General features: G+C 72.1%; 46 protein-coding genes and 2 pseudogenes (1 of these 48 running past the window's edge). 20 read left to right on the top strand and 28 right to left on the bottom strand.

Annotation, left to right across the window (positions count from 1 at the left end; all coding sequences use genetic code 11):
• Positions 1-450, top strand: the final stretch of a protein-coding gene (locus DT019_RS10655; protein WP_114036461.1) for an acyl-ACP desaturase. 519 nt of this gene lie to the left of the window's left edge; only the last 450 of its 969 coding nucleotides appear in the window; the start codon falls outside the window, past its left edge; the stop codon is at positions 448-450.
• Positions 451-573: 123 nt separating this feature from the next.
• On the opposite strand, the gene DT019_RS10650 is transcribed toward DT019_RS10655, so the two are convergent.
• Positions 574-825 carry a WhiB family transcriptional regulator gene (locus tag DT019_RS10650; RefSeq protein WP_114036460.1) on the bottom strand — a complete coding sequence of 84 codons (252 nt, stop codon included), beginning with the start codon at positions 823-825 and terminating at the stop codon, positions 574-576.
• A gap of 103 nt (positions 826-928) precedes the next feature.
• The gene (locus DT019_RS10645) at positions 929-1720 is read right to left on the bottom strand and encodes a VOC family protein (protein WP_114036459.1); all 792 of its coding nucleotides are present in this window, start codon (positions 1718-1720) and stop codon (positions 929-931) included.
• Between the two features lie 495 nt (positions 1721-2215).
• On the opposite strand from DT019_RS10645, the gene DT019_RS10640 reads away from it, so the two are divergent.
• The gene (locus DT019_RS10640) at positions 2216-3268 is read left to right on the top strand and encodes an SIS domain-containing protein (protein WP_114036458.1); all 1053 of its coding nucleotides are present in this window, start codon (positions 2216-2218) and stop codon (positions 3266-3268) included.
• A 12-nt stretch (positions 3269-3280) separates the two neighbouring features.
• Here DT019_RS10640 and ligD read toward each other — a convergent pair whose 3' ends face one another.
• Positions 3281-4297: a non-homologous end-joining DNA ligase gene (ligD, locus tag DT019_RS10635; protein ID WP_114036557.1), complete on the bottom strand. Its 1017-nt coding sequence runs from the start codon at positions 4295-4297 to the stop codon at positions 3281-3283.
• A 55-nt stretch (positions 4298-4352) separates the two neighbouring features.
• On the opposite strand from ligD, the gene DT019_RS10630 reads away from it, so the two are divergent.
• Positions 4353-5429, top strand: a complete 1077-nt coding sequence (locus DT019_RS10630; protein WP_114036457.1) for an ATP-dependent DNA ligase — start codon at positions 4353-4355, stop codon at positions 5427-5429.
• Here the strand turns inward: DT019_RS10630 and DT019_RS10625 are convergent.
• The 14 genes from DT019_RS10625 to DT019_RS10560 all read right to left on the bottom strand — a co-directional run bounded on the left by DT019_RS10625 (position 5415) and on the right by DT019_RS10560 (position 18766).
• Positions 5415-6590 (bottom strand): lytic transglycosylase domain-containing protein, encoded by a 1176-nt coding sequence (locus DT019_RS10625; RefSeq protein ID WP_114036456.1) that lies wholly within the window; start codon positions 6588-6590, stop codon positions 5415-5417. The two genes, DT019_RS10630 and DT019_RS10625, sit on opposite strands and share 15 nt — an antisense overlap.
• A 32-nt stretch (positions 6591-6622) precedes the next feature.
• The gene (locus DT019_RS10620) at positions 6623-7435 is read right to left on the bottom strand and encodes a hypothetical protein (protein ID WP_114036455.1); all 813 of its coding nucleotides are present in this window, start codon (positions 7433-7435) and stop codon (positions 6623-6625) included.
• A gap of 31 nt (positions 7436-7466) precedes the next feature.
• Positions 7467-7994 (bottom strand): nuclear transport factor 2 family protein, encoded by a 528-nt coding sequence (locus DT019_RS10615; RefSeq protein WP_114036454.1) that lies wholly within the window; start codon positions 7992-7994, stop codon positions 7467-7469.
• Positions 7995-8040: 46 nt separating this feature from the next.
• Complete coding sequence (locus tag DT019_RS10610) at positions 8041-8688, bottom strand: hypothetical protein (RefSeq protein WP_114036453.1); 648 nt, start codon at positions 8686-8688, stop codon at positions 8041-8043.
• A gap of 24 nt (positions 8689-8712) precedes the next feature.
• Complete coding sequence (locus DT019_RS10605; protein ID WP_411292697.1) at positions 8713-9219, bottom strand: hypothetical protein; 507 nt, start codon at positions 9217-9219, stop codon at positions 8713-8715.
• Entirely contained in the window at positions 9216-10505 is a 1290-nt protein-coding gene (locus DT019_RS10600; RefSeq protein WP_114036452.1) for an MCE family protein, read from the bottom strand. The genes DT019_RS10605 and DT019_RS10600 overlap by 4 nt, the downstream gene beginning before the upstream one ends.
• Positions 10505-11635 carry an MCE family protein gene (locus DT019_RS10595; protein ID WP_114036451.1) on the bottom strand — a complete coding sequence of 377 codons (1131 nt, stop codon included), beginning with the start codon at positions 11633-11635 and terminating at the stop codon, positions 10505-10507. Before DT019_RS10595 ends, DT019_RS10600 begins: the two co-directional genes overlap by 1 nt.
• Complete coding sequence (locus DT019_RS10590; RefSeq protein ID WP_114036450.1) at positions 11632-12789, bottom strand: MCE family protein; 1158 nt, start codon at positions 12787-12789, stop codon at positions 11632-11634. The genes DT019_RS10595 and DT019_RS10590 overlap by 4 nt, the downstream gene beginning before the upstream one ends.
• Positions 12786-13790 (bottom strand): MCE family protein, encoded by a 1005-nt coding sequence (locus DT019_RS10585; protein ID WP_223279405.1) that lies wholly within the window; start codon positions 13788-13790, stop codon positions 12786-12788. The genes DT019_RS10590 and DT019_RS10585 overlap by 4 nt, the downstream gene beginning before the upstream one ends.
• Before the next feature lie 74 nt (positions 13791-13864).
• Positions 13865-14896, bottom strand: coding sequence for an MCE family protein (locus DT019_RS10580; RefSeq protein ID WP_114036448.1), 1032 nt, complete (start codon positions 14894-14896; stop codon positions 13865-13867).
• Positions 14893-16146, bottom strand: coding sequence for an MCE family protein (locus tag DT019_RS10575; protein ID WP_114036447.1), 1254 nt, complete (start codon positions 16144-16146; stop codon positions 14893-14895). Before DT019_RS10575 ends, DT019_RS10580 begins: the two co-directional genes overlap by 4 nt.
• Positions 16143-16946: an MlaE family ABC transporter permease gene (locus tag DT019_RS10570; RefSeq protein ID WP_114036446.1), complete on the bottom strand. Its 804-nt coding sequence runs from the start codon at positions 16944-16946 to the stop codon at positions 16143-16145. Before DT019_RS10570 ends, DT019_RS10575 begins: the two co-directional genes overlap by 4 nt.
• A 3-nt stretch (positions 16947-16949) precedes the next feature.
• Entirely contained in the window at positions 16950-17780 is an 831-nt protein-coding gene (locus tag DT019_RS10565; RefSeq protein WP_223279393.1) for an MlaE family ABC transporter permease, read from the bottom strand.
• A gap of 2 nt (positions 17781-17782) precedes the next feature.
• A complete protein-coding gene (locus DT019_RS10560; protein ID WP_114036445.1) occupies positions 17783-18766 on the bottom strand; it encodes an ABC transporter ATP-binding protein in 984 nt (327 codons plus the stop codon).
• Positions 18767-19549: 783 nt separating this feature from the next.
• Here DT019_RS10560 and DT019_RS10555 point away from each other — a divergent pair.
• The 9 genes from DT019_RS10555 to DT019_RS10515 all read left to right on the top strand — a co-directional run bounded on the left by DT019_RS10555 (position 19550) and on the right by DT019_RS10515 (position 34109).
• Complete coding sequence (locus tag DT019_RS10555) at positions 19550-20182, top strand: hypothetical protein (RefSeq protein ID WP_114036444.1); 633 nt, start codon at positions 19550-19552, stop codon at positions 20180-20182.
• A 125-nt stretch (positions 20183-20307) separates the two neighbouring features.
• Complete coding sequence (locus tag DT019_RS10550) at positions 20308-21837, top strand: DUF6801 domain-containing protein (protein ID WP_114036443.1); 1530 nt, start codon at positions 20308-20310, stop codon at positions 21835-21837.
• 128 nt (positions 21838-21965) lie between these two features.
• On the top strand, positions 21966-22913 hold the full coding sequence (locus DT019_RS10545) for a hypothetical protein (protein ID WP_114036442.1): 948 nt from the start codon (positions 21966-21968) through the stop codon (positions 22911-22913).
• A gap of 228 nt (positions 22914-23141) precedes the next feature.
• Positions 23142-24350 carry a helix-turn-helix domain-containing protein gene (locus tag DT019_RS10540; RefSeq protein ID WP_114036441.1) on the top strand — a complete coding sequence of 403 codons (1209 nt, stop codon included), beginning with the start codon at positions 23142-23144 and terminating at the stop codon, positions 24348-24350.
• A gap of 165 nt (positions 24351-24515) precedes the next feature.
• Positions 24516-28457: a Pls/PosA family non-ribosomal peptide synthetase gene (locus DT019_RS10535; protein WP_114036440.1), complete on the top strand. Its 3942-nt coding sequence runs from the start codon at positions 24516-24518 to the stop codon at positions 28455-28457.
• Entirely contained in the window at positions 28454-29872 is a 1419-nt protein-coding gene (locus DT019_RS10530) for a M1 family metallopeptidase (protein ID WP_114036439.1), read from the top strand. The genes DT019_RS10535 and DT019_RS10530 overlap by 4 nt, the downstream gene beginning before the upstream one ends.
• Positions 29873-30258: 386 nt before the next feature.
• A complete protein-coding gene (locus tag DT019_RS10525; RefSeq protein WP_223279392.1) occupies positions 30259-31260 on the top strand; it encodes an urea transporter in 1002 nt (333 codons plus the stop codon).
• Positions 31261-31336: 76 nt separating this feature from the next.
• Entirely contained in the window at positions 31337-33409 is a 2073-nt protein-coding gene (locus tag DT019_RS10520; RefSeq protein WP_189389397.1) for an MDR family MFS transporter, read from the top strand.
• 82 nt (positions 33410-33491) lie between these two features.
• Complete coding sequence (locus DT019_RS10515; protein ID WP_114036436.1) at positions 33492-34109, top strand: TetR/AcrR family transcriptional regulator; 618 nt, start codon at positions 33492-33494, stop codon at positions 34107-34109.
• Between the two features lie 25 nt (positions 34110-34134).
• Here the strand turns inward: DT019_RS10515 and DT019_RS10510 are convergent, their stop codons facing one another.
• Positions 34135-35382 (bottom strand): FAD-dependent oxidoreductase, encoded by a 1248-nt coding sequence (locus DT019_RS10510; protein ID WP_114036555.1) that lies wholly within the window; start codon positions 35380-35382, stop codon positions 34135-34137.
• A 186-nt stretch (positions 35383-35568) separates the two neighbouring features.
• On the opposite strand from DT019_RS10510, the gene DT019_RS10505 reads away from it, so the two are divergent.
• On the top strand, positions 35569-38439 hold the full coding sequence (locus DT019_RS10505; RefSeq protein WP_114036435.1) for a glycoside hydrolase family 2 TIM barrel-domain containing protein: 2871 nt from the start codon (positions 35569-35571) through the stop codon (positions 38437-38439).
• On the opposite strand, the gene DT019_RS10500 is transcribed toward DT019_RS10505, so the two are convergent.
• Positions 38429-38848, bottom strand: coding sequence for a YchJ family protein (locus tag DT019_RS10500; RefSeq protein WP_114036434.1), 420 nt, complete (start codon positions 38846-38848; stop codon positions 38429-38431). The genes DT019_RS10505 and DT019_RS10500 overlap by 11 nt on opposite strands.
• A gap of 151 nt (positions 38849-38999) precedes the next feature.
• On the opposite strand from DT019_RS10500, the gene DT019_RS10495 reads away from it, so the two are divergent.
• The 3 genes from DT019_RS10495 (at position 39000) to DT019_RS10485 (ending at position 42377) form a co-directional block, all read left to right on the top strand.
• On the top strand, positions 39000-39605 hold the full coding sequence (locus DT019_RS10495) for a GOLPH3/VPS74 family protein (RefSeq protein WP_114036554.1): 606 nt from the start codon (positions 39000-39002) through the stop codon (positions 39603-39605).
• Positions 39606-39829: 224 nt separating this feature from the next.
• A complete protein-coding gene (locus DT019_RS10490) occupies positions 39830-40489 on the top strand; it encodes a hypothetical protein (protein WP_114036433.1) in 660 nt (219 codons plus the stop codon).
• A 100-nt stretch (positions 40490-40589) separates the two neighbouring features.
• Positions 40590-42377 (top strand): FAD-dependent oxidoreductase, encoded by a 1788-nt coding sequence (locus DT019_RS10485; protein ID WP_114036432.1) that lies wholly within the window; start codon positions 40590-40592, stop codon positions 42375-42377.
• Between the two features lie 40 nt (positions 42378-42417).
• Here the strand turns inward: DT019_RS10485 and DT019_RS10480 are convergent, their stop codons facing one another.
• The 3 genes from DT019_RS10480 to DT019_RS10470 all read right to left on the bottom strand — a co-directional run bounded on the left by DT019_RS10480 (position 42418) and on the right by DT019_RS10470 (position 44438).
• Positions 42418-43224, bottom strand: a complete 807-nt coding sequence (locus DT019_RS10480; protein WP_114036431.1) for an SAM-dependent methyltransferase — start codon at positions 43222-43224, stop codon at positions 42418-42420.
• An 86-nt stretch (positions 43225-43310) separates the two neighbouring features.
• A complete protein-coding gene (locus tag DT019_RS10475; protein ID WP_114036430.1) occupies positions 43311-43577 on the bottom strand; it encodes a DUF397 domain-containing protein in 267 nt (88 codons plus the stop codon).
• Positions 43578-44438 carry a helix-turn-helix domain-containing protein gene (locus tag DT019_RS10470; protein ID WP_114036429.1) on the bottom strand — a complete coding sequence of 287 codons (861 nt, stop codon included), beginning with the start codon at positions 44436-44438 and terminating at the stop codon, positions 43578-43580.
• 206 nt (positions 44439-44644) lie between these two features.
• Here DT019_RS10470 and DT019_RS10465 point away from each other — a divergent pair, with 206 nt between their 5' ends.
• Both DT019_RS10465 and DT019_RS10460 read left to right on the top strand, forming a co-directional pair.
• A complete protein-coding gene (locus DT019_RS10465) occupies positions 44645-45115 on the top strand; it encodes an ATP-binding protein (protein ID WP_114036428.1) in 471 nt (156 codons plus the stop codon).
• Between the two features lie 86 nt (positions 45116-45201).
• The gene (locus DT019_RS10460) at positions 45202-45594 is read left to right on the top strand and encodes a hypothetical protein (RefSeq protein WP_114036427.1); all 393 of its coding nucleotides are present in this window, start codon (positions 45202-45204) and stop codon (positions 45592-45594) included.
• 49 nt (positions 45595-45643) lie between these two features.
• Here the strand turns inward: DT019_RS10460 and DT019_RS10455 are convergent, their stop codons facing one another.
• From DT019_RS10455 to DT019_RS40865, 5 genes and pseudogenes are all read right to left on the bottom strand, one after another.
• A complete protein-coding gene (locus DT019_RS10455) occupies positions 45644-46558 on the bottom strand; it encodes a LysR family transcriptional regulator (RefSeq protein ID WP_114036426.1) in 915 nt (304 codons plus the stop codon).
• 109 nt (positions 46559-46667) lie between these two features.
• Positions 46668-47849: a glycine C-acetyltransferase gene (locus DT019_RS10450; RefSeq protein ID WP_114036425.1), complete on the bottom strand. Its 1182-nt coding sequence runs from the start codon at positions 47847-47849 to the stop codon at positions 46668-46670.
• A gap of 50 nt (positions 47850-47899) precedes the next feature.
• Positions 47900-48928 (bottom strand): L-threonine 3-dehydrogenase, encoded by a 1029-nt coding sequence (tdh, locus tag DT019_RS10445; protein WP_114036424.1) that lies wholly within the window; start codon positions 48926-48928, stop codon positions 47900-47902.
• Between the two features lie 2034 nt (positions 48929-50962).
• Positions 50963-52246, bottom strand: a pseudogene (locus DT019_RS41045) (ATP-binding protein); the annotation flags it as partial.
• A gap of 810 nt (positions 52247-53056) precedes the next feature.
• Positions 53057-53725 (bottom strand): annotated as a pseudogene (locus DT019_RS40865) (AfsR/SARP family transcriptional regulator); the annotation flags it as partial.
• An 863-nt stretch (positions 53726-54588) separates the two neighbouring features.
• On the opposite strand from DT019_RS40865, the gene DT019_RS10430 reads away from it, so the two are divergent.
• Positions 54589-55836, top strand: a complete 1248-nt coding sequence (locus DT019_RS10430; RefSeq protein ID WP_317617750.1) for a hypothetical protein — start codon at positions 54589-54591, stop codon at positions 55834-55836.
• A 13-nt stretch (positions 55837-55849) separates the two neighbouring features.
• Here DT019_RS10430 and DT019_RS10425 read toward each other — a convergent pair whose 3' ends face one another.
• Positions 55850-56866: an alpha/beta hydrolase family protein gene (locus DT019_RS10425; RefSeq protein WP_114036423.1), complete on the bottom strand. Its 1017-nt coding sequence runs from the start codon at positions 56864-56866 to the stop codon at positions 55850-55852.
• Between the two features lie 150 nt (positions 56867-57016).
• Between DT019_RS10425 and DT019_RS10420 the strand changes: the two genes are divergently transcribed.
• Positions 57017-57622 (top strand): TetR/AcrR family transcriptional regulator, encoded by a 606-nt coding sequence (locus DT019_RS10420; protein WP_114036422.1) that lies wholly within the window; start codon positions 57017-57019, stop codon positions 57620-57622.
• Positions 57623-57671 lie beyond the last annotated feature (49 nt).

The following is a 57671-nucleotide window of genomic DNA, read 5'->3' as shown; positions in this document are numbered from 1 at the left end:
ACGCGCGTCTCGCACCGCAACACGGGCCACCAGTCGGGCGACCCGGTCTGCGACCGGATGCTGGCACGGATCGCGACCGACGAGAACCTCCACATGGTCTTCTACCGCAACCTCCTGGGCGCGGCCTTCGAGGTCGCCCCCGACCTCACGATGCAGTCGGTGCGCGACGTGGTCGTGAACTTCCGGATGCCCGGTCACGGCATGCCGGGCTTCGAGCGGGCGGCCGCCCAGATGGCGATCGGCGAGATCTACAACATGCGGATCCACCACGACGACGTGCTCCAGCCGGTGCTGCGCTACCTCAAGGTCCTGGAGATCGACGGGCTCGGCCCCGAGGGCCTCAAGGCGCAGGAGGAGCTCGGCCTGTACATGGGCGGCCTCGACAGCGAGGCCGCCAAGTTCGACGAGAAGCTCGCCGCGCGCAAGGCGCGGATGGCCGCCCGCGCCTGAGCGCGCCCCCGCCGCCGCACGTCATGCCCGCCCTTCCCGGCGGGCATGGACCGCGCGGCCGACGGGCGCCAGGGGACCTCGGGCAGCACTGACCGCGCGGGGCCCAGGTCGGCCCGCGCGCGGTCAGTGCTGCCGGGTGCGCTGCAGGGTCAGCCGCTCCTTCTCGGAGAGCCCGCCCCACACACCGAAGCGCTCGTCGTTGGCCAGGGCGTACTCGAGGCAGGCCGTGCGCTGTTCGCAGGCTCCGCAGAGCTGCTTGGCCTCACGCGTCGAGCTGCCCGGTGCGGGGAAGAAGAACTCGGGCCCCGCCTGGGCGCACAACGCGGTCTCCTGCCACGCGAGTTCCGGGCCGATGGTGATGGTGTCGTTCAGCATGGTTCCCACGCTGCCGGGCGCTGATCAACGTCCGGTCAACGAATGTTGAACGCCGCCATTGATCGCCGCCCGCGGCCGCGCGTTCCAGCGGGCCGGGGCCTGTCTAGGACGTCGGCGCCGCGCTCGTGATGACGGCGATCCGCGCGCCGTGCGGGTCGGCGATCTTGGCCAGGCGGCCCACACCCTCGACGTCCATGGGGGCCATCCGGACCGTACCGCCCAGCGCCTGGGTCTTCGCGGCGGTCGCGTCGGCGTCGGGAACCTCGATGTACGGCATCCAGTACGCGCCCGCCTCGGCCTCCAGCGGGTCCATGTCCAGCGGCACGACGCCGCCGAACATCGCGTCCGGGCCCGCGGTCGCGGGGTTGACCGTCGTGTACGTGCCGCCGGGGAAGGCCACCTCGGAGGTCTCCCAGCCGAACACCGCGTGGTAGAACGCGGTGGCCGCCCCGACGTCCGGGGTGGACAGCTCGACCCAGGCCAGCGTGTACGGCTCGTTGGCGGCTTCCATGCCGCCCATCCGGTGCGGCTGCCAGGCGGCGAAGCCGACGCCCGCCGGGTCCCGGAAGTAGGCGCTGCGGCCCAGCTCCATCACGTCCATCGGCTGGGAGACGACGGTGCCGCCGTCCCGCTCGACGGCCTTGGCCGTCTCGTCGGCGTCCGGCGTCTGGAAGTAGACGTTCCAGGCGGGGTCGCCCTGCTCGGCCGTGACGGTCATGCCGCCCGCGATGGTCTTTCCGGCTGCCTGGAACGTGCCGTACCCGCCGACCTCCGGGCCGCCCGGCTGGAAGGTCCAGCCGAAGACTCCCGCGTAGAAGGCCGCCGCGGCGTCGAGATCCGGTGTACCGAGGTCGAACCAGCTGGGAGAGCCGGTGACGTAACGGGTGGTGAGCATGGTGAGCTCCTTCGTGGGTCCCGTTGTCCTGCCATCTTGAGTCTCGCACCGGCCACTGACAATTCGGGACGCGCCGATGCCGGGCGCACCGGGCGGGCTCCGGTGTGCGCGGGCGCGGGCCCGGCCGGCGGGACCTTCGGGTCGGGCAGTCCGGTCTGGATGAGCTTGGCGTCGCCGCCCGCGGCGGGCGGGGGCCGCGTCGGCACTCACCCTCAAACCTTCGGCGTTCGCGCACTCCACCGCGTGGTCCTCCGCCCTTCGCGACCGCGGATCCGCCCTCGGGCACCCGGCGGCGGACGCGTCGAGGACGAGGGCGCCGAGGCCACCGGCATATCCATCGACGCACCGGCGGACACTTCCGTGCGCTCCCCTGACGCCATTCCCACGGGCGCCGCCCTGGGGGACGATCCGGCCTCCAAGACACGCTCCGCCCGTACCGCCTCATTTGGCGCTCCCGCCGTCCGCATCCGGCGGGGCTGACGAAAGGATCCCTTCATGTCCGGATCGCGTATCACCTTCCTCGACGGGCAAAGTGGCCAGCCGCAGGCGCTGGAGCGCGTGATCGAGCATGTGCGGAAGCAGCTCGAGGGCCCGGCCCTCGACCGGCTGCGCGCGGCCCGGCGTCCGCTGCTGGCCGGGATCGGCGCGTCCTACGCGGCGCTCGCCGCACCGGTCGAGGTGCTCCGCGGCCATGGCGTACCGGCCCAGCGGGTGCTTGCCAGCGAGATCGAGGACGGGCTGCGCGGCTTCGACACCGATCTGCTGATCGGGGTGTCGCAGGGCGGCCGCAGTTCGGAGACGATCGCGGCGTTCAGGGCGGCGCGGGACGTGCCCACCCTCGCCGTCCTCAATGTCACCGCCTCCCCGTTGGGCGCCCTCGCCGACCTGACCGTGGACCTGGGCAACGAGCCCGACTCGTACGCCTCGACCGTCGGCTTCACCGCCGCGGTCGCGGCCCTGGACCTGGTCGCCGGGGCCGTGGCGGGCCGCGCGGAGGACCCGTGGGACGGGGTCGCCGCGCACACGGAGGCCGTGCGGGCCCGCGCGGCCGACGTGATCGCCGCGCTGCGCTTGCGCGCGGCGAGGTGTGTGGCCGCCGACTGCGTGGCCTCCGGCGCCTCCCGGGTGAGTGCCGAGGAGGCGGCGCTGCTGCTGCGCGAGGTGCCCCGCATGCCGGCCGCGGCCTCGGTCACCCGCAACTATCTGCACGGCGCGATGGAGTCGGCGGGCAACACGCTGCACCTCGTCTTCGGCGACGGCCGCGAGGTCGAACTGGCCCGGTCGCTGTCCTCGGCGGGTCATCTGACCCTGCTGATCACCACGCAGGACGTCGACCCGGCCGAGAACCTCGGGGTCGTACGCCTTCCCGGGAGCGCTCCCAGCGCGCGGGTCGTCCTGGAGACGGTCGTGGTGCAGGAACTGGTGGCCGCGCTCAGCGACGAACGGGGCGTGCCCATCGAGTCGTTCGTGTTCGCCAACGACGACACCAAGGAGGGCGGCGTCGACGCCGCGGACTTCGAGCTCGCCTCGCCGGTCGGCGCCGTCTGAGCGGGGGCGCGGCTACTTCTCCTTGGCGGCGCGGCTCGGCTGGACCCGCTTGGGCTCCCCCGGCATCTTGGGGTAGTCCGGCGGGTACGGCATGTCGCCCAGTCTGTGGTCGTGTTCGTCGCGCTCGGCGAGTTCGAGCAGCGGCTCGAGGCCGAAGGCGTGCTCGTCCATGTCCGCGTGCAGATCGCCGAGTTCGGCGTAGCGCGCGGGCATGGTCTTGAGGTCGAAGTCCTCGGGGCGTACGTCGTCGAGCTCGCCCCAGCGCAGCGGCGCCGAGACCGGAGCGTGCGGCTTGGGGCGCACCGAGTAGGCGGAGGCGATGGTGCGGTCGCGGGCCGTCTGGTTGTAGTCCACGAAGATACGCTCGCCGCGCTCCTCCTTCCACCAGGCGGTGGTCACCCTCCCCGCCATGCGCCGCTCCAGCTCGCGGCCGAGCGCGATGGCCGAGCGGCGCACCTCGGTGAAGGTCCAGCGGGGCTCGATGGGCACGAAGACGTGGATGCCCCGGCCGCCCGACGTCTTGGGCCAGCCGGTGATCCCCAACTCGCCGAGCAGCGCCCGGAGTTCATGGGCCACCGGCACCGCGTCGTCGAAGCCGGTGCCGGGCTGGGGGTCCAGGTCGATGCGGAGTTCGTCGGGGTGGTCGGTGGCCTCGCGCCGCACCGGCCAGGGGTGGAAGGTGAGGCAGCCGAGCTGGGCGGCCCACAGGACGGCGGCGGGCTCGGTGGGGCAGATCTCGTCGGCGTGGCGGCCGCTGGGGAAGGCGATGCGGGCGGTCGGAATCCAGTCGGGGAGGTTCTTGGGGGCCCGTTTCTGGAAGAACGACTCGCCGTCCACACCGTCGGGGTAGCGCTCCAGGGTGGTGGGGCGGTCGCGCAGGGCGCGGGTGATGCCGTCGGCGACGGCGAGGTAGTACCGGGCCACGTCCAGCTTGGTGTAGCCGGACTCCGGAAAGTACACCTTGTCCGGATTGGAGAGCCGGACGGTCCGTCCGCCGGCCTCCAGCTCGATCGCCTCGCCCTTGCCCATGCAGGCCACGGTAGGCGGAGGGCACCAATGCCGCATATCGGTGAGAATCGGTTGTATGGATCTCCCGGTGATGCCTCCCGTGAAGCCGATGCTCGCCAAGTCCGTGGCGAGCATTCCGCCCGGGATGCAGTACGAGGCGAAGTGGGACGGGTTCCGGGCGATCGTGCACCGCGACGGCGACGACATCGTCATCGGCAGCCGCAACGGCAAGCCCCTGACCCGCTACTTCCCCGAGCTGGCCCTGGCGCTCGCGGGCCGGCTGCCCGAGCGGTGCGTCGTGGACGGCGAGATCGTCATCGCGCACGAGGGCCGCCTCGACTTCGACCGGCTCAGCGAACGCATCCATCCGGCCGCGTCCCGGGTGAAGCTGCTCGCCGAACAGACCCCGGCGAGCTTCATCGCCTTCGACCTGCTGGCCCTCGATGACACCTCCCTGCTTGACACCCCGCTGGCCGAACGGCGCTCCCTCCTGGCCGAGGCCCTGAGAGCGGTTTCACCGCCCGTGCACCTCGCGCCCGCCACCACCGACATCGAGGTGGCCCGCCGATGGTTCGAGCAGTACGAGGGAGCCGGGCTCGACGGGGTCGTCGCCAAGCCCCTCGACCTCCCCTACCGGCCGGACGCCCGCCTCATGTACAAGATCAAACACGAGCGTACGGCGGACGTGGTGGTGGCCGGATACCGCCACCACAAGAGCGGCCCGGTGGTCGGCTCGCTCCTGCTCGGCCTGTACGACGCCGAGGGAGCGCTCCAGCACGTCGGGGTGTGCGCGGCCTTCCCGATGAAGCGCCGGGCACAGCTGATCGACGAGCTCGCGCCGCTCCTGGTGAGCGACCCGGTCGCCGAGGGCCATCCGTGGGCCGCCTGGGCCGAGGAGGCCGCGCATGAGAGCGCCCGGCTGCCGGGCGCGACCAGTCGCTGGACCGGCAAGAAGGACCTCTCGTGGCTTGCGGTGCGCCCCGAGCGGGTGGTCGAGGTGGCGTACGACCACATGGAGGGCGACCGGTTCCGGCACACCGCGCAGTTCCGCCGCTGGCGCCCGGACCGCGCCCCCTCCAGCTGCACCTACGCCCAGCTGGAGGAGCCGGTCCGCTACGACCTGGCGGAGGTGCTGTCGTCAGGAGGTGGCTGAGGGCGACGGCGAGGGGCAGCCGGGGGCGGGCGGTGTGCCGGTGGGCGCCGGGGTGGCCGGCGCGGACGGCGATCCGGTGGGGCAGCCCGGCACCCCCGGGCTGCCCGACGGCGAGGGTCCGGGGCTCGCGCTCCCCGAGGGCGAGGGGGACGGTCCCGGCCCGCCGGACGAGGACGGCGAGGGCGAGGACCCCGGCGGCGGCGCCGACGGGCTGTCTCCGGGCAGCCCCGGCACCGAGGCCGAGGGCCGCGTGCCCGGCTGGGGGCCGATGACGATGCCGCCGCCCCGCTTGCGCCCCTGGTCGGCGTCGATCTGCTGGGCGCTGCCCGCACCGGGGGTGGTGGGCAGGACGCCCTTCCCGTCGGGTACGGCGTGGGTGCCGCGCCGGTAGAACTCCAGCCACGACAGGACCGTCCGCAGATAGTCGGCGGAGTGGTTGTAGCTCAGCACCGCGCGGTCCAGGTCGGCCGGAACCGCCAGGTCCCGGTAGTCCGCGCACAGATACATCCCGGCGGCGAGCGCCGCGTCGAAGACGTTGTCGGGGTCCTTCACCCCGTCGCCGTTGCCGTCCTGGGCCCACGTCACCCAGGTGGACGGAATGAACTGCAGGGGCCCGACCGCACGGTCGTAGCGGGTGTCCCCGTCCAGCGTGCCGTGGTCGGTGTCGGCGATGGCTGCGTACCCCGCTCCGTTGAGTACCGGGCCGAGGATCGGTGTGAGGGTCGTGCCGTGCCGGTCGACCCGGCCGCCGCCCGCGTGACCCGACTCCACCTTGCCCAGGGCGGCGAGTAGCTGCCAGGGAAGATGGCAGCGGGGCCGGGTGAGCCGCAGCTTCGCCTCGGCCCGCTGGTAGGCGGCGAGCACGGTGGCCGGGATGCCCTCCTGCGTCCACACCGGATCGATCGCCCCCACGACGGGCGGGGCGTTCGGCGGTGCCGGGGAGACGAGCGGCGGAAGCTCGGTATGGTACGAGCCGTCCGCCGGGGGCTCGTCGCGCACGGCCGCCAAGGGCCCGGCCTCGGGCGCGTCTCGGTGCGGGGACACGGCGCGCAGAAGGCCGGGGGCCTGTGAGGCGGAGAGCGCGGCCATCGCGACGGCCGCGACCGCCGTACCGGCGAGCCCGCGCCGTACCCGCTTCCAGCCCGGCAGCGAGGGCCGCATCAGCCGCGTCCCCGGGTGGCGCCGGAGCGCTCTCACGATCCCTGCCCGAAGGTGTCGATGCCGGAGATCCGCCAGGTGGAACCGCTCCCCCGCACCACGTCGACGGCGAACATCGCGGCGGCGTACGACGTTTCGGGCTTCTTGCCGGAGGTCCGCGTGCTGCTCTGGTCGGCGTAGACCAGGACCCGGGCGCGCGAGCCGTCGATCATCTCCACCCCGCTGTCGGTCACGGTGGTCGTCAGGACCAGCTTCTGGTCCTTGGCCTGGGACCGCACCGTCGCCAGCATGTCGCGGTGCTGCTGAACCGCTGTGCCGGTCAGGAGGGTTGAGGCCGCCTTGTCGGCGGGGGCGGGGTCCGCGTAGTTGTACGAGAACAGCGCCGCGACGGCCTTGGCGGTCTGCCCCTTGACCTCGCTGGTACGCGCCGGGTCGGTGAGGGCGGCGTTCCGCGCGGCCGGATCGGAGCGGAGCGCATCGGCACGGGTGACGGCGAGCGCGGCGAAGGCGCCCAGCAGGACGATGAGTACGCACAGGACGACGGGCGCCCGGACCGAGCGGCGCAGGACACGGAAGGCTTCCCTGGCGGACGACCCCGCGGAGCCCCCGAGACGTGGGCGCGCCGGACTCGCCGGTGGCGCCACGGCGTCCGAACCCGCTCTCAACTTGAGCGGCCTGGCCTCGGAGCCGGTTTTCCCCTTCGACGGCCTGCCCTCCGAACCGGACTTCGGCTGGGGCGAGTTGGCCGCTCGCCTGCCTCGTTCCGGCGGCGCCTGGGTGGCTGGGCGCGCGGCACCCGCGTGCGCCAGTCGGCGCCTGCGGTTCACCAGGTGACGGGTCGTCGACATGGGCGGACTCCTGTCCGGGTTCGGTGGGGTGTCAGTTGGCCGCGCTATTGCCGACCGGCGCCTGGCCGAGCGCGCTGAGCTTCCAGCCGGCGGGCGTACGGGTCAGTTCGCCGAGCATGCGGCTGTCCTTGGCGGCGGACTGCTGCTTCGGCGCGGTCACCGTGATCCGCAGCGCCACCATCACCCGGGCGCGACCCGCCCGGTCGTCGAGCTCAGTGACGGCGCCGTCGAGCACCTTGGCGGTGGTCACCGTCTGCGCCTGCCGCACCTGTTTCTCGAACTCGCCACGCCCGTCGGCCAGTTGCTGGCGCAGGTCACCGGTCGTGGAGTCCTGCCACAGGTCGAGGCCGTGGGCCAGGTCCTTGTGGTCGAGCGTGGAGAGGTTCTGCACGGCCTGCTCTCCGGCCGCGAGGACCCTGTCGCGCGAGGTGGCGTACGCGACGGAGTCGTCGTGCGCCGCGCCGTACCAGGACCAGCCCGCCCACACCGCCACGCCGCCCGCCAGCAGGGTGAGCACCATCGCGGCGACGAGCAGGGGCTGGGTCGTCATGCGTGCCATGTTCTTCGTGATCCCTCTCGCAGGGCCCGGCGGCTGCGGGCGCGCCCTAACGGGCTCGGATGTCGGTGATCTGCCAGTGCCCGTCGGTGAGTTGGGCCGTGACAGCGAGCTGGGCGGCGGCGCTGGTGGCGGGCTGCGTGTCGCGCCGGGCCCGCTGGTCGAGGAATACGAGCAGCTCGGCCCGGTCACCGGTCAGCCGGGTGACCCCGGCGCGTACCACGTGGGTGGTGAGGCTGAGCTTCTGCTCGGCGACCCGTTGTTTCAACGCGCCGAAGAGCGCGGCGTATTGACCGGCTGCGCGCCCGCCGAGCAGTTCGCGTGCCGCGTCCTCGGTGGCACGCGTGTCCTGCGGCTCGTACGAGAACACCTTGCCGAGCGTGTTGCTGACGTCGCCGACGACGCGGGTGGTGGCGGCGGAGTCACTGAGCGCGTGATTGCGCGCGGCCGCCGTGGTGGTCAACTGGCGTGCCTGATACAGCAGTCCGGCCCCGGCGAGGAGGAGGACCAGGACGCAGGCGAGGAGTACAGCGCGGCGCGGGCGACGGCTGGGGGGAGCCGCTTCGGGCGCGTCGGGGTGCTGCTCGCCGGGCGTTGTACCGACGGTTTCCTCGTCGTCCGTCGCGCCGTCGCTCCCAGGGGCCGCGTCCTGGGCGGGCTCCGGCTCGGATGCCGGTTTCAGATCGGCTGTGCTCACGCTGCTTCTCCCTTCGGTCCGGGGTCAGGGTGCGGTGACCGGGACCGCGCCGAGTGCCTTCACCTTCCAGCCGGACGCGGTGCGTTCGAGGGCCGCCTCGAACCGTTTGCGGTCGGTGGTGGTGGCGCCGCCCGCCGGGGTGAGCTGCACCTGCACCGTCGCGATGAGCTTGGCCGTACCGGAGCGGTCGTCGAGTTCGGTGACGGCGGCGTCCGTGACGCTGCCGCGCGCCGACGTCGTCGGTTTGCCCGCGCCCGTCCGGCGGAGCTCGTCGTGGAGGGGGCCGGTCGACGCGTCGAGCCAGCTGCGCAGGGCCGCGTCCGGGTGCGCGGCGTCCAGGGTGGAGAGCGCGGCGATCCGACTGCGGCCCGCCGTCAGCGCGGCGTCGCGCGCGGCGGCGTACGCGAGCGTGGAGTCGTTGCGCGCCGCGAGGTACGTCCATCCCGCGCACGCGCAGAAGGCGGCCGAGGCGGTGAGGGCCACCGCCACGAGGCTGCGGCGGAGCCGGGGGCCGCCAGAGAGCGCGATCACGGGCGTACGTCCTTTCCGGTGGCGGGGGTCAGGCCGAGCAGCCCGGCCAGGTCCGACGGTCCGGCGTCGGGCAGCGCGGGCAGGGACAGGGCGCCCGGCAGCGCCGAGGGCGGGGCCGCGGGCGCGGCGGACGGGGCAGGCGGCAGGGCGCCCGGCTGGGCCGGTGCGGGCAGGGGGCCGCCGGTCGGCGCGTGCGCCGAGCCGCGCACGTCCCGACCGCTGCTCGCGGGCGCGGCACATCTCGCCTTGGTGTTGAGGGTCGGCGTGTCGAGGGTGTCGAGGCCGTTGCGGTAGACCGTGCCGCCGTACCCGTCGGTGCACGGCAGCGGCGCGAAGAACGTGACCGCCATGCCCAGGTTGGCGCCCTTCGCGTCGATGGCGGTGGCCCCGGCGGCCGCCAACGGCGGTAGTTTCACCAGGAGTTCCTTGATGCCGCGCTGCCGGGTGACGGCGATGTCGGCCGTGGTGAGCAGGTTGGCGAGCACCACGCTGATCTGCGGGTTCAGGTCCCTGAGCAGCCCGCTGAGCTGCCCCGCGGCATCCGGCGCGGCGGCGATCAGCCGGCGCAGATCGGCGTCCGAGCCCTTCAGGGTGGCGGCCAGGCGCTGCGCCCCGGAGGCGAAGGTCTCGATGGCGTGGCCCTCCTCGGCCTGGGTGGTGAGGACGGTCTGTCCGTCGGCGAGCAGGGTGGTCGTGCTCGGCAGCGCCTTGTCGGCCGCCTTCACGAAGTCGGTGCCGTTGTCGAGGAGCACCTGGAGGTCCTTGCCGCGCCCTTCGAAGGCCTTGCCGAACTCGTCGACGACGGTGCGAAGCGAGTCCAGCGGCACGGATGCGGCAAGGTCGTTGACGCTGGTGAGCACGGTGGTGACGGGCGCCGGGGTGCGTGTGTCGCTCTGCTGGATCTCGCCGCCGTCGCCCAGGTAGGGCGCCCCGGCGGAGGTGGGCCGAAGGTCGATGTACTGCTCGCCCACGGCGGACAGGTTGGCCACGACCGCTTGCAGGGCGGTGGGGATGGGCGGGGCCGCGTTGTCGATGTGGAGCTCGGCGACGACCCCGTCGTCGGTGAGCCCGATGGGTCCGACACGGCCCACCGACACGCCCCGGTAGGTGACGTTGGAGTGGGTGAACAGGCCACCGGTCTCGGCGAGATGGACCTTCACGGTGTAGTAGTCGCGGATGCCGACGTAGTGGCCGACGTCCGCGTACCGGAACCCGGTGTACCCGAGGACGAGCACCCCGATCACGAGGAACGCCAGGTTCTTGAGTCTGGTCGCCGTCGTCAGCATCAGTGCACCCCTCCGGTGCCGCCGACCGGCGGCAGTCCGAGCGGCGCCTGCCGCGTCGTGGGCACCCGCGCCGCGGGGGGTGTGGTGAGCGGCGGGATGACCTGGGTGCCGGGGGCGGCCGTCACGTCGAGGTAGACGTTGAGGTAGTCGCCCTTGATGCCGCGCAGCACCTCGTCGGTGAACGGATAGGTGACCAGGACCTGGAGGGAGTCGGGCAGGTCCTTGCCGGAGTCGGCCAGCGCCTTGAGGGTCGGTGCGATCGCTTGTAGATCGGCCACCATGTCGTCCTTGCTCTTGTTGATCGTCGAGACGGCGACCGTGGAGAGGGTGTCGAGCGACCTGAGCATCGTGAGCAGTGAACCCCGTTGGTCCTCAAGGACTTTGAGGCCGGGGGAGAGCCCGGTGAGGACCGTGCCGACCTGCTGTTTGCGGGTGGCGAGGGTGGCCGAGAGCCGGTTGACCCCGTCGAGCGCGTCGGTGATGTCGCCGCGGTGGCCGTCCAGGTCGGTGACCAGGGTGTTGACGCGCTGGAGCATGGAGCGGACCTCGGGCTCGCGACCGCCGATCGCTTTGTTGAGCTCGGTCGTGATCGTTTTGAGCTGGTTGACGCCGCCGCCGTTGAGCAGCATGGAGAGCGCTCCCAGCACCTCCTCGACCTCGGGGTTGCGGTTGGTCCGCGCGATCGGGATCGCGGCGCCGGGGCCCAGGCGGCCCTGGGCCGTCTCCTTGTTCTCCTTGGCCGGCGCGGACAGCTGGACGAACTTCTCGCCCAGGAGGCTGGACTGTTCCAGCTGGGCGTACGCGTTGGCGGGCAGCTTCACATCTCCCCTGATCCGCATGGTGACCTGGGCGGACCAGCCGTCGGGGGCGAGGGCCACCTTGGTGACGCGGCCGACGGCGACGTCGTTGACCTTCACCGCGGCCTGCGGAACCAGGCTCAGGACATCGGCGAAGTCGGCGGTGATGTCGTACGGGTGGCTGCCGAGGTCGGCGCCGCCGGGCAGGGGAAGCTGGTCGATCCCGGAGAAGGACGGCATCGAGCAGCTGCCGAGGGTGAGGGCCAGGGCGAGGACGGCCGCGGCCCCGGCGCCCGCCGCGGCCCCGGCCCGCCGGGTGAGGCGCGCCTTCATCCGCGGCCTCCGTTCGTGGCAGCGGGATCCCCGGACGGCCCGGTCGCGTCAATCGCGCCGTCGGCCGCCGTCCCGTACACGGTTCCGACGGGGGGCAGGGGGAGCGCGGGGAGCGCTCTCAGCCGGGCTTGCGGCACCGGTACGAGACCCGCGCCGCCCGCCACGGCGGGGTTGAGGGGGGTCACGATGTCGCCGCCCATGCTGATCTCGTTGATGTTGGCGCGGCCGTCGAGGGTGCGGTGCGCCGGGTCGTAGGCGTTGAGCGTGTTCCCGGCGGCCAGGGGCGCGGTGTCCAGGGCCTCGGCGAGGGAGGCCCGCTGGTTGACGAGGATCTGGGTGAGCGGGGCGAGCTTGTCGACTTCGGCCTTGAGGCCGGCGCGGTTGTCCCGGATGAAGGTCTTGACGTTGCCGAGCGCGGTGCCGAGTTCCTTCAGCGCGCCCGCGAGGTTGTCCTTGTTGTCGGCGAAGAACGAGGTCACGTCGGCGAGTTTGTTCTGTGCGTCGCGTACCGCGCCGTCCTTGTTCTTCAGCAGGGTGGTGAAGGTCTGGAGGTAGGAGAGCGTGGTGAAGAGGTGCGCGCTGCTGCCGTCCAGGGTCTTGGCCGCCTTGCCGAACTGTTCGATGGAGTCGCCGATCGCGGCGCCGTTGCCGCCCAGGTTCTTGGCGCCGGTGTCCAGGAGCCCTGAGAGCGCTCCCGTCGCGTTCACTCCGCCGGGGCCCAGGGACTTGCTGAGTTCGGTGAGGGAGGCGTAGAGCTGGTCCACTTCCACCGGGGTGGCGTTGCGGGAGGCGGGCAGTTCGGCCCGGTCGGCGATCTCGGGGCCCCCGGTGTAGGCCGGGGCGAGCTGGACGTAGCGGTCCGCGACGACGCTGGGCGAGACGACGGCGGCCCGCGCGTCCTTGGGCACCCGTACGCCCCGGTCCAGCGTCACCACCACTTTGACGTGCTGCCCCTGGGGCGTCACCGAGTCGACCTCGCCGACCTTGACGCCGAGGATCCGCAGGTCCGAGCCGGGGTAGATGCCGACGGCGTGGTCGAAGTAGGCGGTGATGCGCTTGCCCCCGGAGTCGGCGAGGACGCGCAGCGCTCCGACGACCGTGGCGGCGATCACCGCGAGGGCCAGGACGATCGTGAGAGCGCGTCGCCGGCTCATGGGTAGCCTCCGTTCTTCGGCGGCATGCAGCCGGTCCGCGGCAGCGACTTGGCCGGCAGATAGTTCCTGGGGACGAGTCCGCACAGGTAGTTGTCGAACCAGCGGCCGCTTCCGAGGGTGTTGCCGATGAGCCGGTAGTAGGGCCCGGCCAGGGCCAGCGTGCGGTCGAGGCCCTGCTGGTTCTTGACCAGGACATCGGTGACGCGCCCCAACGCGGTCAGGGTGGGCTTCAGTTGGGCGGAGTTGTCCTTGACGAGACCGGTGAGCTGGGTGCCGAGTGCGCGGGTTCCGGTGAGGAGGGCCTGGATGGCGTCGCGGCGCTGCTTGAGCTCGCCGAGCAGCAGTCCGCCGTCGTCGATGAGGGTCTCGAAGCTGCTCTTCTTGCCGGCGAGCGTCTTCGTCAACTGCTCGCTCCCCTTGAGGAGTTGGGCCAGCTGGGCATCGCGCTCGGAGACCGTTTTCGACAGGGCCGCCAGACCGGACACCGCCGTACGGACGTCGGGGGGCGAGTCCTTGAAGGTGTCGGAGATCGTCTCGAAGCTCTTGGCGAGCCGGGAGGTGTCGATCGCGCCGACCGTGTTGCTGAGTCCTTCGAAGGCCTGGGTGACGTCGTACGGCGAGGTCGTGCGGGCCAGCGGGATGCGGCTGTCCGGGTCCTGCTCGCCGGTGCCGAGCGGGTCGATGGCCACGTACTTCTCGCCGAGCAGGGTCTTGATGGCGATGGCGGCGGTCGAGGCGTCGCCGATCCAGGCGTGCTTCACCTTGAAGGTGACCTTCACCTTGGCTCCGTCGAGCGAGACCCCGCTGACCTCGCCGACCTTGACCCCGGCGATCCTCACCTCGTCGCCGTCGCGCAGCCCGGCGGATTCGGAGAAATCGGCGCTGTAGGTCGTGCCGCCGCCGATGAGCGGCAGGGAGTCCGCGTGGTAGGCGGCGATGCCCACCAGGGCCAGGACCAGCAGCCCCACCAGGCTGACGGCGACCGGGTTGCGTTCCTTCATCGGCTTGAGGCGGGGGCGCCCGAGGGCGGGGCGCGGCAGGTGCGGGGCCCGCAAGCGGCGCGGCAGCGGAAGCCTCATCCTTGGCACCTCGATTCGCTGACCGGGATTCCGGTGGGCGGCGCGCTGCCGTCCTCGGTCTTCACGCCGGCCACCTTGGCCTCGCAGAGGTAGAGGTTGAGCCAGGACCCGTAGGACGCGGTCCGGGTGAGGGCCCGCATCTTGTCGGGGGTTCTGCGCAGGAAGTTCTCGACCTGGGGAGCGCTCTCAGCGAGGTGCGAGGACAGCCGCCCGAGCTGTTTGATGTCCTCCTTCAGCGGCGCCCTGCCGTCCTGGAAGAGCCCGGCGGTGACCGTGGTGAGATCGCCCATCGCGGCGACGGCCTCGCCGAGCGGCTTGCGGTCGCCCGCGAACCCGGAGACCAGTCGCTGGAGCGTGACCACCAGGTCGTTGAAGCCCGCCTCGCGGTCGTTGACGGTGGTCAGGACGGTGTTCAGGTTCGAGATCACCTCGCCGATGACCTTGTCCTTGGCCGCGACGGTCGTGGTCAGCGAACCGATGTGCCGCAACAGGCTGTCCACCGTGCCGCCCTCGCCCTGGAGGACCTGCACGATGGAGCCCGCCAGCTGGTTGACGTCCTTGGGCGAGAGCCCTTCGAACAGGGGCTGGAAGCCGTTGAACAGCTGGGTGAGGTCGAGGGCGGGGGTCGTGCGCTCCAGCGGGATGGTCGCGCCGGGCGCCAGGGTCGCGCCGGGCGCGCCGGCGCCCCGGCCCAGTTCGACGTAGCGCTGGCCGACCATGTTGAGGTACTTGATCGAGGCGGTGGCGGTGCCCGGCAGGGACCGGCCCCGCTGCACGGAGAACGTGACCTGGGCCAGCCGCCGGTCGACGACCTCCACGCTGTCCACCTGGCCGACCTTCACCCCGGCGATGCGGACGCTGTCGCCCTCGATCAGGCCGGTGGTGTCGGTGAAGCGCGCCCGGTACGTCTGGGTGTCCCCGACTCCGGTGTTGGCGATGGACAGGGCGAGCACGGTGGTCGCGAGCGCCGTCACCAGGACGAAGACCAGTGATTTGACGAGGGGTCCCGCGATGCTGCGGCGCTTCACTTGATGGTCACCTCCGTCCCTCTCAGGGCGGGCCCGACGAGCAGGCTGCTCCAGTCCGGCAGGGACTGCGGTGTCTGCTTCATGCCGGGCGCGAGCAGTTCGTTCACCAGCTGGTTCTCCTGCGGCGAGTTCGCCAGCCCGAGCCCGGCGCCGGAGGTCGCCGCGGTGTTCGTGAGAGCGCTCTCGGCGGGGAGCGGGGCGCCCAGATAGGGCACCGGGTAGCAGTGCGGTCCCCCGCCCGCCGTATAGGCGGGGGTGTCGCGCCCGGCTTCGTACCTGCCGAGGGAGGGCACGGCCTTGACGGTGACGTGGAGTCCGGGCTGCCCGGAGCCCTTGCCGAGCGCCTTGTCCATCGCGGGCACGAACCCCGCCAGCGTGCGCAGGGTGCAGGGGAAGGACGAGGAGTACCGGGCGAGGAGCTCCAGGGTGGGACGGCTCACCTCGCTCAGCCGGATGATGTTGTCCTTGTTCTGCTGGAAGAAGGCCGTCAGATCCTGGGCGGTCTTCGTCGTCTGCCCGTAGACGCCCAGGAGTTGGGTCTGCTGGTCGACGACGGTGCCGGTGGTGGTCGTGGCGTCCGTGAGCGCTCTCAGGATGTCGGGGGCCGCGTCGCTGTAGGTCCGGGAGACCTTGACGAGCTGTTTCAGGTCGGCGTTGAGGGTGGGCAGGTCCGGGTTGAACTTCTTCAGGTGGGCGTCCAGGGTGACGAAGGTGTCGCCGAGCTGGGTGCCCCGGCCGCGCAGCGCCTGGGCGACGGCGGAGAGCGTGGCCGAGAGCTTGTCGGGCTTGACCGCGGAGAGCAGGGGCAGCACGTGGTCGAGGACCTGCTCCAGCTCGATGGCGTCGTGGGACCGGTCCTGCGGGATGGTCGCATCGGCCGAGAGCGCTCTCGTGGACGGGTTCGGCGGCGGGACGAGTGCCACGAACCGTTCGCCGAACAGCGTGGTCGGTAGCATCTGCGCCCGCACATCGGCAGGGATGTGGCGCAGCCGGCCCGGCTGGAGGGCGAGGGTCAGCTTCGCCCCCGCGCCGTCCGCGCTGATGGTGCGGACCTCGCCGACGACGACCCCGCGCAGCTTCACCTCGGCGCCCGGATGCATCTCGTGGCCGACGCTGCCCGTTTCGACGGTGATGGTGTCCGAGGGGGTGAAGTCCTTGTCGTACACGGCGATCGAGAGCCACACGAGCAGCGCCGGGACCAGCAGGAAGACGACTCCGGCGAGCCTGCGGCGCAGGGCCTGCGGGTTCATCCGGCCACCTTCACGGTGGTGGTGGCACCCCAGAGGGCAAGGGAGAGGAAGAAGTCCGTGACGGCGATCAGGACGATCGCGTTGCGCACCGAGCGCCCCACGGCGACGCCGACTCCGGCCGGTCCGCCGGTGGCCCGGAAGCCGTAGTAGCAGTGGGCCAGGATCACCATCACGCTGAAGATGAGCACCTTGAGCACCGACAACAGCACGTCGGTCGGGGAGAGGAAGAGGTTGAAGTAGTGGTCGAAGGTGCCGCGTGACTGGCCTTTGAAGACGACCGTGGTCAGCCGGGACGCGAAGTACGAGCTGAGCAGCCCGATCGCGTACAGCGGGATGATCGCGACGACCCCGGCGATGATCCGGGTGGTGACGAGGTACGGGAGGCTGCGCACGCCCATGCCTTCGAGGGCGTCGACCTCCTCGTTGATGCGCATCGCGCCCAGCTGGGCGGTGAAGCCCGCGCCCACGGTGGCGGACAGGGCGAGCCCGGCGACCAGGGGGGCGATCTCGCGGGTGTTGAAGTAGGCGGAGACGAAGCCGGTGAAGGCGGCGGTGCCGATCTGGTTGAGGGCGGCGTACCCCTGGAGCCCGACCACCGTGCCGGTGAACAGGGTCATGGCGATCATCACGCCGATGGTGCCGCCGATGACTCCGAGGCCGCCGCTGCCGAACGCGACCTCGGCCAGCAGCCGCTGCACCTCCTTGAGGTAGCGCCGCAGGGTGCGGGGTATCCACAGCAACGCCTTGACGTAGAAGGTGAGTTGGTCGCCGGAGCGGTCCAGGAGGCTGAGGAGGGCCATCGGTCAGCCGCCCTTCGGGGGGACGATCTGGAGGTAGATCCCGGTGAGGACCATGTTCACGAAGAAGAGCAGCAGGAAGGTGATGACAACGGACTGGTTGACCGCGTCGCCGACGCCCTTGGGGCCGCCTCGGGGGTGGAGTCCGCGGTAGGCGGCCACGATCCCCGCGATGAACCCGAAGATCAGCGCCTTGATCTCGCTGACGTACAGGTCGGGGAGCTGGGCGAGGGCGGAGAAGCTGGAGAGGTAGGCGCCCGGGGTGCCGCCCTGCATGATGACGTTGAAGAAGTAGCCGCCGAGGGTGCCCACGACGGAGACCATGCCGTTGAGCAGGGCGGCGACGAACATGGTCGCCAACACCCTTGGCACGACGAGCCGTTGGACGGGCGAGACGCCCATGACCTCCATCGCGTCGAGTTCTTCGCGGATGGTGCGGGAGCCGAGGTCGGCGCAGATGGCGGAGCCGCCGGCGCCCGCGATGAGCAGAGCCACGATGAGCGGGCTCGCCTGCTGGATGACCGCGAGGACGCTGGCCCCGCCGGTGAAGGACTGGGCGCCGAGCTGCTGGGTGAGCGAGCCGACCTGGAGCGCGATCACGGCGCCGAACGGGATGGAGACGAGGGCCGCGGGCAGGATGGTGACGCTGGCGATGAACCAGAACTGCTCGATGAACTCCCGCAGTTGGAAGGGGCGGTGGAAGACCGCCCGGGTGACCGCGGCGGCGAGCGCGAAGAGCTGCCCGGTCTGGCGGAAGGCGCCGAGGCCGGGGAGCGGGCGGCGCGGCGGCCGGGCAGGAGGGGGTGTCGGGGGGCGCGGGCTTCTCTCCGCCTCCATCGTCACGGCGCCGCCTCCCGGGCCGGCGCCATGCCCCTCTCGATGGCCCGGCGGGCGGCGGGCGGCAGCTGGTCGAGCATGTCCATCACCCGCAGCTTGCGGCGCAGCACCGCCTGGCGGGCGGGCAGACCCGGCGAAGGCTCCAGCTGCGGCGGGATCCTGCGCGGCGAACTGGCTCCGCTCTGGGGCGAGTTGAGCTGCTCCAGGGCGAGGGAGGCGGCGTCCTTCTCCTCGGACATGCCGATGGGACCCTCCCGGCGCCCGCTGAGGAACTGTGCGACGACGGGCTCCTCGCTGGTCAGGAGTACCTCGCGGGGGCCGAAGGTGACGAGGTTGCGGCGGAAGAGCATGCCCATGTTGTCGGGTACGGTCGCCGCGATGTCGAGGTTGTGGGTGACGATTAGCATCGTCGCGTCGATCTGCGCGTTCAGGTCGATCAGGAGCTGCGAGATGAAGGCGGTGCGGACCGGGTCGAGGCCCGAGTCGGGCTCGTCGCACAGGATGATCTGGGGGTCGAGCACCAGCGCGCGGGCGAGCCCGGCGCGCTTGCGCATGCCGCCGGAGATCTCCCCGGGCAGCTTCTCCTCGGCGCCGAGGAGTCCCACCATGTCCACCCGCTCCATGACGATGCGGCGGATCTCCGATTCCTTCTTGCGGGTGTGCTCGCGCAGCGGGAAGGCGATGTTGTCGAAAAGGGACATCGAGCCGAAGAGCGCGCCGTCCTGGAACATGAGACCGAAGAGTTTCCGGGTCTCGTAGATGTCCCGTTCGGGACTGTTCACCATGTCGACGCCGTTGATGAGAACCCGGCCCTTCTCCGGTTTGAGCAGCCCGATGAGCGACTTGAGGAAGACGGTCTTTCCGGTGCCGGAGGGCCCCAGCATGACGCTGACCTCTCCGGCGGGCAGAGTGAGGGTGACGTCCTGCCAGATGTTCTGCTTGCCGAAGGACTTGGTCAGGCCTTCGACCACGACTTCGATTCCCATCTCACCTCCAGCAGGCTCGTACGTGGTGACGCGAGGGCACCGAGGGGCGCACGGTAAGTCGCTCCGTACCGCCGAAACAAGATCCCGGACAGCCACATCGGTGAAATCCCTTTTCCTTGTCACGCGTTGACAAGTTTTCCGGCCGCCCGGGAGACGACTGCGCAGCAATGGAGCAGGAACGGCGTCGGCGCGAAAGGACGGGGGCGCCGCGGCCGAAGGGAGCTGGGCCGCGACGCCCCCACCCTCCGGGCAGCGACCCGGCCTTACAAGCGGTTATGGGCCGGGAGCTTCACCCAGGCGGCTCCCGGCCTTCGGGGGCGCGGCCGGGAGCGTGGACGCCGGCGGGCGGGAGCCGGGTGAACTGCCCGGACCGACCGCACTTCGGACGCTACGGCTCGGTAACCTCGCTCTGCAATACCGGTCGCGGAAGTTTCCGTGCATCCGGTTCCGGACGGCATCAACTTGTCATCGCGGCAGTGATGTCGCCCCGGAACTTGTCATTCATTGAGGGGTTTCACCTGTCACCGCACGTCCGGCCCGACCGCTGGGGGAATGAACAGGGAAGTTCGGCGCGAATGGCCCGGCGCACTCGGCCGCATTGCGCACCAACCGACAAGAAAAACCGGCCGGTTGCTCATCCTCGGCACAAGGAAGGGACTCGCTCGGCACAATATTCAACGGCAGGATTGTGCGCCCATGTTTCTCGCAAGTAACGTCCGGGTCGTCACGGATCATACGTGGCCGAATCCGTCCCCACAGCTGGTGAAACCGGAGGAGATTACCGTGCGAAGCACCCTTGGAAAGGTCGCGCTGATATGCGGCGCCGCCACGGCCGCATTCACGCTGGCGACCGCGCCCGCGCTGGCCGCGTCGCCCACGAACTGGGTCATCGGCCCCAACTCGCCCGAGAGCTTCACCGCATCGTCCGGCAATGTCGTCCTTTCCATCAACGGCATCGACATGACCTGTACGTACGCCGACGCCGGCGGCACCCTCCAGAGCGCCACCGGCAACCCGGCCGCGGTCGGCAGCATCGACCCCGCGCACTTCGGCCGCTCGGGCGAGCCGTGCACCAGCTTCCTCGGCGCGGTGGACACGGTGGCGAACACCCCCTGGACGCTCAACGTGACCGACTACGACGCGGGCAGCGGCGTCTCCCAGGGATACATCTCCGGCATCAACGCCCGGGTGACCGTGGCCACGTGCGCCTTCACGGTGACCGGCACCGCGCACGGCACCTACACCAACTCCACGGGTGACCTGGCGGTCGCGGCCACTCCCACCGAACTGACGGTCTCGGATCCGACCGCCGGCTGTTCGGGCGTGGTGTCCGCGGGCGACCACCCGTCGTTCAACGGCGACTACTACGCGGTGGTCAGCGGCACCAGCACGTTCCCCACCATCGTCGGCTCGTAGCGCCGCATGACACATCGCGTACGCCCAGGGTCCGCCCGGCCAGGCGACGGCCGGGCGGCCCGCCAGTCGCGGCACACGCGCCGTCGGCCGTTCCGGGCATCTGAGCGAAGGGAGCTGAAGGCGACGTGACACGGAGCCCGGGCCCGGCCGGCCGGTGGCGGGGCGCGCGTGCGCGGGGTGCGGTGGCGGCGGCCACCGTGGTGCTCGCCGGGATCGTGCCCGGCGCGGACACGGCCCTCGGTGACCAGCGGGTCAGCACGGAACTCGGCTACAGCTGCGCCTTTCCGGCAGGGGCGCGCCCGGTGACGGTACGCATCGGCGCCCGGTTCCCCGACCGGGCCGCGGTCGGCGTTCATTTCCAACCCGCCGACGTCACGGCCTCGGTGACCCTGCCCGACGCCGCGGTCGCCGAGCTCACCGGGCGCCGTGCGGCCAGGACCGGCGCCACCACCCGGCTGACGGTCGAGGTGGCCCAGAACGGCGCCACCGCCCCCGCGCTCTGGCAGGGCGCCGCGCCCTCCGTGCCGCTCGCCGCGACGGGCACCGCCGTGCTCGGCGCCACCGGCGAGGTCCCCACCGTCACCGCGAACAGTGCGGGCGATCTCACCATGACGGCAGCCGCCCTGACGCTCGACTTCAGCCCGGTCACCGCCGAGGGCGCCGCGACCGACCCCGCCACCCTGTCGGTGACCTGCACGCTCACGCCGGGCACCGCCGGCCTGCTCGCCAAGATTCCCGTCGGCGCGGCCACCTCCTCCTCGCCCACCCCAAGCCCCGGCACCCCGGCCACCGCCCCCGCGACCGGCGGCCCGGAACAGCCCTCCCCCGCCCCTCCCGCCGTCGCCGCCCCCCGGGCGCAAGGGCCCCGGACCGCGGCCGCGCCCGAGTGCCGCGGCGACACCTCGCAGCCGCTCGCGCTCTCGGCGTACGTCACCGGGTACTCGAACGTGACCAAGCTGGGCGGCGCCTCCCTGATCCCCGTCTACTGCGCCAAGATCGTCCAGGGGCCGAGCCGACTCAAGCGGATCGAGGTCAGACCGGGCGTCTTCGAACTCCATCTGTTCCAGAGCTCGGTGGGCCGGCTCGACCACCAGGGCCGCGCCGAGACGCCGCCCGCCCCGGCGACGTTCCTGACCTTCGGGTTCATGCCGACCACGGCCACGATGACGCTGGAGCAGACCGGGGCCATGGACATCGACTCGGACCTCAACAACACCGCGGGGCACGGCGAGACGTACATCAGGATTCCGGTGGTGCTGCGCCTGAGCGACGTCCGCGTCAACGGGACGCCCCTCGACGTCGGCCCCAACTGCCGTACCGCCGGACCGGTTTACTCCCACGACCCCGACCCGGCGAAGAACACCCAGGACCACATGGTCCTGCTCGGAAAGCTCACCAAGGGCAAGGACACGGTCTGGCGCGGCTACTCGCTCTCCCGGGGCGGGCCGCTCGACGGGTCCGTGACCATTCCGCCGTTCACCGGCTGCGGGGTGGGCGAGGACCTCAGCCCGCTGTTCACCGCGTCCGTGTCCGGCCCCGCCAACACGGTCAAGCAGAACCAGGGAGCGCCGTGCGCGTCCGGCATCCCCGACGACCCCGCGAAGCTCTGCACCGCCGACAAGCAGCCGACGACCGTGCCGGTGCCGCTGCGGTGAGCTCCACCCGCTCGACCCATCCATCGCGTCGTGATCCGGCCAACTCCTGCTCCGCTGCCGCCGGTTGCGGCCGCCTCCCATATACGTACAGGACGTCGCGAGTCGAGACGTCAAGAGGGGACGACCTCATGAGACCCGTATCCACCCGTCTGCGCGCGGGGCTGCTGGCCGCCGGCACGGCCCTGACCCTGCTCGGGACCGTGGGCCCGGCCGCCGCCGACGCCGCTCCGGCCGCCCGGCTCGGCGGCGACTGGGCCCCGTTCACCCGCTGCCCGGTGGACGACCCCGCGATGCTGGCCGCCGACGGGCGCGCCGACATCGCGCAGTGCATCGTCTCGCACGCGGCGAGCGGCTCCATCAAGCTCGGCAGCACCGAGGTCGTCACCGGCGCCAGCGACCTGCAACTCGGCGTGGTGCAGCACGCCTCGGGCGCGCCCACCCTGATCGCACCGGCGGGCGGCGCGCTGATCGCCGACTCCGCCGACATCCCGGGCGGGCTGCTCGGCCTGATGTGCCCGAACGACCTGCCCGTCATCGGCGACATCTGCCGCCAGATCACCGACAGCACCCTCAACCGCGTGACCGCCACCGTCGAATCGGCCGGTGCGCCCACCGACTTCAATCTCACCGCGGGCGCCACCTCCGGGCAGCCGATCATCGCGATCCCGGTCCGCATCCACCTCCAGAACCCGTTCCTCGGAGGCTCCTGCTACATCGGCTCCGCCGCCCACCCGATCGTGCTGCGCCCCCAGAACCTCACCCGTCCGGCGCTCGGCATCCAGCGCTTCGAGGGCAACGGCACGCCCAGCACCGCGGGTGTCATGAACCGGCTCAGCCTCACCGGAGCGAGCCAGACGGACACCACGTTCGCGGTGCCCGGAGCCAGCGGTTGCGGGCTCGCGGGGCTGCTCGACTGGGCGGTGAACCTCAAGACCGGGCTGCCCTCGGCGGCGGGCCGCAACAGCGTCGTACTCAACGACGCGTCGACCTATCTGGCCGGCCTGCACGCGCCCGGCACGGTCGTGCCGAACAACGGCAAGCTCCTCTCCCAGTACTGGCACTCGGCCATCCAGTAGCCGTCCCCATCCCCTCCGGAGGGCGGCTCCCGCGCCGCGGTCGCAACGCCCTCCGGAATCGGCCGACAACCGCCGCACCCTGAACCGGGCGCCGCCCCAAGTGTTGTCCCTCACACGGGAGTTGTTCTAGGTTCAGCAGTCCGCGAAAGGTACGCACCTGTCGGTCGGTGGGAGCGCTTTCTCCATCGGCCCTCCCCCCGCCGGGCGCCGTAGTGCAAGGGGAGTGAGATGCCCACAGCCGCGCAACCACCGGACATCCAGGAGCCCTTGGGGCCGCTCCCCCAGGAGTTCGCCGCGATCATGCGGCCCGAACTGCCCGGCCTGCTCAAGGAGATCGGCGCGGAGATCACCCGCGCCTACCCCGAGTACGCCCGATTACTGGAAGGACCCTACGGCGAGGCCATCCGGGTCGGCGTGGAGCAGAACCTCACCGTCTTCGTCGACCAGGTGGCCTCCCCCAGCGCCCCGTCCACCCTGCGCGACGAGATGTGCCGCCGCTTCGGCCGGTTCGAGGCGTACGAGGGCCGCAGCCTGGACACCCTCCAGGGGGCCTACCGCCTGGGCGCCCGCGTGGCACTGAGGCGGGCCAAGAAGATCGGCCGGCGCTACCACCTCTCCCCCGCTCTCATGCTCAGCTTCGCCGACGCGCTCTTCACCTACGTCGAGCAGCTGGAAGCGCTCTCACGGGAGGGTTACCTGGAGGTCACCTCCTTCTCCGGGGAGCGCTCGGACGCCCTGCGACGACGGCTGCTGCATCTGATCCTGGCCGGATCGCCGGTGCCGCGCGCGGCCATCGCCGAACTCGCCGAGCGGGCCCACTGGCCGCTCCCGGAGCGGGTCACCCTGGTCGCGCTGCGGTCGGGGGCGGACGTGACGCGCGCGGCGCTGGACAACGATGTCCTGATCGATCCGGGCGAGCCGCTTCCGCACCTGCTGGTGCCCGGCCCGGTCGACGAAGTACGAAGACGGATGCTGGACGCGGCCCTGCACGGCTCCTGGTCGGCGGTCGGCCTGGAGGTGCCCATCGGCGATGCGTCCGATTCCCTGCGCTGGGCGCGCCAGGTCCTCGAACTCGCCGCGTCGGGGGTCATCGACAACGACTCCGGCACGCTGTATTGCGAGGACCACCTCGTCACGCTCTGGCTGCGCTCGGATCCGGCGCTCCTCGAACACCTCGCCCGGCGCGAGCTCGCGCCGCTCGACGCGTTGACGCCCGGCCGCCGCGACCGGCTCGTCGAGACCCTGCGGACCTGGCTCGCGACCCGGGGGACGGCTGCCCAGATGGGTCAACTCCTCGATGTGCACCCGCAGACCGTGCGCTATCGGATGCGCACGCTGGAGTCCATCTTCGGCGACCGGCTCACCGAGCCCGAACACCGGTTCGCCACCGAACTAGTGCTACGCGCAAGGGATCTGGGCCACCGGGATCGAGCTTGAACTTGCCCCGTTCGGCGTCATAATCATCCGAATCACTTCGAAAACAACGGATAAATATCGTCAAGTCCTGACGCCGGGGCGAACCCGCCGCTGGATATGCCCGTCGTAGTGGGCGGATGTCCGAAGGATGTCCGTACCACCCGCACTACGCCAGAGGCATACCGTATGTCTTCGCATCTGCCGGCTGTCTTCCGCGGCGCCGCCGCCCCGCTTCCCCGCACCCTGCTCGACGTACTGGACGCGACAGCGGCCGCCCATCCCGGCGCGCCCGCACTCGACGCGGGCGGCGAGAGGCTCACCTACCAAGACCTGTGCGACCGGATCACCGAACGCGCCGCGCGGCTCACCCGCCTCGGCATCGGGCCGGGCGACCGGGTCGGCGTCCGGATCCCGTCCGGGACCTGTGACCTGTACCTCGCCATCCTGGCGGTCCTTCTGTGCGGCGCGGCCTATGTGCCGGTCGACGCGGACGACCCCGAGGAGCGCGCGGCCACCGTCTTCCGCGAGGCGCGGGTGTGCGCCGTGATCGAGGCCGACGAGCGGATACTGCCGGGGCCCGAGGCGCCGCTGGCCGCGCGCTGGCGCCCCGCGTTGCCCGACGACGACGCCTGGATCATCTTCACGTCCGGTTCCACGGGACTGCCCAAGGGGGTGGCGGTCACCCACCGCTCGGCCGCCGCGTTCGTGGACGCCGAGGCCCAACTCTTCCTCACCGACCGGCCGTTGGGGCCCGGGGACCGCGTCCTGGCGGGGCTCTCGGTCGCCTTCGACGCCTCGTGCGAGGAGATGTGGCTGGCCTGGCGGCACGGCGGCTGCCTGGTGCCCGCACCCCGCTCGCTGGTGCGGGCGGGCCACGAGCTCGGACCCTGGCTGGTCGAACACGGCATCACGGTGGTCTCCACCGTGCCCACCCTCGCGGCCCTGTGGCCGGACGAGGCGCTCGACGAGGTGCGGCTCCTGATCGTCGGCGGCGAGGCCTGCCCGGGCGCGCTCGCCGACCGGTTCGCGGTCAAGGGCCGGGAGATGTGGAACACCTACGGCCCCACCGAGACCACGGTGGTGGCGACGGCCGCGCGGATGCTGCCCGGCGAGCCGGTTCGCATCGGACTCCCGCTGCCCGGCTGGGAGTTGGCGGTCCTCGACCAGGCCGGACAGCCCGTTCCCTACGGCGGCGAGGGCGAGCTGGTCATCGCGGGGGCGGGCACCGCCCGCTATCTCGACGCCGCCAAGGACGCCGAGCGCTTCACCCCGCTCCCCCTCCTGGACACGCACCGCGCCTACCGCACCGGCGACCTCGTACGCGCCGACGCCGCGGGCCTGATCCATCTCGGGCGGGCCGACGACCAGGTCAAGGTGGGCGGGCGGCGCATCGAACTCGGCGAGATCGACGCCATGCTGCGAGCGCTCCCAGGCGTGCGCGCGGCGGCCGGCGCGGTGCGCGGCACCCCGGCCGGCGGCCAGATCCTGGTCGGCTACGTCGTCCCCGAGCAGAGCGGCTTCCGCGTCGACCAGGCGCGCGGCTTCCTCGCCCAGCGGCTTCCGGCCGCCCTCGTGCCGCTGCTCGTCGAGGTCACCGACCTGCCCACGCGCACCTCGGGCAAGGTGGACCGCGACGCCCTGCCCTGGCCGCTGCCCTCCCAGCGCGGCCCCGTGGTCGACGCCGGACAGGAGGGCTCCACCACGGCCCGCCTCGCCGGGGCGTGGGAGCGGATGCTGGGCGTCCGGCCCCAGCCGGACAGCGACTTCTTCGCGCTCGGCGGGTCCAGCCTCAGCGCGGCCCGGCTCGCCTCCGAGCTGCGCGAGCACTATCCCGGCGTGTCCGTCGCCGACCTCTACCGCCGGCCGGTACTGCGCGACATGGCCCAGCACCTCGAGTCCCTCAAGGGGCCCGCCGCCAAGGCCCGGCCCATCGAGCCCGTACCGCGCAGCGCCGGTGCGGTCCAACTCCTGGTGACGGCAGGCCTGTTCGGCGTCGCGGGGCTGCGCGGGCTCGTCGGCCTGGCCCTGCTCGACAACATCCTGGGCCGGCTCGCGCCGCGGGCCTGGGCGCCGCACACCTCCTGGTGGTTCGTGATCATCGGCGCGGTGGTCCTGATGAGCGCGCCGGCCCGCTTCGCGATCGGCGCGGGGGCCGCGCGACTCCTGACCCGGGGCGTGGCGCCAGGCGCCTACCCGCGCGGCGGACGCGTCCATCTGCGGCTGTGGACGGCCGAGCGGGTCGTCGCCGCCTTCGGCGTCCCCTCCCTCCTCGGCACCCCCTGGGCCCGCCTGTACGCGCTCTCACTGGGCTGCCGGGTCGGGCCGGGCACCGCCCTGCACGCCATGCCGCCGGTGACCGGTCTCGCCACGATCGGCCGGGGCGCGAGCGTGGAGCCGGAGGCCGACATCAGCGGCTGGTGGCTGGACGGCGCGACCCTGCACATCGGCGAGGTCCGCATCGGTGACGGCGCCCGCGTCGGCCACCGCAGCACCCTCATGCCCGGCGCGGTGCTCGGCGCGGACGCCGAACTGGAGCCCGGCGCCTGCCTGGACGGGCACGTCCCCCCGGGCCGGCGCTGGCACGGCTCGCCGGCCCGCCAGGCCGAGGCGCACGAGCGCGTCGCCGGCACCGGCTGGCCCGCGCCGCGCCCGCCGCGCCCACGCCGCTGGGCCGCCGCGTACGCGCTCTCCCTGCTCGGCCTGCCGCTGCTCACCCTGCTGTCCACCGCGCCCGCACTGGTCGGCGTCTACTACCTCGTGCGGTCCTGCGACACGCTCTCGGCGGTCGCCGTACGCCTGCTGTGGGCCGCACCGCCCATCACGGTGGTCACCACCCTGTTCTCGCTGCTGACGCTCGCCGCCCTGGTCCGGATCCTCGGGCGGGGCCTGAAGCCCGGCTTCCACCCGGTGTGCGGCGGCGTCGCCTGGCGGGCCTGGCTGGTGACCCGGCTCCTGAGCGGTGCCCGCGGCAGCGTCTTCCCGCTGTACGCGAGCCTCGCGACCCCGGTGTGGCTGCGGCTGCTCGGAGCCAAGGTGGGGCGGCGCGCCGAGATCTCCACGGTGCTGCCGCTGCCCTCGCTCCTCACCGTCGAGGACGGGGCGTTCCTCGCGGACGACACCCTGGTCGCGCCGTTCGAAATCCGGGGCGGCTGGCTGCGGTTGGGGACGGCGACCATCGGGCGCAGGTCCTTCGTCGGCAACTCGGGCATCGTCGGCCCGGACCGCCGGGTGCCCGACGGGGCCCTGATCGGCGTCCTGTGCGACGCTCCCACGCACAGCGAGCCGGGCAGTTCCTGGCTCGGACGACCGGCGCTTCCCCTGCCCCGGGTACCCACCGCGGCCGACCCGGGCCGCACCTTCGAGCCGCCGCGGCGGCTCGTCCTGGCCCGGGGCGCGGTCGAGGTGTGCCGGGTGCTGCCGCTGATGTGCTCGGTCCTCCTCGCCGAGGCCGTGCTGATCGGCGAACAGAGCGCTCTCAGCACGGGCGGGCTGCCGCTCGCCGCCCTGGCCGGGACGGTGCTCCTGGTGGCCGCGGCCGCGGTGGCCGGGCTCACGGCGACCGCCGCGAAGTGGATCCTGGTCGGCCGGTTCGAGGCGGGCGAACATCCGCTGTGGTCGTCCTTCGTGTGGCGCAACGAGCTGTACGACACCTTCGTGGAGTCCCTCGCGGTGCCGTGGATGGCGGGCTCCTTCACCGGCACGCCGGTCCTCAACTGGTGGCTGCGCAGCCTGGGTGCCCGGATCGGGCGCGGGGTGTGGCTGGAGACGTACTGGCTGCCGGAGACCGATCTGATCACGCTGGGGGACGGGGCGAGCGTGAACCGCGGGTGCGTGCTGCAGACCCATCTCTTCCACGACCGGATCATGCGCCTGGACACCGTGCGGCTCGCCGAGGGCGCCTCCCTCGGCCCGCACAGCATCGCGCTGCCGGGCACCGACGTCGGCGCCCGCGCCTCGGTGGGCGCGGCCTCGCTGGTGATGCGCGGCGAGAGCGTGCCGCCGGACACCCGCTGGGCGGGCAACCCCATCGCGGGCGAGCGGTCGGCCGTCGCCGAACCCCAACCCGCAGCCGCGTCACCGGTGATGACGCTGCGTCAGGGCACCTCACGGGAAGGGAGCGCGGCATGACCCGGTGCTCACGGCGGTCGCTGGTCCGGGTCGCCGCCCTGTCCGCCCTGGGCACCCTCACGGTGGCGGACGAGGAGGCGACCGGCCCCCGGGACCGCTACTTCCCCCAGCACGGCTCGTACGGGCACGACACGCTCGCCTACGACCTGCGGATCGCCTACGACTCGGCCAGCGGTCAGCTCGCGGGCACGGCGCTCATCCAGGCCGTCGCCCTGCGCCCCCTTGAGCGGATCGAGCTCGACCTGTCCCGGCTGACCGCCCACGCGGCGCACGTCGACGGCCGGGCGGCCCGCGTCCGCCAGCGGCAGGGCAAGCTGTATGTGACGCCCCCTCAACCCGTGGCCGCGGGCGAGCTGTTCACCACCAAGGTGCGGTACGGCGGGCGGCCGGGGCCGATCCGGTCGCCGTTCGGGAGCATCGGCTGGGACCGCACCGGCGACAGCCACGACGGCACCCTGGTGGCCTCCCAGCCGCTGGGGGCGCCCTCCTGGTTCCCGTGCAACGACCGGCCCGACGACAAGGCCGCGTACACCTTCCGTGTCACGGTGCCGCGCGACCGGCAGGCGCTCGCGAACGGCACGCTCACCGAGTGCCGCAACGAGGGCGCCACCGATGTGTGGACCTACCACCACCCCGGCCCCATGGCCACCTATCTGGCCGCGCTCTACACCGGCCGCTTCCAGCACGACAGCGTGCTCGCGCCGGGGCCGCCCGGCGGCAGGCCGATCCCGGTGCACAACGCCTACCCGCCCCGCATCGCCGACGCGGCCCGGCACGATCTGGGCCGCCAGCCCGACATGCTGAGGCACTTCTCGGACCTGTTCGGGCCGTATCCGTTCGAGGCGTACGGGGCCGTGGTGGTCGACGCGGAGCTCGGCGCGCCCGTCGAGAACCAGACCCGCTCGGTGTTCGGCCGCAACCACATCGACGGTCGGCGCGGCTGGGAGACGCTGGTGGCCCACGAGTTGGCGCACCAGTGGTTCGGCAACAGCGTGGGCATCCGCGAGTGGCGGCACATCTGGCTCAACGAGGGCTTCGCGACGTACGCCGAGTGGCTGTGGTCGGAGCACATCGGCGAGGACAGCGCCGACGAGATCGCGCGCCGCGAGTGGCTGGGCCTCGCGCGGCGCGGCCAGAACCTGCGGCTCGCCGAGCCGGGCCCGCGCCGCATCTTCGACGACCGGCTCTACACCCGGGGCGCCTGCGCCCTGCACGCACTGCGCCTCACGCTCGGCGACGAACGGTTCTTCGGCGTACTGCGCGGCTGGCACGACGCGCGGCGCGGCCGGATCGGTGACACCGCCCTCTTCCTCGCCCACGCCGAGTCCACGGCGGGAGCACCGGTACGCCCGCTGCTCCATGCCTGGCTGTACGACAAAAAGCTCCCCGAACTACCGCCCAGCACGGCGAGTTGACGGAACGTCACTCAAGCCCGGCTCTCCTCGCTTTCCGGCGCGTACGCGGCCGCCACCGTGTACGCGCCTGATCTTCAGGGAGGGAGGTTGGCCCACGAGTAAGGCGGGGGCCCGGCAGACAGCGGCGGGGAGCAGGCCCGTCAGGCCGTGGCGCACGGCGGTCGGGGCAGGTCCTTGGGGCCTGCTCGCGCCCGGTCTCTCGTTCCATCGTCCGTATGCACGCGCCCGGTGCTGTCCTCGTCTACGAACCTTTCCGGTCGTGCGGGTTCCGGGCTCTTTTATGCCGTCTTCTGCCGATGTATGCCTCTTGCCGGGTCCCCTGGGTCGCCCCTTACAGTGCGCTTGGCTGTTACGGGCCGGTTTCTTGGTTGACAGGAGGAGGGCTCGTGCGATTGCCGCGTACACGACGGGGAGAACTGTTCGCGCTGCACGTGCTGCGCGGCCAGGCCCAGGTGCACTTCATGCCGAGCGCGGTGACCGGGGTCATCTTCACGGTCGCGCTGTTCGCCGCGGGGTGGGAGTACGGCCTCTACGGGCTGGTCGGCACGGCGCTCGGCACCGGCACCGCGCAGGTGCTCGGGGTGGACCGGAGCAGGGTGTCCGCCGGGCTCGAGGGGTTCAACGCCTGCCTCGTCGCGGTCGGCTTCGCCGTGTTCCTCGGCCCCGGCCATCCGTCGACGATGGTGCTCGCGGCGGGCGGCTGCGCGGTCGTCACCGTCGTCACGGCGGCCGCCACGACCCTGCTGCGCGGCTGGGGCCTGCCCACCCTGACGCTGCCGTTCTGCCTGATGGCGACGGCGATGACGATCGCGGCGCCCGGCTTCGAGCGGGTGTGGCACGGCGGTCCGCACTCGGCCGAGCTGAGCCGCGCGGCCGAGGGGTCGGTCGCGCTCGCCGTCGACGACGTGGGACGCGCGTTCCTCGCGAACATCGCGCAGATCTTCCTCATGCCGCAGTGGTACGTCGGCCTGATCCTGCTCGTCGGCATCTTCGCGGCCAGCCGGACGGCGGGCGCGATGGCCTGCGTCGGCAGCACCGTGGGACTGGTGACCGCATGGGCGCTCGGCGCCCCCACCGCGCGGATCGTGGACGGCAGCATGGGCTACAACGCCGTGCTCGTGGCGATGGCGCTGTGCGGGGTGCTGCTCGCGGCCGACCGCTGGAGCCTCGGCTTCGCGGTGGCCGGCGCCGCGACGGCCACGGTGCTCGGCCCGGCCCTGAACGCGCTCTTCGCACCGGCCTGCGGGCACGCCTTCACGTGGCCCTTCGTGCTGACCACGCTGGTGTTCGTCGCGTCCGTGCCCGCGCTGCCAAGGCTCCACCGCGCCGCGCCCCCGGCGGTGCGGGCCCTTCCGGAGGTCGGTTCCGAGGTCGTGCTGGGCGCCTGAGCGCCGGGCACCCGCCGCCTCACCCGCACGGCCCCGAGGGCATGCGCGCCACCTGCGGCGGTGTGAGGGTGCCAGTGTGACCACCGCCAGCGATACAGCACCCGTGTCCGCGCCACCCGTGCTCGACGTCCGGCAGCGGAACATCGTCTTCGGGACGATCATGCTCGGCATGCTGCTGGCCGCGCTCGACCAGACCATCGTCGGCACCGCTCTCCCCACCATCGTCTCGGACCTCGGCGGCGCCGCCCACATGTCGTGGGTGGTCACCTCCTACCTCCTGGCGGAGACCGTCGCGACCGCGCTGGTCGGCAAGTTCGGCGACCTGTTCGGGCGCAAGGTCGTCTTCCAGGTCTCCGCGGTCACCTTCATCACCGGCTCGTTCCTGTGCGGCCTGGCGACGAACATGTCGCTCCTCATCGCCTGGCGGGCGCTCCAGGGCATCGGCGCGGGCGGTCTGATGGTGACCGCGATGGCGCTGATCGCCGATGTGATCCCGCTGCGCGAACGCGGCAAGTACCAGGGTGCGATCGGCGCCGTGTTCGGCGTCTCGACGGTCATCGGGCCGCTGCTCGGCGGCCTCTTCACCGACCATCTGAGCTGGCGCTGGGCCTTCTACGTGAACGTGCCCATCGCGATCCTGGTGGTGATCGCGGCGGCCCGGAACATCCCCTCGGTGCGCTCGTCGGCCAAGCCCGTCATCGACTACCTCGGCATCGGTCTGGTGGCGGCGGGGTCCAGCGCCCTGATCCTCGCGACCAGTTGGGGCGGCAACGAGTTCGCCTGGGGCTCGCCCACGATCATCGCCCTGTTCGCGGGCGGTCTGATCGCGCTCTCCCTGTTCTGCTGGGCGGAGACGCGGGCGGTCGAACCAATGCTGCCGATGCGGCTGTTCCGCAATCCCGTCTTCACGGTGTGCTCGGTCCTCAGCTTCATCGTGGGCTTCGCCATGCTCGGCGCGATGACCTTCCTGCCGACGTACCTCCAGTACGTCGACGGCGACTCGGCGACGGTCTCGGGCGTGCGCACCCTGCCCATGGTCATCGGCCTGCTCATCGCGTCGATTTTCAGCGGCAACGTGGTGAGCAAGACCGGCCAGTACCGGATCTTCCCGATCGTGGGCGCCCTCGTCATGGGGGTGGGTCTGTATCTGCTGTCGCTGATGGGGCCGGGCGTCGGCGCCTGGCTGGAATCGCTCTACATGTTCGTGCTCGGGCTCGGCATCGGCCTGTGCATGCAGGTCCTCACCATCGCCGTGCAGAACACCGTCGACTACGCGGACCTGGGCACGGCGACCTCCGGTGTCACCTTCTTCCGTACGCTCGGCAGCTCGTTCGGCACGGCCGTGTTCGGCACCATCTACGCCAACACCCTCAAGCCGAATCTCCAGGACGGGGTGGCCGCGGCCGCCAGAGCCGGCGGCGCGAACCCGGCCCAGCTCGCCCAGGCCGCGCAGTCCCCGGCGGGGCTGCACCAGTTGCCCCCGGCGACGGCCGCCCCCATCGTGCAGGCGTACTCCGACAGCCTCCACACCGTGTTCCTGTGGACGGTTCCGGTCGCCGCCGTGGGCTTCCTGGTCGCGCTCTTCCTCAAGCAGGTCGAGCTGCGCGACACCGCGCGGTCCGCCTCCACCGACATGGGCGAGGGCTTCGCGCAGCCGACGACGGGCGACTCCGCGAAGGTGCTCGAACTCGCCGTCGGCAAGATCGTGCGCGGTGCGGACATGAACACCGCGCGGCGGATCGTCGCCGCCTCCGACACCCGGCTCGACGTGGCGGGCGCCTGGGCGGTCATGCAGGTCGAGCAGTACACCCGCATGGTGGGGCACGCGAGCCTCGGCCTGATCGCGTCCCGCCGCCATGTGCCGCCCGAGGTGCTGGTGCCGGTGTTCCAGCGGATGGTCGAGGAGGGATTCCTCAGCCGCGAGGGCAGCTACTTCTCGCACACCCCGGCCGGGGAGCGCGAGGTGGACGCGATCTCCCGTTCCTGGTCGACGTGGCTGAACGAGCAGCTGGAGAGGGACCGCGGGAGGCCCCGCAGCGCGGAATTGCGCGCCGCGGCGGACGCGATCGCCAAGCGCCTGATGGCGGAGGACCTGGCCAACGGCCTGCCGTCGGTCCGGCGGAAAGAGAGCGCGACCAGCCGCGTCTGAGCTCGCGACCAGCGCCCCCGCAGCGCCTGATACGGTCGGGAACCGGCAGGTCAGGGACTTCAGAGCAGGGAGTGGTGGCGCGATGTCCGCTCGTCAAGGCGCCGGTGCGGAGCGGCCCACCTTCACCGAGCAGGCCCGGCGCCGCCAGCTCATCGAGGCCACCATCGACTCCATCGCCACCCGCGGCTACCCGGCCACCTCGTTGGCCGCCATCGCCGAGCAGGCCGGGGTCTCCAAGGCGGCCGTCCTCTACCACTACGCCTCCAAGGACAAGCTGACCGAGGCGACCCTGGCCCACGTCCTCGACCAGTTCACGGCGTATGTCGCCGAACGTGTCGAGCGCGAGGACGACCCCCGGGGCGCCCTCGTCGCCTATGTGCGGGCGATGATCGGCTACCAGCGGGCCAACCGGCGTCATGTGCGGGTGATCGTCGAGATGCTCCTGGACGACCACGGCGGCACCCGGCTGAAGACGCCGGGCTCGCACGACACCGGCGGCCGCTGGCAGGGGCTTGCCGCTCTGCTGACGTGGGGTCAAGAAGCGGGCAGCTTCCGGGAGTTCGACCCGCGTACGGTGTCGCTGGCCATCGGCGGGGCGATCGACGGGGTCATCGCGCACTGGCTGGTCCACCCCGAGCTCGACCTGGAGGCCGCCGCGGACGAGCTGGTGACCTTCACCCTGCTCGCCGTGGAGCGCTGAGACCCCGCCCGTCCGCCGACCCCAACTACCCTCTCCTGCACGCGAATTGCGGCGCGCGCTCGGGCCGGACACCGACGCCGCCCAGGTACGCGGTGAGACCGCGCAGGGCCGGGAAGCGCTGGACCAGGCGCAGGGGCAGCGGCAGCCGGTCACCGCTCAGGGTCCCGTCGAGCGCGGGCCCCAGCAGCATGTCGTGCTCGCCGCGCTGCTGCCGCTGCACGATGCTCACGGGCAGCCCCCGGCGACGCTGGACGCGCTCCAAATGCCGTGTGGTCACAGCGTGTTGGCGTAGCGGCTCCGCGAGGATGCGGGCGGCCGCCACCGCGTCCTGGACGGCCAGATTGACGCCGACACCGCCCACGGGCGACATGGTGTGGGCGGCGTCGCCGATGCACAGCAGCCCGTCCCGGTACCAGCGGGGCAGCCGCCCCATCGTCACGTCGAGCAGTTTCACGTCGTCCCAGGAACGGATCTCGGCCGTCACCTCCGCGTCCCAGCCGAAGAGGTCGCCGAGACGGTCGCGCAGCCACTGCACGTCGTGCGCGCGCAGGGCCGCGTCCTGGCCCTTGGGGATCAGATAGGCGGTCTGGTAGTAGTCGCCCCGGTCCATGGTGACGGCCGCCTGGCCGCCGCCGAAGCGGGCGAAGACGCGGCCCTCCTTCACGCCTCCCCGGGGCGCGGTCACCCTCGCCTGCCAGACGTCCATCGGCACCTCGAAGCGCTCCTGGCGAAGCCCGGCCGCGCGGGCCACGACCGAGTCCCGGCCGTCACAGGCCACGGTGAGATCGGCGGCCAGTTCCCGGGCGGCGCCGTGTTCATCGACGTACCGCACGCCCGTGACCCGGCCGTCCTCGGTCCGCAGGCCCGTGACGGCGGTGCGCATGCGCAGCGTGAACGTCGGCTCCTTTCCCGCCGCTTCGGCGAGCAGGCCGAGGAAGTCCCACTGCGGAACCATGGCGATGTACTTGTGCGGGCCGGGGATGCGGCGGAAGTCGGCCATGACGACGGTCGCGTCGCCGATCCGCATGTGCATCTCCTCCAGCCTGCGGGCCGGGAGTGCCGCGAAGCGCTCTCCGAGGCCGAGTTCGTCCAGCAGACGCAGGGTGGAGGGGTGGACGGTGTCGCCCCTGAAGTCCCGCAGGAAGTCGCCGTGTTTCTCCAGGACCGTCACCTCGACCCCGGCTCTGGCCAGGAGCAGTCCGAGCATCATCCCCGCGGGTCCCCCGCCGACGATGCAGCAGGTCGTGCGCTGCACAGGCTCCGCAGCCCCCATGTTCATCATTCCCTCGGTCCTTCCGCGATACGAGCAGGACGACTCTAACCGATCGGTCAGACTTCTGACCGATCGGTTCATGAACGGCCCCGGACCCCGGCCCCCGAGGGAAACCGCGCCGCCGCGGGGTCTTCCCCGACCGGCGGGTACGGCCGAGGATCTTCCTCACGCCCACGGAGGAGACGCATGAACAACACGCCCTGGTACGAGGAGCTGTCGCCCGGCACCGGACCGCTCGCGCCACGCGCCTGGTTCGCCGCGTCCGACGCGAAACGCCTCTCGCTCGACGGGACTTGGCGGTTCCGGCTCTCACCCACGGCCGACAGCGAGGACACCTCGTTCGCCGTGCCCGGGTACGACGCGTCGGGCTGGGCCGGGCTCGCCGTGCCGGGGCACTGGGTGCTCCAGGGACACGGCCGCCCCGCCTACACGAACGTCCGCTACCCCTTCCCCGTCGATCCCCCGCGCGTGCCCACCGAGAATCCGACCGGCGACCACCTGCGCGTCTTCGACCTGCCCGATGCCCTGCCGGCCGGCGGCGAGGTGCTGCTGCGCTTCGACGGGGTCGAGTCCTGCGCCCGGGTCTGGCTGAACGGCACCGAGCTCGGCACCTTCATGGGCAGCCGCCTGCCGCACGAGTTCGCGGTCGCGGCGCTGCTGCGGCCGCGGGGGAACGTGCTCGCCGTGCGGGTCCAACAGTGGTCGGCCGGGAGCTATCTGGAGGACCAGGACCAGTGGTGGCTGCCCGGCATCTTCCGCGAGGTGACCCTGCTGCACCGGCCGGCGGGCGCGGCCGGCGACTTCTTCGTGCACTCCTCGTACGACCACCGCGCCGGCCAGGGCACCCTGAGCGTCGACAGCGCGGTCCCGGGGCGGGTCCTCGTCCCGGAGCTGGAGCTCGACCTCGCCACGGGCGAGAGCGCTCTCATCGCCGTCGAGCCCTGGACGGCCGAAACGCCCCGGTTGTACGCGGCCGAGCTGGTCACGCCCGGAGAGCGCGTTCAGCTGCGCATCGGTTTCCGTACCGTGGCGGTCGAGGACGGGCTCCTGAAGGTCAACGGGCGCCGGATCCTGTTCCGCGGGGTCAACCGGCACGAGTTCCATCCTGAGACCGGCCGCACGCTCGACCTGGCCACCATGCGCCGCGATCTGGTGCTCATGAAGCGGCACAACATCAACGCCGTGCGGACCAGCCACTATCCGCCGCACCCCGCCTTCCTCGACCTCTGCGACGAACTCGGTCTCTGGGTGATCGACGAGTGCGACCTGGAGACGCACGGGTTCGAGGAGCTGGGCTGGCGCGGCAATCCGGTCGACGACCCGCGCTGGACGCCCGCCCTCCTGGACCGCGCGGCCCGGATGGTCGAGCGCGACAAGAACCACCCGTCGGTGGTGCTCTGGTCGCTCGGCAACGAGTGCGGCACCGGGCGGGGCCTGAGCGCCATGGCCGACTGGATACGCGGCCGTGACCCCGGGCGCCCCCTCCACTACGAGGGCGACCGCTCCTGCCGGGACACCGATGTGTACTCCCGCATGTACGCCTCGCACGAGGAGACCGGGCGGATCGGCCGACGCGAGGACACCGACGGGCCGCAGGCGCGGGCCCGACTCCCCTTCCTGCTCTGCGAGTACGGGCACGCCATGGGCAACGGGCCGGGCGGCCTCACCGAGTACCAGGAGCTCTTCGAGACGTACGAGCGCTGCCAGGGCGGGTTCGTCTGGGAGTGGATCGACCACGGTCTCGCCCATCCCGGGTTCGGTTACGCCTATGGCGGGGACTTCGGCGAGGAGCTCCACGACGGCAACTTCGTCTGTGACGGGCTGCTCTTTCCCGACCGCACCCCCTCCCCCGGGCTCGTCGAGTACAAGAAGGTGATCGAGCCGGTCGAGATCGCCGGGGACGGTCGTGCGGGCACGGTCACCGTCACCAACCATCATGACTTCAGCGGGCTTTCGCATCTCCGCTTCGGCTGGTCCTACGAGGTCGAGGGCGAGCCGGTTGCCTCGGGTCCGCTCGACGTGCCCGATCTCGCGCCGGGCGCGAGCGCGGAGCTGAAACTCGGCCCACCGCCCCTCGCCGACGCCTCGCGCGAGGCGTGCTGGACGGTGCGGGCGGTGCTCGCGCACGACACGCCGTGGGCGCCTCGGGGGCACGAGGTCTCCTGGGGCCAGCTGCCGGTGGTGGCGCGCCCGGCACCCGCGGCCGCCTCGGGGAGCGTGCCGGTCCGGGCGGGCAGCCGGGTCTCGCTCGGCCCCGCCGTGTTCGACGCGCGCACCGGCCTGCTGACCGGGTTCGGCGGCATCGCGGTGGACGGGCCCCGGCTCGATGTGTGGCGGGCGCCGACCGACAACGACGCGGGGGCGGCGTGGGCGCCGCAGGAGCAGTACGCCCGCCAGTGGCACGAGCTCGGCCTCGACCGTATGCGACACCGGCTGGACCAGGTGGAGTGGGAGGACGGCCGGTTCGTGGTGCGCGCACGGGTGGCGCCCGCCGCGTCGGATCTGGGGCTGCGCGTGACGTACGCCTGGAGCGGCGACGGGGAGCGGGTGCGGCTCGCCGTCTCGGTCGCGGCCGAGGGCGCGTGGACGCTGCCGCTGCCGCGGCTCGGCGTGCGGATGGGGCTGCCGGGCGCGTTCGGGCAGGCCGAGTGGTTCGGCGCGGGGCCCGGCGAGGCGTACCCGGACACCCGGCGGGCCGCCCGCGTCGGCCGCTGGAGCATGCCGGTCGACGCGATGCGGACGCCGTATGTGCGACCGCAGGAGAACGGTGCGCGCGCCGGTGTGAGGTGGGCCGAACTGCGCGATGGTGAAAGGGGGTTGAGGATCGAGGGCGATCCCGCGTTCTGGTTCACCGCCCGGCGGTGGACGAGCGAGGAGCTGAGCGCGGCCCGGCATCTGCCCGATCTGGTCCCGGGCGACCGGATCTGGCTCAACCTGGACCACAAGATGCACGGCATCGGCTCGGCCTCGTGCGGGCCCGGCGTGCTGCCGCGGTATCAACTCCGTGCCGGGCAGGCCGAGTTCGGCTTCGTCTTCAGCCGGTCCGTCAGTCGGTGAAGACCGCGTCGAGGTAGACCCAGGCCCCCTCCACGCGCGAGAACCGGCTGTGCTCGTGCAGCGAGCCCGCCTCGCCGCCGTGGGTGTAGTGCGCGCGGAAGGTGACGGTGCCGGTGGAGTGGAAGGCGCTGCCCTCGGTGGTGTCCAGGATCTCCAGGCGGGTCCAGCGCATGCCGGGGTCGAAGTCGATCGAGGCGGGGCGGGTGTCCGGGTGCCAGGTGCGCAGCAGGTAGGGCCCGTCCTGGACGGCGAAGGCGCTGAACCGCGAGCGCATCAGCGCCTCGGCGGTGGGTGCGCTGGCCGCGCCCGAGTGGTAGCGGCCGCAGCAGTCGGCGTAGGCGGCGGGCAGCCCGCACGGGCAGGTCTTCGGGACGGCGGGACGGGTGGGGCGCTTGGTGCGACGGGACATGCCCCTATCTGACCACAAGGGCCCCGCCTGCCCGCGTGGCGGCCGCCCGGGTCGCATGGTGGTGGTGTGCCGGGGCCTCCGGTACGACCGATCGCCGCGCCGGACCACGTCCTGGACGGTGACCGCCGCCGCCACCGCAAGGGAATCCGACGTGACCACAGCCCGCGACCTGCTGCTCGTCAGCATGGACGGCCCCGCCGATCGCCCCGCCGAGCAGGGCGATCTCTCGTTGGCGCTGGCCGGCGCCGAACTGCTCGACCTCGCCGACGCCGGGGTCGTCGACCTGGACGGCGGCAGGGTCGTCCCGGGGCCGCCGCGCGACCTGGGTGAGCCGCGGCTGACCGAAGCCGCGTCGGCCCTGGCCCGGCAGGCACCGTACGAGTCGGTGGAGGACTGGCTGTGGCGCAGGGGCCGCGGCCTGTACGCGGCCTACCTCGCCACCCTGGAGGCCGAGGGAAGCGTCATCCGGGAGCACCACCGCTGGCTTCCCGGGCGCACCGGCCGCACGCGGGTGGCCGATTCGCCGGACCGGCGCCGGGCGATGGAGCGCTGGGCCTCGGGCGAGCCGGTCCTGGCGGGGCTCGCGGCCGCGGCGCGGCTGTACGACGAGCCGCCCGAGGATCTCGCGGACCGCACCGGCGACGCCGTTCTGACCGTTCTGTCGGCCGTCGACGACGCGGTGACGGAGCTGGCGGCGGAGCGGCAGCGGCGCAGCATCGAGGACGCGGCCTTCGACAACGTGTGGCGGGGCCAGTGAGAGCACGGTGAGGCGCGGCGCCGACCGTCCCCCGCCCCCGCGCCCGCGCCCGCCGCACCTCGGGGAGGCGGGCGGGCGCGTGCGGCGGCGCACGGCGCGGCCGCCCACCCGTCGTTATCGGCCATCCGTGGAGTTACCGCGGTTAACCCTGAACCGCGCCCCCTACCGTGATCCGGATGCGCCGTCGGCGCGACAACGTGAGGCCATGGGCAGGGAGTTGAGGCATGAAGCAGAGGTTGAGCGTCCTGGTGGCGGTGGGCGCCCTGACGCTGGGGGCGGCGGGAGCCGGGACCGCGCGGGCGGCGGTGGCAGGGCACGGCTGCCCCACGGCGGAGATCTTCGCCACGACCAACACCGCGATCATCACCGATCCGGCCGACCCGCGGCTGAAGACCCGCCTCACCCGCTTCGACCACGAGGTACGAGCGCTCCTGCACGCCAACGGGGCGCGGCCCGGCGCCTCGAAGCTGCTCGACGGCGTCTTCTGGTCCGGTGACCTGAAGCAGACCACCTACGAGCGCTCGCGCGAGTTCGACGTCAACAGGGTGAGCCGGGAAGGGTTGCACCACATCGCGGGCCTCATCGCCAAGCAGTACCACCAGGAGTCGGTGCTGACCTTCCGCTGCCTGCCGCGCAGCGCGCCGGATACCGACGCGGTCGAGATCCAGGCGCCCGGCGTCTCGGCGACCCGCCTGCATGACGCGCTGATCGCGAACCCCGAGGCCCGTGACGAGCTCGGCGGCGGCTCGGTCACCCTCGACGGGCGGCTCATCCTCGTCGCCCCGATCGCCGACCTGCCCCTGGCCCAGAAGTTCACCAAGGCCCTCGGCGTCGACTGGAACACGGCCGAAGTCCGGTACGGGGACGAGGAGTTCGTCTCGTAATCGCCCTCGATCAGGTGCCCGGTCAGTCTTCCGGGATCGACGGGCCGACCGTATGCTCCTGCGCCGGACGTGACCGTTACCACCGGTAATAGGGGGCACTGTGGCACGCACGGGCAGTACGAGACGGACTTTTGTCGCCGGTACGGCGGCGGTGGGCGCGGCGGCCGCCCTCGGGGTCGAGGCACCCGTCGCCTCGGCCGCCACCGGCACCGAGGCGGCGGGCACCACGGCGGTCGGCCAGAGCGTCGCCGTGCTCGGCGGCGGGGTGGCCGGACTGACGGCCGCCCATGAGCTGGCCGAGCGCGGTTTGCGGGTGACGCTCTACGAGCGCCGGGCGCTCGGCGGCAAGGCCCGCTCCATGGACGTGCCGGACAGCGCGAAGGGCGGGCGCCGGCCGCTGCCCGCCGAACACGGCTTCCGCTTCATCCCCGGCATCTACCACAACCTGCCGGACACGCTGCGGCGGATCCCGTTCCCCGGCAACGCGCACGGCGTCTGGGACAACCTGGTGGCGCCCAAGGAGATGATGTTCGCGCGGACCGGCCAGGAGGACCTGCGCCTGCCCATGCCGGGGGCCGGCACGCCCCAGCCGCTCACCCTCGACGACATCCGCCGCGCCCTGACCGGTCTGCTCGGCACCTTCCAGCGGCTGCCCGCCCGCGAGGCCGCGTACTTCGTGGACCGGCTCGCGGTCTTCCTCACCAGCTGCCAGGAGCGCCGCGACAACCAGTGGGAGTCCACGCCCTGGTGGACGTTCACCCGGGCCGCGCGGATGAGTTACGACTACCAGCGCATCCTCGCCGTCGGCGTCACCCGGAACATCGTGGCGACCAAGGCGGAGGAGGCCAGCACCCGCACGGTGGGCAGCCTGCTCGAAGCCTTCGTGTTCAACGCGCTCGGCCGGGGCGCGGACGGCCCGCTGGACCGCATCCTCAACGCGCCGACCAACGAGGCCTGGATCGACCCGTGGGTCACTCAACTGCGGGGACTCGGCGTGGAGTTCAAGGTGGGCTGGACGGTACGCGACTTCACCTACGGCGGCGGGAGGGTGACGGGCGTCCGGGTCGAGGACGACGGCGGCACCGCGGCGATGGTCACGGCCGACCACTACGTCTGCGCGCTTCCCGTGGAGCACGCCCGGCCCGCCTGGAGTGCGGCGATGCGCGCGGCCGACCCGCAGCTCGGGCGCTGCGACCAGCTGCGCACCGACTGGATGACGGGCATCCAGTTCTATCTGACCGAGCGGCCCGACATCGTGCACGGGCACGTCGACTGCATCGACTCGCCGTGGTCACTGACCGCCATCGCCCAGGCCGAGCACTGGCCCCAGCGCCCCTTCGCCGCCGCCTACGGCGACGGGACCGTCGCCGACTGCCTCTCGGTCGACATCTCCGAATGGGACAAGCCCGGGATGCTGTACGGCAAGACCGCCAAGCAGTGCACCCGCGACGAGGTCGCGCGCGAGGTGTGGGCCCAGCTCAAGGCCGCGCTCAACGACACCGGCAGGACCGTCCTCAGCGACTCCGGGCTGCACTCCTGGTTCCTGGACCCGGGTGTCTCGGGCATCGGCACCCCGGACCCGCACAACGAGGACGAGCTGCTGATCCACCCCACGGGGACCTTCCACAACCGGCCGACGGCCGCCACGAGGATCCCCAACTTCTATCTCGCGGGCGACTACGTGGCCGTCCCCATCGACCTGGCCACCATGGAGGGCGCCAACACCTCGGGGCGGCTCGCCGCCAACGCCCTGCTGGACCGGGTGGGTTCGACGGCGCCCCGCTGCACGGTGACGCCGTTGTACAGCGCGCCGGAGCTCGACCTCCTGAAGGCCACCGACCGGCTGCGCTACCGGCTCGGCCTGCCGAACGCCTTCGACCTGGGGTGAGCCCGGGCGGGCGCGGCCCGCTCCGGCCGCGCCCGCCGCCTCACGCCTTGCGGGCCACGCCCGAGTAGACCGGAATGGTGTCGTCGCCCGCGGCCGCCGCCTCGCCGAGTTCGGGGTGCCAGGCGGCGGCGAGCCCCACGCCCGGCTCGGCCAGTTCGCGGCCGTGGAAGAACCGGGTGACCTCGGCCTTGGTGCGCGGGCGCAGCGTGACGCCGCCCTCCTTGTAGAGCTCCACGGCGCGGGCCGCGCTCTCCGGGTCGAAGTCACCGGTGATCTGCGACAGGACCAGGTAGCTGCCCGGCGCGAGGACGCCGAGCAGACGGTCGACGATGCCGTACACATCGTCGTCGTCGCCGATGAAGTGGGTCAGTGCGATCAGTGAGAGCGCGACCGGGCGGTCGAAGTCGAGGGTGTCGCGGGCGAGTTCCAGGATGCGGTCGGGTTCGCGGACGTCGGCCTGGATGTACTCGGTGACACCTTCCGGGGTGGAACGCAGCAGGGCCTCCGCGTGCCGCAGCACGATCGGGTCGTTGTCCGCGTACACGATCCGGGCGTCGGGCGCGGTGCGCTGGGCGACCTGGTGGAGATTGGGCTCGGTGGGGATGCCGGTGCCGATGTCCAGGAACTGGCGTACGCCCCGTTCGGCGAGCCAGCGCGTGGCGCGGTGCATGAACGCCCGGTTGACCCGGGCGATGTCCCGGCCGCGCGAGTCGAGGGCGAGCAGCTGCTCGGCGAGCGCCTCGTCGACCGGGTAGTTGTCCTTGCCGCCGAGGAACCAGTCGTACACCCGGGCCGGGTGGGGCTTGCTGGTGTCGATGGTCACGGCGGTGCGGTCTTGCCCGGTCATGTGCGCTCCATGGGGGATGAAGGTCAGTGAACAGGGGGATGGATCACGGTGGTTGACGGTGTGGTGCGCGAGGGGTGCCGGGTGGATCAGGTCAGCAGGAAGTCGGCCTTGCCCGACTTCGCGCCCTGGATGAAGGCGGCGATCTCACCGGGGGTGTAGATCAGCGCGGGACCCTCCGGATCGGCGGACTGGCGCACCGCGACCCTGCCGTCGGCCAGCTTCATCGCCTCGAAGCAGTTGCCGCCGTTGCCGCCGCTCCACGGCTTGTGCCAGCCCTCGGCGCCGAGTTCGGTGGCGGGCATGCCGTTGTAGATGTGCCCGTCCGCCGGCCCGCCGTCGTATATGTGATCCATTCACAGCTCCTTGCGGAGATCCTTGAGGATCTCCTTCGTGCGTTGTGCAGTCGCGGCCTGAGCCGCCATGCGGTCCATGACCTCCAGGTGCGTGGCCACCTCGGGACGCGCGTCGAGGTAGACGGCACCGGTCAGGTACTCGCTGTAGACCATGTCCGGCAGTTCGGGCACGGCGAAGCGGAAGAGGACGAAGGGCCCGTACGTCCCCGGGTGGTGTCCGGAGGCGAACTCGGCCAGCTGCACGGTGACGTTGGGCAGTTTCGACGCCTCCAGGAGGCGGTCGATCTGGTCCCGCATCACCTGCGGCGAGCCGACCGGGCGGCGCAGCACCGTCTCGTCCATGACGACCCACAGCCGCGGGGCGTCCTCGCGGGTGAGCAGCGACTGGCGCTCCATGCGCAGTGCCACGTGCCGGTCTATGTCGGCGTGGCTGGTCGCGCCGAGCGCGCCGCTGCGCATCACGTGGCGCGCGTACTCCTCGGTCTGCAGCAGCCCGGGCACGAAGTGCGGCTCGTACGATCTGATCAGCGAGGCCGCGCCCTCCAGGCTGACGTACATGCTGAACCAGTCGGGCAGGATGTCGTGGAAGCGCTGCCACCAGCCCGGCTTGTTGGCCTCCTCGGCCAGGGCGACGAAACCTTCCGCCTCCGCGTCGGCGATCCCGTACGCCCGCAGCAGCAGCACGACATAGGGGATCTTGAGCGAAACCTCGGCCATCTCCATGCGCCGGATGGTGGCCGGGGCCACCCGCAGCACCTTGGCCGCCTCCTCGCGCCTGAGACCGGCCCGCTCGCGCAGGTCCTGCAGGCGTCGGCCCAGCACGACCTGCCCCACGGTCGGGGCGGACCGGGGTTCACTCACTTCAGACCTCCCCACGCGCTGTTGCGAGCAGTGTGCCATGTCGATGCAGATAGGAGAACGGCACTCTGCAATTTTCAGAGTGCCTCTTGCCAAGTGTCCGCCGCGGGTACAAGGTAGGTCGGTGAACCAGTTCACACGCGGTGGCCGTGCGCAGCCTTGGGGGAGGCAGTGTCCGGTACCGCTTCCCCACTGTGAGGATTCCGGTCGTGGCTCCTGGTAACGCGCTCATCCCCCAGCTGACAGGCGCATGCTCCGGGACCGCTGTACGGCGGTACGCCTTCGACGTGCCCGCCCGTACCGAATCGGTCTCCCTGGCCCGTCGGCGCAGCAGGGACATGCTGACGGGGTGGGGGCACCACGACGAGCTGCACGAGACCGCCGCCCTGGTGATCTCCGAGCTCGTCACCAACGCCGTCGTGCACACCGCCGGCGACCACATACTGTGCGAACTCACCGATCTCCAGCGGGCGTTGCGGATAGCGGTCCGGGATCTGGGCTGCGGCTCGGCAGGGCCGCGCCTGTGCCACTCGCAGGACGACGAGGAACGCGGACGCGGGCTGCTGCTCGTGGACGCGGTGAGCAGCGCGTGGGGCACGCACGACGCCCCGTACGGGCCGGGCCGGATCGTCTGGGCCGAGCTCGCGCACGGCGGACCTGGCCAGGCGGGCCGACCGTGATGAGACAGATGCTTCCCTGGGGACCCCGGTCCGGGCGACAGGGCCCGCGACCCGATGGGTCCGGAACCGCCGGGCCCCGTGGCCCCGTGCGCAGTGGGGGTGCGCACGGAGTGCCCGGGCCCGGCGGCTCCGCCGCTCGACCCGGCGGCGGGGTGCAGCTCCCCGCCGTACGGCCCGCCACCCTGGGCCGGGACGCGGTGGGTGTGCCCGCCGCACACGGTTTCCGGCTGCTGTCCCGGCTGCCCCGGTCCGGCTGCGTCTTCGCCTCGGCCGACTGGTGGTGGTGGATCGTTCCGGCCGGCTCCGACCAGGATCTGCCCTGGCCCCGGCCGGTGCGCTACGCGCACGGCGCCGTCGTTCCGGACGCCGACCGGCCGCGCCTGATCAACTTCCCCGAGGGCGCGACGCCCTACACCCCGCCGATCCCGCTGTACCTGGTGGTCTGCCAGCTGACCGGCACCGCCCCGGCCTGGGCCTGATCCCGGAGCACGCCCGGGCGTGCCGGGTGGGGGCTTCGGCCCGGCCCGCCTAGTCGGTGGGCAGGCCCCGCGCCGCCTCGGCGAGCGCCTCCAGGACCGGCCGGAACAGCGGATGCCCCTCGGCACCCCTGCGCACCGCGGCGAACACCCGCCGGGTCGCCGCCGGGCCCGCCACCGGGCGCACCACCGTGTCCTTGCCCTCCATGCCGCGCAGCGCGGAGCGCGGCACGAGCGCCACCCCGGCCCCGGCCCCGGCCAGGGCCACCACCGCCCGGAAGTCGTCGGATGAGTGCACCAACTTGGGCTGGAATCCCGCGAGTTCACAGGCGAGCAGCATCACGTCGTGGCAGGGGTTGCCCGGGTAGGGGCCGATCCAGTCGTCGTCGGCGAGCGCCGAGAGCGGTACGTGCGACTCCCGCGCGAGGGGGTGCGTCGCATGCAGGACGGCGTCGAAGGGTTCGGCGTACAACGGGACGCGCGAGAGCCTGCTGTCGTCCTCGCGGGGCGCGCCCCGGTACTCGACGGCGAGCGCGAGATCCGCCTCGCCGTCCAGGACCAGCGGCAGCGCCTCGTCGCCCTCGGCGTCCCGCACCCGGACCCGGATCGCGGGGTGGCTCGCGCGCAGCCGCACGATCGCGGGCGCCAGGACCTCCGCGATGCCCGTGGCGAAGGCGGCCACGGTGACCTCTCCGGCCGCGCCGCCCGCGTAGGCGGCCAGCTCCGCCTCGGCCCGCTCCAGCTGGGACAGGACCGCGTTGGCGTGCTCCAGGAGGATCTCCCCCGCGGCCGTGAGCCGCACGCCCTTGCCGCTGCGGGTGAGCAGGGTGTGCCCGGTCTCCTGTTCCAGGGCGGCGAGCTGCTGGGAGACTGCGGAGGGCGTCAGATACAGCGCTGCTGCCGCGGCGGTCACCGTACGGTGGTCCGCCGCGGCGCGCAGGATGCGGAGCCGGCGGGGGTCGATCACCCAGCCATTGTCCCGCGCGTCGGCCCGCCACCGGCACGGGCGCCGTCGGGCGCCCCTGGGGCGCCCGTCGGCCGACCGGCGGGCGTCGGGCCCTCGTAACCCTGGCGCGTCAGCCCTTCATCGACGCACGGGCGTCGACGAACGCGGCCACCGTCTTCTCGATGTCCTGCGTGGAGTGCGCGGCGGAGAGCTGGACGCGGATGCGGGCCGCGCCCATCGGGACGACCGGGTAGGAGAAGCCGATCACGTAGACGCCGCGCTCCAGGAGCAGCTCGGCCATGCGCGCCGCCTCGGCCGCGTCCCCGATCATGACCGGTGCGATGGGGTGCTCGCCGGGCAGGATCTCGAAGCCCGCCTCCGTCATCTTCGTACGGAAGAGCGCGGTGTTGGCCGCGAGCTTCTCGCGCAGGTCACCGGCCGACTCCAGGAGGTCGAGGACCTTGAGGGAGGCGGCGGCGATGACCGGGGCGAGCGAGTTCGAGAACAGGTACGGGCGCGAGCGCTGGCGCAGCAGGGCGACGATCTCGGCGCGAGCGGCGACGTAGCCGCCGGAGGCGCCGCCGAGGGCCTTGCCGAGGGTGCCGGTGATGATGTCGACGCGGTCGCTGACGCCGTGCAGGGCGGGGGTGCCCGCACCGCCGGGGCCGGTGAAGCCGACGGCGTGCGAGTCGTCGACCATGACCATGGCGTCATAGCGGTCGGCGAGGTCGCAGATCTCCTGGAGCGGCGCGATGTAGCCGTCCATGGAGAACACGCCGTCGGTGACGATCAGACGGCGGCGGGCGCCGGACGCCTCCTTGAGCTTGGCCTCCAGGTCGGCCATGTCGCGGTTGGCGTAGCGGAAGCGGGCCGCCTTGGACAGGCGGATGCCGTCGATGATCGAGGCGTGGTTGAGGGCGTCGGAGATGACCGCGTCCTCGGCGTCGAGGAGCGTCTCGAAGACGCCGCCGTTGGCGTCGAAGCACGAGGAGTAGAGGATCGTGTCCTCCTGGCCCAGGAACGCCGACAGGCGGCCCTCCAGCTCCTTGTGGACGTCCTGGGTGCCGCAGATGAAGCGGACGGAGGCCATGCCGTAGCCCCAGCGGTCCAGGGCGTCCTTGGCGGCGGCGATCACCTCTGGGTGGTCGGCGAGGCCGAGGTAGTTGTTGGCGCAGAAGTTGAGGACGTCACCGGAGGGCACGGAGACGGAGGCGCTCTGCGGGGTCGAGATCACGCGCTCGGGCTTGAAGAGCCCGGCTTCCTTGATCTCGTCGAGGGTCTTCTGAAGGTCGTCGCGGACGTTCGCGTACATGCGGGGTGCTCCTAAGGCGGGCGGGGTCGAGGGGGCCTGCGGGGAGGGGCTCAGACCGTCCAGTCGAGGATGATCTTGCCGCTGCGGGCGGTGGCGGCCTCGTCGAAGGCGGCGTCGAAGTCCTGGAAGCCGTACTTGCCGGTGATCACCGGGCTGAGGTCGAGACCGCCTTCGAGCAGCACCGTCATGGCGTACCAGGTCTCGAACATCTCACGGCCGTAGATGCCCTTGATGGTGATCATCGAGGTGACGATCTTCGCCCAGTCCACGGCGAACTCCTGCGCGGGCAGGCCGAGCATCGCGATGCGGCCGCCGTGCGTCATGTTCGCGACCATGTCGCGCATGGCCTCGGGACGCCCAGACATCTCCAGGCCGATGTCGAAGCCCTCCTTGAGGCCGAGCTGACGCTGGGCATGGGCGATGTCGTGCTCGGCGACGTTCAGCGCGAGGGTGGCGCCGGCCTTGCGGGCGATGTCCAGCCGCGACTCGCTGACGTCCGTGATGACGACGTTGCGGGCGCCCGCGTGCTTGGCGACCGCCGCGGCCATGATGCCGATCGGGCCCGCGCCGGTGATCAGCACGTCCTCGCCGACCAGCGGGAACGACAGCGCGGTGTGCACGGCGTTGCCGAACGGGTCGAAGATCGCCGCGACGTCGAGGTCGACCTGGGTGCGGTGCACCCACACGTTGGAGGCGGGCAGCGCCACATACTCGGCGAACGCGCCGTTGCGGCCGACGCCGAGACCGATGGTGGAGCGGCACAGGTGGCGGCGTCCGGCCAGGCAGTTGCGGCACTTCCCGCAGACGAGGTGGCCCTCGCCGCTGACCAGGTCGCCGACCGCGATGTCCTGGACGTCCGCCCCGACCGCGGCGACCTCTCCGACGAACTCGTGGCCCAGGATCAGCGGCGTCTTGACCGCGCCCTGCGCCCAGCCGTCCCAGGAGCGGATGTGCAGGTCCGTGCCGCAGATGCCGGTGCGCAGCACCTTGATCAGCACATCACCGGGTCCGGTCTCCGGCTCGGGAACGTCCATGAGCCACAGTCCGGGTTCGGCGTGCTGCTTGACAAGTGCCTTCATGGGCGGGGCTCCCGGCGTACGGAGAGGGGCGTACGGCCACGGATCGGTGGCCGGACGTACGGGCGGACGTGCATACGGACTCGGGCCGGGCGGTGTCCGGCGAACCCGGATGACCCTGCCGATCCTCCCGATCCGCCTGATCTGCTTGATCCGCCCGATCCAGCCGGTCCGGCCGATCTTGCTGATCACCAATCTGCCGAGCCCGGGCCGCCGAGTCCATCGAGGATTTCTTAAGCGGGCCAACAGCCGAGCTTCACGCGCGCCCCTCACGCCCCACCCGCGGGCCCCTTCGGAGGGTCCCGCGCCGGGATGTCCCGGCTCTCCGCGCGTGCCGGGTGGTTCCGTGAGTGCCGGGGTGTGACGTCAGGGGGCCGGGCGTGGCCTCACGCCGGGGACACGGACGACCAGCCGGACGGAGCAGTCCACTCGGGCGGCCCGGACGGATTCTGGACGGTTCGGGAACCTTCGTGGCCCGGAGCCGGTGGAGGGCCGGGCTTCGCTTCTCGTCCGCTTCCTCGGGGCGGTGGAGGTGGGTGGTGCACGGGATCCGGCGATCCGGGGGTAGGAGCCCGGCACGGTGCCTGCGCCGGGAAAGGGCGCGCGCTCCGCCACGCAGGCCCTCATGCCGGGGCCGCGGGCCCGGCCCGGAGACCGTCACACCAGGGCCGCGGCCTCCCGCACATCGAGGTGGGCGCCTTCCGCGTAGGCGCGTTCGTACGACCCCGCGTCGAGGGCGGCGCGCAGCGCTGCTTCCGCCCGGCGCCGGGTCTCGGGCTCGACGGCGGGCGGGCGGAACCCGAAACTCCCGTGCCCGGTCGAGCTCCGGTCGTACGCCCCGAGCAGCCGGGCCCCGTCCAGCGCGTCCCCAGCGTGGGCCTTCGCCCAGGCGGAGGACAGGAATTGACTGAGGATCACCTGGGGAGCGACCAGATAGGCCTGACTCTCCAGGTGGCGCACCGCTTCCCGGATTCGGCGCTGAGCGCCTTCGTACCGTCCGTCCAGACAGTCGAGCCAGCCGTCCAACCCGGCGACGAGGCCCCGGAAGAGCTCGGGTGTCTGGGGTCCGAACTCCGCCTCGATTGAACGGAGTTGCTCCCGCGCATCGTCGAGCCGTCCGATGCGCCCGTAGTGCTGAGCCAGGAGCATCCGGACGGTGCCGATGTCCTCCCCGGCGAAGTGCCGCGACTCCTCGACGGCCTCCACGAGCAGCCGTTCCGCCGCCGCACGCTCGCCCGGAGTACGCGCCGTCTCCAGACGCACGGCCGCCAACCTGCCCTTGAATTCTGGCACTTGCCGATGCGCACCGAGCCGGGCGACCTCGTCGAGCGCCCGCTCGAAATCCGCCGCGGCCTCCTCGTACCGGTCCTCCCGCGCGTACGACTCGCCCCGCGCCGAGAGGGACTCGGCGATGCCCCACGGGTCGCCGATCCGCTCGAAGAGCGCGAGCGCTTCGGCGGCATCCCGGCCGCCGGCCAGTTTCGCGCGGAGCAGGAGAGTGAAGGCGAGGTCCCAGGGATCACCGTGCCGCCTGGCGTCCGCGACCATCTCGTCGACGACCCGGTCGAATCCGGTGAACTCGCCGGTGAGGAGCCGGGCGAAGTACCAGACCGAGCCGGGCTGGCGGCTGTTCTGCGGCAACCCGGCCCCGTACGCGTCGACGATCCGGCGCAGATACGTCACGGCCCCGGGGCTGGTGAGCTCCGTGTCGCTGCCGCCACTGGCCGCGAACACCATCAGATGCACCCCGCGCCGGGCCTCCCACCGCCGCTCCTTTGACCAGGGCGGCGGGCTGTCCGTACACCGGTCGGCGAGCGGAACGGCGGGCCGCACCGGTTCGGCGAAGGGATCCGGGCCCAGTGCGGCCACCTCCCCGGCCCAGCCGCGCGCGTCGGCCTGGTGCCCCCGCAGCTGCCAGAACCAGGCCATGGCGAGGACGAGGCACAGCGCGTCCTGCTCCCGCTTCCGCTCAACTGCCTTACCCAGTGCGGCCCTTACGTTGCCGTGCTCGGCTTCGAAGCACTGGATGACCTCGTGCTGGCGCGGACCCCGCAGCAGAGGCTCCCGGGTACGGACGAGTTCCCGGTAGGCGACGAGATGCCGCAGCTCGACCTCCGCCCGCTCCCCCGCCTCGTCGAGCCGCTGTGCCGCGTACTCCGCGACGGTCTCCAGCAACCGGTACCGCATCCCGCCCCCGGCAACAGGCGCGGCCGTGACGAGCGACTTGTCGACGAGAGAGCCGAGGAGGTCGATGACCGGGGTGGACACCCGCAGCCGCGCCGACCGGTGGGGAGCGCTCTCTCCGATGGCCGATCGTCCCGGAGCTGCGGTTCCGCGGCAGGAGGGGTTCTCTCCAGGGACCGACCGGCCGGGAGCTACGGTTCCGGGGCGGAAGGCGTGCACGCCAGGGACCGACCGGCCGGAGAGCGCTGCTCCGGGGCGGGAGGTGCTCTCGCTGGAGACCGACCGGCCGGGGACCGCAGCGCCGGGTCCTGGCTCGTCGAGGGCCGCTGCCTCGCGGTCCTCGCAGACGGCTTCCGCTTCCGGCAGGGCGAAGCCACCGGCGAAGACGGCGAGGCGCCGCAGCAGGGCCTGCTCCTCGGAGTCGAGGAGATCCCAGGACCAGTCGACCACCGCGCGCAGGGTCTGCTGTCTCGGCTGGAGGGTCCTGCTGGTCCGGGAGCCGGTGTTGAGCAGCCGGAACCGGTCGTCGAGCCGGTCCGCGATCTGTCGCGGTGTGAACAACCGCAGCCGCGCCGCGGCGAGTTCGAGAGCCAGGGGCAGCCCGTCCAGGCGTCGGCAGATCTCCGCCACCGCGTCGGGATCGTCGTCGGCGCTGAAGCCGGTCCGGGCGGCGGCGCCGCGCTGCCCGAACAGCCGGAGAGCGCTCTCGTGCGGCAGGGGCCCAAGGGCCCTCACCCGCTCACCCGGCACGCCGAGCGGCTCCCGACTGGTCGCCAGGACGGCGACCCCCGGGCACGACGTGAGCAGCTCCTCCGCCAACTCCGCCGCCGCGTCCACGACTTGCTCACAATTGTCGAGCACGATCAGCATGCGGAGGCGGCCACAGTGGGCCATCAGCTGCGCGAAGGGGTCCCTCGGAGTCGTATCGGCCGGGCCGACGAGCCTCGTCTCGCGGGCACCCAACGCAGTGAGCACGGCCTCGGTCAGACTCGCCGCATCCCGTACGGGCGCGAGCTCGACCAGCCACACCCCGTCGTCCCATCGCCCCGCTACGGCGTCGGCCGCCTCGATCGCCAGGCGCGTCTTGCCCGCCCCGCCGGGCCCAGTGAGCGTGACCAGACGGGCCCGCATCAGGTCCTCATGGACCGCTTGGACATCGACCTCCCGTCCGACGAACGACGTGAGCCGAGCCCGCAAATTGCCCGCCACCCGGACAGCCGACGCCTCCCGGCCAACTCGGCTCTCATGCCCATCGGACCCGGGCCCAGCCGCAGCTGCGTGGTGCGGGGTCAGGTGAGCGGAGTGCGGCGGAAGGGCGTGGGCGGAGGCTGCGCGGGAGGGGCCCGGGTGTGGCAGCGGCGTGTGGGACGGGGCCACACAGTCCGGGCTCGTGCAGCCCTGGGCAACTTGGCTCGAGAGCGTGTGGCCCGAGGTCGAGTGGTCCGGGGCCGTGTCGGCGGAACTCGTGTGGTCTGAAGCTGTGTGGTCCGAGGCTGCGTGGCCGGAACACATGTGGTCCGAGCCCGTCTGCCCGGAGGCCGTGTGGCCGGAGCCCGTGTGGTCCGAGGCTACGTGGCCGGAAGCCATGTGGTCCGAGCTCGTGTGCCCGGAGCCCGTGTAGTCCGAGGCTGTGCGCCCGGAGCCCGGGCCGCCCGAGGGCCCATTGCTCGTGTCCGTGTACGGCGGAGTCGCTCCGTGCGAGGCCGTGTTGGGCGGCACCACATCCGACGAACCCGTGTGGTCCGACTTCAGCGGGCCTGAGCGCAGGTGGCCCGTGCTATTCGGGTCCGAACCCACACCGAACGAACCCCCGTGGTCGGAGCCCCCTCGGCCTGAGCTCCCCTGCCCCGAGCCTTTGAGAGCGCTCGCGGCATGCCGCTCCGGATTGAGTAGTTCGGCGTGCAGAGCCACCAGCTCTGGCCCGGGGGTCGTGCCGAGGCGCTCGGAGAGCGCTCCCCGTACGGATTCGTAGGTGGCGAGCGCCTCGGCCGAGCGTCCTGCTGCTCGCAGCGCGCGGATATGGAGAGCCTGGAGCGGTTCGTCGAGGGGAGCCGCGAAGGCGAGTGCGGCCAGCTCGCCGAGAGCGCTCTCGGCACGACCCAGCTCCGCCTCCACCGCCAGCCGGTTTCGACGTGCATCGGCGCGGTGCCGCTCGGCCCGCACCACCAGCGGGTCACCGTCGCGTGACGGGAGATCCGCGAGCGCTGGGCCGTGCCACAAAACAAGGGCTTCGTCCAGGAGCCCACCTGCCCGCTCAGGATCTCCAGCGGCCAGCGCGGTCGCGCCTTCCGCCGCGAGGCGCTCGAAGCGGAAGAGATCGATCTCGTCGGCACGGGCGGCGAGCCGGTAGCCGCCGGGCACCGATTCCACTGCGCTTCGCCCGAGCGTCCGACGCAGCCGTCCGACCAGCGCTTGCACCGCCCCGGCCTCGTCGGTGGGCGGCGCGTCCCCCTCGCCCCACACCTGCGCGATCAGCGTGGCTTGCGGGACGGCACGCCCAGCACCTGCCGCCAGCGCGGCGAGGAGCGCTCTCAAGCGGGCTCCCCCCAGCCGCGCTTCACTGCCGTCAGAGCGCAGTGCCTGCGTCGGTCCGAGTATGCGATAGCGGAGCTTCACCCGCTCATTCTCTCCGGTGGCCGACCCGCATCGTCCAAGCCTCCCGGCCCACCGGCCGCCGAGCCCGTTGGGCGCCCGCACGCGCCACGGCGCTCCCCCGTCGGCGCTCGGTCCACAAAAGGCGGGCGCACGTGAGGACTGCGGGCGCACATAGAGCGCTGCCCGGAGCCCCGTGCGGGCCCGCCACCCACGCGGGGGCCCACAGGCCCCTTGGCTATCGTGGCCGCACCACAACGAGGGGATGACGGGCGTGGAGCTGGGGGTGGCGCGGTGACGGGGTCCGGTGGTCGGCGCATTCGGGTGCCGGTCGGGGACGACGCCGCGCGCTGGGCGACCCGTGGCCAGTGCCGGCGCGTGCTGTTCGTGGTGCACAACGTGACGTCAGCGACCAGGCTCCTCGACGTCCTGCCCTTGTTCCACGACGACCTCCGCATACAGCTCCTGGCCACCTGTACCGGATCCTCGGCCTTCGAGGACGGAGTGGAGTCGTTGCTGGCCGAGACCGGGGTGCCGGTGCTGCCATGGGAGCAGGCGCTCGAAACCAAGGTCGACCTGGCCATCACGGCCAGCCTCGGCGGCCAACTCCAGCGCATCTCAGGCAAGTTGGCCCTCCTCTCACATGGTGTCGGCTACAATAAGACGCTCTCCACACCGGACACCGGACACCGGACACCGGACACCGGACACCGGACACCGGACACCCTTCGCCCGCGGCCCCGGGCTCAGCCCCGGTCCCGGCCCCAGCGGGCGCGACTGATCGTGATCGAGCTCAGCCAGCACCCGAGAGCGCTCTCTCGCCGTCACCCGTCTTCGGCCTCTCCCCCGAGTGGCTGCTGCATGAGGGCATACCCATCGCGGACGCCATGGTCCTCTCACACCCCGAGCAGTTGGACCGGCTGCGTACGGCGTGCCCGGAGGCCGTTGCCACGGCGACCCTCGCCGGGGATCCCTGCTTCGACCGGATGCTGGCGGCCCGGCCGTACCGAGAGCGCTTCCAGAAGGCGCTCGGGGTACGCCGGGGCCAGCGCCTGGTGCTGCTGAACTCGACCTGGAACCCGGAGTCGCTGTTCGGTGACGGCGGCGGGGACGACGTGCTCCCTTCGCTACTGCCCCGGCTCACCGCGGAGCTGCCCGCCGACGAGTACCGGATCGCCGCCGTGCTGCATCCCAACATCTGGCATGGGCACGGCCCCGGGCAGATCCGGGCCTGGCTGGATCGGGCGTTGCGCGGCGGGCTGACACTGATCGACCCTCTGCGCGACTGGCGCCAGGCACTGCTGGCGGCGGACGCCGTCATCGGCGATCACGGTTCCGTCAGCTACTACGCGGCAGCCCTCGGCACCCCCGTTCTGCTCGGCGCCGCTCCTTTGAACGGGCTCGACCCCCGGTCGCCGGTGGCCGAATTCGTACGCGGCGCTCCCCGGTTCGAGCCGCACACACCTCTGGCCACGCAATTGCACGACCTGATCACGAGCCACCGACCACTGGCGGGGCCGGCCCGTCTGACCACCTCCTCACCCGGCGAATCGGCAGCTCTCCTGCGCGGCCTCTTCTACCGTTTGATCAACATCCCGGAACCGGCGTGGCCCCCGCTACTCGAACGACTTCCGCTGCCGCCCCGCCAACTCTCTCCGCTCACCGCCCCGTTGAAGGTGCTCACGAAGGTGGGGGCGGGCTCTCCGGATGAGGTTCATGTATCCCGGTACGCCGACCCCTGGTACGAGCCGGACAGGGAAGGCGAAGCCCACATTGCGGTCCACGAAGACACGCGCGATCCAGGTCAACTGACCCTGGCCGATGTCCTGTTGCGTGAAGGTTCACCGGACGACCTACGGTTCGGGTCGCCCGGGCTGTGGACGCGCGAGGTGCTGGCGCGCCACCCGCACAGCGCCCTGGCCGCCTACATCACGGGGCCGGGCGAGTGCACCGTACGACAGCGCAACGGACCGCTCGTGCACCTCACCGGCGATCCCGCCGGACTCGATCCCGGGGCCGCGGTCTCGGCGCTGTACGCGTGGCTGACAGCGGGCCGGACCGTCGAGGAGGCGGCCGAGGGCGGACTGATCGTGCGCACGGGAAGTGTCGTGCACCGGGTGAAGGTCACCAAGTGACCCACCGATGGAGCTACTTGGGGCCAGTGGCGCCGTCCTTGGACTCGATCCGCCCCAGCGGGTCGGGCTCGGCCGACAACGCCTGTGCCGCCGCCTGCCAAGCGTCATCCCCGGGGTGGAGCCGAGAGCGGAGGTAGGCCCAGGTGAGGTGCTGGACCGTGGCCACTCGGGCGGGGTTCTCGTCCGTGGTCTCGGCCACGTCGTAGCCCGAGATGCCGCCAAGGCCGTGCTCCGCGCCGAAGAGGGTGAGCAGGGACTTGGGTCCCGGGGCCAGGAGGTACGGATCGGCGTGCCAGTCCGGGCCGCTCACCGTCATATGGGCGGAGGTGTCCTGGTCGCCCGCGATCACGAGCGTCGGGGTTGCCATCCGGGAGAAGTCGGTGGTCAGGAAGACCGGGAAGTTTTCAGCCACCTCCTTGGTGAGAGCGTCGCCTCCCCGGCCCGGCGCGGCGAGCAGGACGCCCGCCTTGATCCGGGGCTCCGTCAGATCCACCTCCGTACCGTCGTCCGGGTCGGTGAGGCGGGCTCCGAGCAGGAGGCTCGCCGTGTGCCCACCCATCGAGTGGCCTGCCACGGCGACTCGGTCACGGTCCAGACGGCCGCGCAGCTGCGGGACGGCGGACTCGATCGTGTCGAGCCCGTCCAGGATGTGCTTCATGTCCTCGACCCGCGATCGCCAGTACAGCGGCGCGCCCGGGACGTCGGGGTCGAGGGTCAGCGTCCTCGAACTCAGGTGGGTGGGCTGAACAACCACAAACCCGTGTGCCGCCCAGTAGTTGGCGAGCGGGGCGTAGCCGCTCAGGGAGGAGAGGTGGTTGGAGAAGCCCTGGCCGTGGGAGAGCAGGATGATCGGCAGATCGGTTCCGGTCAGGGGTGCGGAGATCCTCAGTTCCAGGTCGACGGGGCGACCGGGGACAGGGAGCGCGATCGGGCTGACGGAGAGTACGGGATGTGCGGAAGCCCCAGGGCTTTCGTGCTGGGTAGGCGAGCTGACGGTGTCAGCTGCGGGGGTCGGTGTCGGTGCACTCATGATGCGCGTTTCCCCTCGATTTTCCTTCGACGGCCTTCGGGCAGGCGGTCGGGAGCGTCCGGCTTGAGCTAGGCTGCAAGCGGAGCGTTGTTCCGTTTACTATACGGAACGCCGTTCCGCTTAGTCAATGACCATCGGAAGGAGTGCGTGGTGGCCAGGACAAGTCCTGCGGGCGAGGGGGCGCCCCGCGGCAAGCGGGCCGATGCGCTGCGCAACCAGCAGACGCTGCTCGACGCGGCCGCCGCCGTCTTCGTCACATCCGGCGTGGACGCGCCGATCCGTGAGATCGCGGCCCGTGCGGGCGTCGGGATGGGCACCATCTACCGCAACTTCCCCACCCGGGCGGACCTCGTCGTCGCGGTCTACCGCCATCAGGTCGAGGCGTGCGCCGAGGCGGGCCCGAGCCTGCTGGCCGACAGCGACTCACCGCTCGCGGCGCTGCGCCAGTGGGTCGACCTGTTCGTCGACTTCCTGGTCACGAAGCACGGACTGGCCAACGCCATGCAGTCGGACAGCAGCGGGTTCGACGCGCTGCACGCCTACTTCCTCGACCGGTTGGTGCCCGTCTGCGCGGAGTTGCTCGACGCCGCGGAGGCGTCGGGGGAGATCAGGCCCGGCACCCACGCCTACGAGTTGATGTGCGGCATCGGCAACCTCTGCATCGGCCGCGACAGCGACCCCCGCTACGACCCCCGCAGGCTGGTCGCGCTCCTCCTTCAAGGGCTGCGGCAGCCACGGTCGGCGCCATCGGACTGAATTCGCTCGCACTGGGCTGATACCGCTCTCACTGAACGGAGAGACCGCC

The sequence above is a fragment of the Streptomyces sp. SDr-06 genome, assembly GCF_003324565.1.
GTDB lineage: Bacteria > Actinomycetota > Actinomycetes > Streptomycetales > Streptomycetaceae > Streptomyces.
The sequence above is the reverse complement of the archived record's forward strand: the minus strand, read 5'-3'. Positions and strand labels throughout refer to the sequence as shown.

Coding starts and splice junctions, on each gene's coding strand:
- DT019_RS10650 (WP_114036460.1), bottom strand. CDS start 825: ATGCTGAACGACACCATCACCATCGGCCCGGAACTCGCGTGGCAGGAG.
- DT019_RS10645 (WP_114036459.1), bottom strand. CDS start 1,720: ATGCTCACCACCCGTTACGTCACCGGCTCTCCCAGCTGGTTCGACCTC.
- DT019_RS10640 (WP_114036458.1), top strand. CDS start 2,216: ATGTCCGGATCGCGTATCACCTTCCTCGACGGGCAAAGTGGCCAGCCG.
- ligD (WP_114036557.1), bottom strand. CDS start 4,297: ATGGGCAAGGGCGAGGCGATCGAGCTGGAGGCCGGCGGACGGACCGTC.
- DT019_RS10630 (WP_114036457.1), top strand. CDS start 4,353: ATGGATCTCCCGGTGATGCCTCCCGTGAAGCCGATGCTCGCCAAGTCC.
- DT019_RS10625 (WP_114036456.1), bottom strand. CDS start 6,590: ATGCGGCCCTCGCTGCCGGGCTGGAAGCGGGTACGGCGCGGGCTCGCC.
- DT019_RS10620 (WP_114036455.1), bottom strand. CDS start 7,435: ATGTCGACGACCCGTCACCTGGTGAACCGCAGGCGCCGACTGGCGCAC.
- DT019_RS10615 (WP_114036454.1), bottom strand. CDS start 7,994: ATGGCACGCATGACGACCCAGCCCCTGCTCGTCGCCGCGATGGTGCTC.
- DT019_RS10600 (WP_114036452.1), bottom strand. CDS start 10,505: ATGCTGACGACGGCGACCAGACTCAAGAACCTGGCGTTCCTCGTGATC.
- DT019_RS10595 (WP_114036451.1), bottom strand. CDS start 11,635: ATGAAGGCGCGCCTCACCCGGCGGGCCGGGGCCGCGGCGGGCGCCGGG.
- DT019_RS10590 (WP_114036450.1), bottom strand. CDS start 12,789: ATGAGCCGGCGACGCGCTCTCACGATCGTCCTGGCCCTCGCGGTGATC.
- DT019_RS10585 (WP_223279405.1), bottom strand. CDS start 13,790: ATGAAGGAACGCAACCCGGTCGCCGTCAGCCTGGTGGGGCTGCTGGTC.
- DT019_RS10575 (WP_114036447.1), bottom strand. CDS start 16,146: ATGAACCCGCAGGCCCTGCGCCGCAGGCTCGCCGGAGTCGTCTTCCTG.
- DT019_RS10570 (WP_114036446.1), bottom strand. CDS start 16,946: ATGGCCCTCCTCAGCCTCCTGGACCGCTCCGGCGACCAACTCACCTTC.
- DT019_RS10565 (WP_223279393.1), bottom strand. CDS start 17,780: ATGGAGGCGGAGAGAAGCCCGCGCCCCCCGACACCCCCTCCTGCCCGG.
- DT019_RS10560 (WP_114036445.1), bottom strand. CDS start 18,766: ATGGGAATCGAAGTCGTGGTCGAAGGCCTGACCAAGTCCTTCGGCAAG.
- DT019_RS10545 (WP_114036442.1), top strand. CDS start 21,966: ATGAGACCCGTATCCACCCGTCTGCGCGCGGGGCTGCTGGCCGCCGGC.
- DT019_RS10540 (WP_114036441.1), top strand. CDS start 23,142: ATGCCCACAGCCGCGCAACCACCGGACATCCAGGAGCCCTTGGGGCCG.
- DT019_RS10535 (WP_114036440.1), top strand. CDS start 24,516: ATGTCTTCGCATCTGCCGGCTGTCTTCCGCGGCGCCGCCGCCCCGCTT.
- DT019_RS10530 (WP_114036439.1), top strand. CDS start 28,454: ATGACCCGGTGCTCACGGCGGTCGCTGGTCCGGGTCGCCGCCCTGTCC.
- DT019_RS10515 (WP_114036436.1), top strand. CDS start 33,492: ATGTCCGCTCGTCAAGGCGCCGGTGCGGAGCGGCCCACCTTCACCGAG.
- DT019_RS10510 (WP_114036555.1), bottom strand. CDS start 35,382: ATGGGGGCTGCGGAGCCTGTGCAGCGCACGACCTGCTGCATCGTCGGC.
- DT019_RS10505 (WP_114036435.1), top strand. CDS start 35,569: ATGAACAACACGCCCTGGTACGAGGAGCTGTCGCCCGGCACCGGACCG.
- DT019_RS10500 (WP_114036434.1), bottom strand. CDS start 38,848: ATGTCCCGTCGCACCAAGCGCCCCACCCGTCCCGCCGTCCCGAAGACC.
- DT019_RS10490 (WP_114036433.1), top strand. CDS start 39,830: ATGAAGCAGAGGTTGAGCGTCCTGGTGGCGGTGGGCGCCCTGACGCTG.
- DT019_RS10480 (WP_114036431.1), bottom strand. CDS start 43,224: ATGACCGGGCAAGACCGCACCGCCGTGACCATCGACACCAGCAAGCCC.
- DT019_RS10475 (WP_114036430.1), bottom strand. CDS start 43,577: ATGGATCACATATACGACGGCGGGCCGGCGGACGGGCACATCTACAAC.
- DT019_RS10450 (WP_114036425.1), bottom strand. CDS start 47,849: ATGTACGCGAACGTCCGCGACGACCTTCAGAAGACCCTCGACGAGATC.
- tdh (WP_114036424.1), bottom strand. CDS start 48,928: ATGAAGGCACTTGTCAAGCAGCACGCCGAACCCGGACTGTGGCTCATG.
- DT019_RS10430 (WP_317617750.1), top strand. CDS start 54,589: ATGGTCCTCTCACACCCCGAGCAGTTGGACCGGCTGCGTACGGCGTGC.
- DT019_RS10425 (WP_114036423.1), bottom strand. CDS start 56,866: ATGAGTGCACCGACACCGACCCCCGCAGCTGACACCGTCAGCTCGCCT.